Annotated in this window: 48 protein-coding genes, 1 rRNA gene and 1 pseudogene (1 of these 50 running past the window's edge); 37 read left to right on the top strand and 13 right to left on the bottom strand. The window is 47.7% G+C overall.

The features are described 5' to 3' along the window. The 6 genes from AYI87_RS11580 to AYI87_RS11555 all read right to left on the bottom strand — a co-directional run. Positions 1-431: the 5' portion of an ATP-dependent nuclease gene (locus AYI87_RS11580; protein ID WP_144202246.1), read on the bottom strand. The gene continues 1,474 nt to the left of window position 1, outside the view; 431 of the gene's 1,905 nt are visible here — the first part of the coding sequence; it begins with the start codon at positions 429-431; its stop codon lies beyond the left edge, outside the window. Between the two features lie 24 nt (positions 432-455). Continuing rightward, complete coding sequence (locus AYI87_RS11575; protein WP_213060471.1) at positions 456-1,541, bottom strand: BsuBI/PstI family type II restriction endonuclease; 1,086 nt, start codon at positions 1,539-1,541, stop codon at positions 456-458. Beyond that, the gene (locus AYI87_RS11570) at positions 1,501-3,330 is read right to left on the bottom strand and encodes a class I SAM-dependent DNA methyltransferase (protein WP_070382508.1); all 1,830 of its coding nucleotides are present in this window, start codon (positions 3,328-3,330) and stop codon (positions 1,501-1,503) included. The genes AYI87_RS11575 and AYI87_RS11570 overlap by 41 nt, the downstream gene beginning before the upstream one ends. Next, the gene (locus AYI87_RS11565) at positions 3,327-3,911 is read right to left on the bottom strand and encodes a recombinase family protein (RefSeq protein WP_070382622.1); all 585 of its coding nucleotides are present in this window, start codon (positions 3,909-3,911) and stop codon (positions 3,327-3,329) included. Before AYI87_RS11565 ends, AYI87_RS11570 begins: the two co-directional genes overlap by 4 nt. Positions 3,912-4,126: 215 nt before the next feature. Then, on the bottom strand, positions 4,127-5,161 hold the full coding sequence (locus AYI87_RS11560; RefSeq protein ID WP_070382507.1) for a DUF4365 domain-containing protein: 1,035 nt from the start codon (positions 5,159-5,161) through the stop codon (positions 4,127-4,129). A gap of 1,057 nt (positions 5,162-6,218) precedes the next feature. Then, positions 6,219-6,917: a sulfotransferase gene (locus AYI87_RS11555; RefSeq protein ID WP_144202245.1), complete on the bottom strand. Its 699-nt coding sequence runs from the start codon at positions 6,915-6,917 to the stop codon at positions 6,219-6,221. A 210-nt stretch (positions 6,918-7,127) separates the two neighbouring features. On the opposite strand from AYI87_RS11555, the gene AYI87_RS11550 reads away from it, so the two are divergent. Continuing rightward, on the top strand, positions 7,128-7,769 hold the full coding sequence (locus tag AYI87_RS11550) for a LysE family translocator (protein ID WP_144202244.1): 642 nt from the start codon (positions 7,128-7,130) through the stop codon (positions 7,767-7,769). A gap of 62 nt (positions 7,770-7,831) precedes the next feature. On the opposite strand, the gene AYI87_RS11545 is transcribed toward AYI87_RS11550, so the two are convergent. Further along, on the bottom strand, positions 7,832-8,800 hold the full coding sequence (locus tag AYI87_RS11545) for a nucleoside hydrolase (RefSeq protein ID WP_144202243.1): 969 nt from the start codon (positions 8,798-8,800) through the stop codon (positions 7,832-7,834). A 186-nt stretch (positions 8,801-8,986) separates the two neighbouring features. Here AYI87_RS11545 and ubiG point away from each other — a divergent pair, with 186 nt between their 5' ends. From ubiG to AYI87_RS11420, 25 genes are all read left to right on the top strand, one after another. Then, a complete protein-coding gene (ubiG, locus tag AYI87_RS11540; protein WP_144202242.1) occupies positions 8,987-9,769 on the top strand; it encodes a bifunctional 2-polyprenyl-6-hydroxyphenol methylase/3-demethylubiquinol 3-O-methyltransferase UbiG in 783 nt (260 codons plus the stop codon). A gap of 130 nt (positions 9,770-9,899) precedes the next feature. Continuing rightward, positions 9,900-10,340, top strand: a complete 441-nt coding sequence (mioC, locus tag AYI87_RS11535; RefSeq protein WP_144202241.1) for an FMN-binding protein MioC — start codon at positions 9,900-9,902, stop codon at positions 10,338-10,340. A gap of 479 nt (positions 10,341-10,819) precedes the next feature. Then, the gene (gene mnmG, locus AYI87_RS11530; protein WP_144202240.1) at positions 10,820-12,709 is read left to right on the top strand and encodes a tRNA uridine-5-carboxymethylaminomethyl(34) synthesis enzyme MnmG; all 1,890 of its coding nucleotides are present in this window, start codon (positions 10,820-10,822) and stop codon (positions 12,707-12,709) included. Positions 12,710-12,811: 102 nt separating this feature from the next. Continuing rightward, complete coding sequence (gene rsmG, locus AYI87_RS11525) at positions 12,812-13,435, top strand: 16S rRNA (guanine(527)-N(7))-methyltransferase RsmG (protein WP_144202239.1); 624 nt, start codon at positions 12,812-12,814, stop codon at positions 13,433-13,435. A gap of 96 nt (positions 13,436-13,531) precedes the next feature. Then, a complete protein-coding gene (locus AYI87_RS11520) occupies positions 13,532-14,320 on the top strand; it encodes a ParA family protein (protein WP_011867644.1) in 789 nt (262 codons plus the stop codon). 10 nt (positions 14,321-14,330) lie between these two features. Beyond that, entirely contained in the window at positions 14,331-15,209 is an 879-nt protein-coding gene (locus tag AYI87_RS11515; RefSeq protein ID WP_144202238.1) for a ParB/RepB/Spo0J family partition protein, read from the top strand. Positions 15,210-15,434: 225 nt separating this feature from the next. Continuing rightward, positions 15,435-15,818 (top strand): ATP synthase subunit I, encoded by a 384-nt coding sequence (locus AYI87_RS11510; RefSeq protein ID WP_144202237.1) that lies wholly within the window; start codon positions 15,435-15,437, stop codon positions 15,816-15,818. A gap of 12 nt (positions 15,819-15,830) precedes the next feature. Continuing rightward, positions 15,831-16,625 carry a F0F1 ATP synthase subunit A gene (gene atpB / locus AYI87_RS11505; protein WP_144202236.1) on the top strand — a complete coding sequence of 265 codons (795 nt, stop codon included), beginning with the start codon at positions 15,831-15,833 and terminating at the stop codon, positions 16,623-16,625. A 70-nt stretch (positions 16,626-16,695) separates the two neighbouring features. Continuing rightward, complete coding sequence (gene atpE / locus AYI87_RS11500) at positions 16,696-16,947, top strand: F0F1 ATP synthase subunit C (RefSeq protein WP_011639455.1); 252 nt, start codon at positions 16,696-16,698, stop codon at positions 16,945-16,947. Between the two features lie 37 nt (positions 16,948-16,984). Further along, positions 16,985-17,455: a F0F1 ATP synthase subunit B gene (gene atpF / locus AYI87_RS11495; RefSeq protein ID WP_041509599.1), complete on the top strand. Its 471-nt coding sequence runs from the start codon at positions 16,985-16,987 to the stop codon at positions 17,453-17,455. Between the two features lie 14 nt (positions 17,456-17,469). After that, on the top strand, positions 17,470-18,003 hold the full coding sequence (atpH, locus tag AYI87_RS11490; protein WP_011867639.1) for a F0F1 ATP synthase subunit delta: 534 nt from the start codon (positions 17,470-17,472) through the stop codon (positions 18,001-18,003). Positions 18,004-18,017: 14 nt separating this feature from the next. Beyond that, entirely contained in the window at positions 18,018-19,559 is a 1,542-nt protein-coding gene (atpA, locus tag AYI87_RS11485) for a F0F1 ATP synthase subunit alpha (protein ID WP_011867638.1), read from the top strand. A gap of 49 nt (positions 19,560-19,608) precedes the next feature. Beyond that, entirely contained in the window at positions 19,609-20,469 is an 861-nt protein-coding gene (atpG, locus tag AYI87_RS11480; RefSeq protein WP_144202235.1) for a F0F1 ATP synthase subunit gamma, read from the top strand. A 35-nt stretch (positions 20,470-20,504) separates the two neighbouring features. Then, complete coding sequence (atpD, locus tag AYI87_RS11475; RefSeq protein WP_011867636.1) at positions 20,505-21,881, top strand: F0F1 ATP synthase subunit beta; 1,377 nt, start codon at positions 20,505-20,507, stop codon at positions 21,879-21,881. A gap of 33 nt (positions 21,882-21,914) precedes the next feature. Further along, entirely contained in the window at positions 21,915-22,343 is a 429-nt protein-coding gene (locus AYI87_RS11470; RefSeq protein ID WP_011867635.1) for a F0F1 ATP synthase subunit epsilon, read from the top strand. Between the two features lie 165 nt (positions 22,344-22,508). Then, positions 22,509-22,862 carry a DsrE/DsrF/TusD sulfur relay family protein gene (locus tag AYI87_RS11465; RefSeq protein ID WP_144202234.1) on the top strand — a complete coding sequence of 118 codons (354 nt, stop codon included), beginning with the start codon at positions 22,509-22,511 and terminating at the stop codon, positions 22,860-22,862. Positions 22,863-22,972: 110 nt separating this feature from the next. Then, positions 22,973-24,337 carry a bifunctional UDP-N-acetylglucosamine diphosphorylase/glucosamine-1-phosphate N-acetyltransferase GlmU gene (glmU, locus tag AYI87_RS11460; RefSeq protein ID WP_144202232.1) on the top strand — a complete coding sequence of 455 codons (1,365 nt, stop codon included), beginning with the start codon at positions 22,973-22,975 and terminating at the stop codon, positions 24,335-24,337. 210 nt (positions 24,338-24,547) lie between these two features. Beyond that, the gene (locus AYI87_RS11455; RefSeq protein ID WP_144202230.1) at positions 24,548-26,686 is read left to right on the top strand and encodes a TonB-dependent receptor; all 2,139 of its coding nucleotides are present in this window, start codon (positions 24,548-24,550) and stop codon (positions 26,684-26,686) included. A 145-nt stretch (positions 26,687-26,831) separates the two neighbouring features. Continuing rightward, positions 26,832-27,602 carry a DeoR/GlpR family DNA-binding transcription regulator gene (locus AYI87_RS11450; RefSeq protein WP_011867631.1) on the top strand — a complete coding sequence of 257 codons (771 nt, stop codon included), beginning with the start codon at positions 26,832-26,834 and terminating at the stop codon, positions 27,600-27,602. A gap of 35 nt (positions 27,603-27,637) precedes the next feature. After that, complete coding sequence (glmS, locus tag AYI87_RS11445; RefSeq protein WP_144202228.1) at positions 27,638-29,467, top strand: glutamine--fructose-6-phosphate transaminase (isomerizing); 1,830 nt, start codon at positions 27,638-27,640, stop codon at positions 29,465-29,467. Between the two features lie 143 nt (positions 29,468-29,610). Further along, positions 29,611-30,477 (top strand): TnsA endonuclease N-terminal domain-containing protein, encoded by an 867-nt coding sequence (locus AYI87_RS11440; RefSeq protein ID WP_144202226.1) that lies wholly within the window; start codon positions 29,611-29,613, stop codon positions 30,475-30,477. Beyond that, positions 30,464-32,569 carry a Mu transposase C-terminal domain-containing protein gene (locus AYI87_RS11435; RefSeq protein WP_144202224.1) on the top strand — a complete coding sequence of 702 codons (2,106 nt, stop codon included), beginning with the start codon at positions 30,464-30,466 and terminating at the stop codon, positions 32,567-32,569. Before AYI87_RS11440 ends, AYI87_RS11435 begins: the two co-directional genes overlap by 14 nt. Next, the gene (locus AYI87_RS11430; protein WP_144202223.1) at positions 32,562-34,211 is read left to right on the top strand and encodes an ATP-binding protein; all 1,650 of its coding nucleotides are present in this window, start codon (positions 32,562-32,564) and stop codon (positions 34,209-34,211) included. The genes AYI87_RS11435 and AYI87_RS11430 overlap by 8 nt, the downstream gene beginning before the upstream one ends. Before the next feature lies 1 nt (position 34,212). Next, positions 34,213-35,757 carry a TnsD family Tn7-like transposition protein gene (locus AYI87_RS11425; RefSeq protein ID WP_144202221.1) on the top strand — a complete coding sequence of 515 codons (1,545 nt, stop codon included), beginning with the start codon at positions 34,213-34,215 and terminating at the stop codon, positions 35,755-35,757. Next, positions 35,754-37,385 (top strand): hypothetical protein, encoded by a 1,632-nt coding sequence (locus tag AYI87_RS11420; protein ID WP_144202219.1) that lies wholly within the window; start codon positions 35,754-35,756, stop codon positions 37,383-37,385. Before AYI87_RS11425 ends, AYI87_RS11420 begins: the two co-directional genes overlap by 4 nt. 105 nt (positions 37,386-37,490) lie before the next feature. Here AYI87_RS11420 and AYI87_RS11415 read toward each other — a convergent pair whose 3' ends face one another. Then, positions 37,491-37,772 carry an HU family DNA-binding protein gene (locus AYI87_RS11415; RefSeq protein WP_144202217.1) on the bottom strand — a complete coding sequence of 94 codons (282 nt, stop codon included), beginning with the start codon at positions 37,770-37,772 and terminating at the stop codon, positions 37,491-37,493. A gap of 516 nt (positions 37,773-38,288) precedes the next feature. Between AYI87_RS11415 and AYI87_RS11410 the strand changes: the two genes are divergently transcribed. The 6 genes and pseudogenes from AYI87_RS11410 (at position 38,289) to AYI87_RS21220 (ending at position 45,399) form a co-directional block, all read left to right on the top strand. Continuing rightward, the gene (locus tag AYI87_RS11410; RefSeq protein ID WP_144202215.1) at positions 38,289-39,410 is read left to right on the top strand and encodes an IS4 family transposase; all 1,122 of its coding nucleotides are present in this window, start codon (positions 38,289-38,291) and stop codon (positions 39,408-39,410) included. Between the two features lie 330 nt (positions 39,411-39,740). Continuing rightward, positions 39,741-40,945, top strand: a protein-coding gene (locus tag AYI87_RS11405) for an IS3 family transposase (RefSeq protein WP_144202213.1) whose coding sequence is annotated in 2 segments (ribosomal slippage) — positions 39,741-40,059 and positions 40,059-40,945 — 1,206 coding nt in all. Because the reading frame shifts where the segments join, the coding sequence is not laid out codon by codon here. Positions 40,946-41,041: 96 nt separating this feature from the next. Then, a pseudogene (locus AYI87_RS11400) lies at positions 41,042-41,696 on the top strand (IS5 family transposase); the annotation flags it as partial. Positions 41,697-41,857: 161 nt separating this feature from the next. Continuing rightward, positions 41,858-44,662 (top strand): hypothetical protein, encoded by a 2,805-nt coding sequence (locus tag AYI87_RS11395; RefSeq protein ID WP_144202211.1) that lies wholly within the window; start codon positions 41,858-41,860, stop codon positions 44,660-44,662. Positions 44,663-44,724: 62 nt separating this feature from the next. Next, entirely contained in the window at positions 44,725-45,183 is a 459-nt protein-coding gene (locus tag AYI87_RS11390) for a hypothetical protein (protein WP_140055741.1), read from the top strand. A 78-nt stretch (positions 45,184-45,261) separates the two neighbouring features. Further along, positions 45,262-45,399 (top strand): hypothetical protein, encoded by a 138-nt coding sequence (locus AYI87_RS21220; RefSeq protein WP_186300609.1) that lies wholly within the window; start codon positions 45,262-45,264, stop codon positions 45,397-45,399. 226 nt (positions 45,400-45,625) lie between these two features. Here the strand turns inward: AYI87_RS21220 and AYI87_RS11385 are convergent, their stop codons facing one another. Together AYI87_RS11385 and AYI87_RS11380 are read right to left on the bottom strand one after the other, a co-directional pair. Next, the gene (locus AYI87_RS11385; RefSeq protein WP_144202209.1) at positions 45,626-46,348 is read right to left on the bottom strand and encodes an EAL domain-containing protein; all 723 of its coding nucleotides are present in this window, start codon (positions 46,346-46,348) and stop codon (positions 45,626-45,628) included. 153 nt (positions 46,349-46,501) lie between these two features. Beyond that, positions 46,502-49,798, bottom strand: coding sequence for an Ig-like domain-containing protein (locus AYI87_RS11380; RefSeq protein ID WP_260865132.1), 3,297 nt, complete (start codon positions 49,796-49,798; stop codon positions 46,502-46,504). Positions 49,799-50,315: 517 nt separating this feature from the next. Here AYI87_RS11380 and AYI87_RS11370 point away from each other — a divergent pair. The 3 genes from AYI87_RS11370 to AYI87_RS11360 are packed head-to-tail and all read left to right on the top strand — an operon-like array spanning position 50,316 to position 53,383. Then, complete coding sequence (locus AYI87_RS11370) at positions 50,316-50,777, top strand: MerR family transcriptional regulator (protein WP_144202207.1); 462 nt, start codon at positions 50,316-50,318, stop codon at positions 50,775-50,777. Between the two features lie 2 nt (positions 50,778-50,779). Beyond that, positions 50,780-53,023 carry a heavy metal translocating P-type ATPase gene (locus AYI87_RS11365; RefSeq protein WP_144202205.1) on the top strand — a complete coding sequence of 748 codons (2,244 nt, stop codon included), beginning with the start codon at positions 50,780-50,782 and terminating at the stop codon, positions 53,021-53,023. A gap of 9 nt (positions 53,024-53,032) precedes the next feature. Then, positions 53,033-53,383, top strand: coding sequence for a cupredoxin domain-containing protein (locus AYI87_RS11360; protein WP_144202203.1), 351 nt, complete (start codon positions 53,033-53,035; stop codon positions 53,381-53,383). Positions 53,384-53,523: 140 nt separating this feature from the next. Here the strand turns inward: AYI87_RS11360 and AYI87_RS11355 are convergent, their stop codons facing one another. The 3 genes from AYI87_RS11355 to AYI87_RS11345 form a co-directional block, all read right to left on the bottom strand. Continuing rightward, positions 53,524-53,715, bottom strand: a complete 192-nt coding sequence (locus AYI87_RS11355; RefSeq protein ID WP_144202201.1) for a DUF2061 domain-containing protein — start codon at positions 53,713-53,715, stop codon at positions 53,524-53,526. A 233-nt stretch (positions 53,716-53,948) separates the two neighbouring features. Further along, entirely contained in the window at positions 53,949-54,851 is a 903-nt protein-coding gene (locus AYI87_RS11350) for a 1,4-dihydroxy-2-naphthoyl-CoA synthase (protein ID WP_144202199.1), read from the bottom strand. A gap of 122 nt (positions 54,852-54,973) precedes the next feature. After that, positions 54,974-55,327: a hypothetical protein gene (locus AYI87_RS11345; protein ID WP_011867607.1), complete on the bottom strand. Its 354-nt coding sequence runs from the start codon at positions 55,325-55,327 to the stop codon at positions 54,974-54,976. Between the two features lie 88 nt (positions 55,328-55,415). Here AYI87_RS11345 and ccoG point away from each other — a divergent pair, with 88 nt between their 5' ends. Together ccoG and AYI87_RS11335 are read left to right on the top strand one after the other, a co-directional pair. Further along, a complete protein-coding gene (gene ccoG / locus AYI87_RS11340; RefSeq protein ID WP_144202197.1) occupies positions 55,416-56,843 on the top strand; it encodes a cytochrome c oxidase accessory protein CcoG in 1,428 nt (475 codons plus the stop codon). Between the two features lie 671 nt (positions 56,844-57,514). Continuing rightward, positions 57,515-57,671: ribosomal RNA gene (locus AYI87_RS11335) — 16S ribosomal RNA — on the top strand; the annotation flags it as partial.

Raw genomic sequence — 57,671 nt, 5'->3', positions numbered from 1 at the left:
GAACCGTCCGGGTTAACTTCAAGCACATACACAAAAGTCTCATCAATATCCCCATCCAGGCCCATAGTGGCACTTAAGCGATACCGTACCCTAGGAATTCCATCAGGGTCATCAAGGCGCATGTGACTGAAATGGGGAGCAACGGTTGAGTTATCTTCTTCACCCTCCAACTCGGGAAACACGAAGTCCGCCTCAACCCATAACTGCCTTTCTTCGGGCGCTTCTTGTTCATCGTGCGGGACATGGAAGTCTGAGCGCTGAATACGGCGTAATGATGGATCAAATGCGAACAGTCGGCACAAAGCCTGGAGTGCAGCAGTCTTACCTGAGCCGTTGGGGCCAATCAGATAAGTAATATCTTCCAGTGCCAGTTCTGTTGGTTCTGCACCAAAACTTTGAAAATTTGATATCCGAATACTGTGCAGTTTCATCCTTGCCCCCAACTCCGAATTTATTTAATTTCTTCTATAGAGATCTGATAATTTGAATGGCTTTCCATCTTTTAGCTCTACGATATTATCAGGCTCAGAACAAAACCAAGCATATGTTCCCCACGCGAGTTCTGACATAGCCTTTTTAAAAGCAGAGGCTGAACGATCTTGAAAAGCAGTAACAAATGCCAAGTGTTCAGGGCTAAACCCAGCTTCCATCGCAATTTCAGTTAATTTATCTTTCCGTATTGAGTTGACCGGGCCATCAGATGCAACAATTTCAATGAATATGAATAACATATCGCTGCCATCTGATTTTGTTCCCAGATCTACTAAAATGACATCGGGAAGAGTCTTTGATGGGTCTATTCTGAGTTTAAGTTGACTGGCTAAATCGATCCCAACCTTTTCTCCCGATTGAGAAAGCCAAAGAACCGCTGGGTTTTTCAGGAACCTTGGAGCAAAATCTTCTATTACAGACTTACCTATAACTCCAGACGGACCAGCCTCAAGAGATACAACACCAGAATTTGGTAGAGTGGCCTTGATAACATCTGAATTGACGGCAGCAGCATTTGCGCTAAGCAGTCTAATTCGACTCAAAGCCGCTGGATTAAGATGTGCTTTTTGCCAGCTTGCAATGACCTCTACCAAAGAATCGTCACTTAAGCTCTCATCAAATAGAGCAGCAAAATCCGCTGCCATTGCATACTTAGGAAGAGGCGTAGTTACAGGCAGTCCTGCTCGCTCGACAACGGCCCCCAAGGCAATGAATCCGTAACGGATAGTTTCATCTCTAACTGGCTCCCTTGAATTGGGAGCATACCAAGTATTTGCTGGTCGGTCTTTCTTACTTGAGAGCGCACGTTTGACCCAAGCCTCACGCTCGTCATCTGAGAGTTGTTCAGCTTGTTCATCATACATATCGGTGACTTGGCTGGGTCGAATCCAGCGATCTTGCCCTTCTATGGCACCAGCATAGAACATTACGTACAGTGTACGGGCTGCCATTTCCCGAATGACATAGTTACGGTTTTCCGTCCCCTCAGGGAAGATCAAAGGCAATCTATCAGCTATCACCTCTAGACTTGGAACTTGTGGCCAACTCAACTTTGTTCTCTCCATACAATCTAGCTATACACTTTTCGACGGAGAGTCTATCAGATCCGTCCATAATGATCTCCTGAAGCGTTGTCAACCCCTCAACGTCTGGCAGTGGCACTGACATTAACTCATACGCCGATACTGCGACACTACCGCTAATACAACGATAAATCCGATCAAAGATCTCTGAGTTCAAGAGTGCGTTTATTGTTTCAACGCTAACTTCCTGTACTAAACTGTCTGAATATACAATGTTCAAGTGATTCTCAACTACAACACCACTGTTTCTATCTATGAAGTCCTGGGGAATGACAGCCCCCATAACTCGGCGAGTCTGCTCTTTTGATGTAGTCCTCTGGACTAATACACATGACTCCCTTGTTATAAGGTGTTGTTGATTACTCTTAACTTCTATGTATGGAACATGATTCCGCTTAACCGCTGAAAATTTAAACCCATTAGCTGTAACCGATTCGGCCCAAATTAATGGCAACGAACTCCTCGTTTTTTCTGATTTAAGCTGAGTTTTATGTCGGTTCCAGACCAATTTTCCAGTAGACACAACATAGCCAAGGTCAGGAAGCCTTGTTTGCAACTTTTTAATTCGGTTTAGTAGAGCTGCGTCCCTTGACACTCTTGGGATTAACCAAGGACCATCACCTTTTACAATCCCAACCTTACCAATATTTTCTACCTTGGCTTCATTGAGTCCCTGAGGGACGAGAAGTGATACTTTTGCTTGGGTGCGCCGAGCTTTCTTTTTGAACGTTGTTAGTAATGTTTCCTGCAGTACGTCATCAAAGACCCCTTCCCGGTTAGAAATGAAGTCAAAGGCGCGTGGCGTGGCTTCTGAAATTAGCAGCTCTCGTAACGCCTTGAAATACTGCCCCCCCAGAAAAGATGTTGGCGTAAGGTATGCGATCACACCGTCTTCCTTAGCTATTCTTAATGCGAGATCAGTAAATAAGCCATAAAGATTAGCGTGACCAAATAGCGAACGAGAATATTTACCTCTTAGATCTTCATCAAGAGTGACCTTACCATAAGGGGGATTGCCAATTACCAAATCAAATTTATTTGTTGTTTCATATTTAAGCGAATCACTAACCGTAATGACATCTTTGGGTAACCTTATTCTAGTTTTTATACAAAGCTCAATTAGTACCGATTCAAGAAGAACGTGCGTCATCCAAGCAGCAAAAGGATCAATCTCTATTCCTTTCAATCGGTTAGAAATTTGACGGATTTTCCATTCTGCAGTTGTATCTTCCAACCGCTCTAGCATCCTTATTGCCACAGGCGCAAGAAATGCTCCACCACCACATGCAGGATCTATTATTGATGCTTTACCAAAATCAACGCCAGCCTCTTCGGATAAATCAAGCAAACGTGAAACTAAAGGAGGAGGGGTATAGTAGGCTCCAAGCTTTGATCGAAAAGCCACTGGCAACATAGATGTATAGATTGAGCCGATTAGAAAACCAGAATCAATATCGGGAAATTGCGCTATTACTCTTCCAGTGCTCTTTGCGACTTCTTCCGCATCAGATGCAATGTCAGCCAAGAAGGTGTTATTCGGAACTGGAAAAATCTTCAACTTTGAACTGTGTCGCGAGTTAATCTCATTCCAATATGAAGTAACTAGAACAGCACAATAGGACCTAGCTACACCCAATCGCTGCTCATCATCCGTAATCGAATTAGCATATCCCCGAGCCATACTTTTACAGGCGTCATACCTAACAAGCGGCTCTTCTGATTCGCTTAAAACATCCTGAAAATGATAGGCATTCATGATTTTTTACCCTCGCGGTCGGGCTTAACTACCCCAACCCTGTTGTAAATAGTTGTTCTAGATACTCCAAATCGCTTTGCAATATCAGAGACAGGAATATTTGGATCTTTGAGTAGCGCTTTAATTTCTCGAATGTCTTTTTGTTTCAACTTTGGTTTACGTCCGCCTAGTCGACCACGAGCTCTAGCAGCCTTTAATCCAGCTCTTGTTCTTTCGCTAATCAGGTTTCGCTCAAATTCGGCAAGCGCTGCAAATACGTGAAAAACTAATTTTCCAGAAGCACTTGTCGTTTCAATCTTCTCTTGAAGACTTTCGAACCCGATTCCCTTTTCTTCCAGGGTCGTTACAAGCTTGACCAGATCTCCCAAACTTCGACCTAAACGGTCCAACCTCCAAACCACCAAGGTATCGCCTGAACGCAGGGCCTTCAGACACCCCTCCAACTCAGGCCTTTCGGTGTTCTTACCGCTGGCTTTGTCTTCATAAATGACCTGACAACCCGCTCTCTCCAAAGCATCTCTTTGAAGGTGCAGGTTTTGATCATCCGTCGAGACACGGGCGTAGCCAATCAGTTGATTCATTGACATAAAGTTTACATAGAAAAATATACGAGTATATTAACACTTCAACGTCAAGAAATCCATGCGAAATGACATCCACAATGAGTGTTCATCAAACGGTGGTTTGTTGGACAAGAACAAGCAAGGAGCCCTACATCTAGGGCGCCTCATAAATGTTTTGGAAAACTTGTGCCTGAGATACTGCTGGAATTAAGTTGGAGGGAATTTAATCGAATTTAGCTGTATGGATAGAAACCGTCTTGCTCTATAACATCCTGGATAATCAAATCACATATATCGCTACCACCAGATGCGAGTTCTCTAAGATATGGCAATGCTTCAACTCCCTTATCAACTGCCAATATGAACGCTGCTGCTTCTCTTAAATTCATACTGTCATCAACATTATTTATGATGTTAATGAGATACGATGGTGCGCAACCGATACTATTAATAACAGCCTCAATAGATTGACCCACTGAGCCTCTCTGTATCCCATCATCATCGATCATTAATAGAAGCTTTCGTATATCAGCCTCATTAAACGTATCTATCAATTCAGAGGCATACTTTTTAGTACTTGGCTCTATGTCTTCACCGTGATATGCGATATCTCCATGCCATGGTATATGCGCCAGAATATATATAAGGAATCCTGGTATCTCTGATGCCTCTCGAATTTTGAACACCCTTACGAGTTCGTCCCATGTTTGTAAGGTATTAGGAAATCTACGAAAAAGAGTCGTTAATCCCAGACAAACCTCATCCTCGTTGTGACTTCGTGCCAATGATAGGCTTTCTTCAAGTGAAATGTTTGGCCCTCGTCCAGCCACCATAGGTTTAAAGTATGCTAAAAACTTTTCCTCATCGAACTGGTTTGCTCTGTTTATACTGAAGCTTACAGTGCTTGTGTCTGGATTATTTTTCAGGAACTGTTTTACATCTACCCAATAAGCAGTACTTAACTTTGGTACATAGACGATTGCATACACCGGAACTTTGTATTTCGCCCAGTACTCCCTGTGGGTTCCAATGCTAAAAGAACAAGAGGTAGAGGTTTCATTGAAGTAGGAATCTCCAGACTTTATTTGAAGAGCAAAAAGATGATTTTCCGGATGACCATCAGCGTTTACTAACTCGCAAATAGCATCTACACCTAGATCATTTTCCTGATCTATCTGTTGGAACAAGCAACCCGCTCCCTCAATTATGCACCTGGTATAATTAACACCTATCTTTGAGACTACTGCTGATTTCCGATAAATAGGCACTTTCACTCCCCAAAAAGCATTACCTGTAATAAATTCTTTGAGAGTATGATATGTCTCATCTGTACAAAGTACCTATGCAATTCTCAAGTGTCTGTAGGATTTTTGATCCGCATTTACTCCAAAAAATAATTAACTGCATGACTTTAAATACTTTTTTACTTTCTGTATCGGTAAATAAGCATACTTATTGCTCTCTTATTGCACTATAGATGAGCGTTTTTCAAACAACCATTTATGGTGCCCACTGCGGATAGCCTAAGGCTAGGGCCTTTGCCGTATCCAGAGAAGATTATTTAAACAAACAGTGAAAGATCCCAGCGGGATCTTTCCTCATTTTGGTGCATAAACATCCAAGATGGCGATCGAAATAATCAACAGAGATATCAACAAGTAATTCACTTTGCGATCAAAAGTGGTGCATAACTAAATAAACAATATAATTCATTGATTATATTTATTTTTTAGTCTTACTTGTTTTACGAGCTGCTAAATTTAGATCCCACGATGGGATCTAAACCAAAAAGTTATACTCAAAAGCATGTCATCAATTTAGGATAAGATCTTTTGGGATCGTATCCTCTCCCACAGGACTGACTTTCATATACCTGACGCACATTCCGCCCTGCGAGCCATTCCCAGAGTTTTAGGCCAGATTTACGCAGGCTAATCACACTCCCACACCACTTACTGTCACTCTAATTACTGACCCTCAGCTTAAGCTCCTTAAGTGCCAATTACCTTGGGTTGGCCTGCTCTTAATCTTGCCTAGACCAGTCTAAGAGCTTCTCAAAATTTTGCCCCCCAAACTTGAACCAGATGTTCCAGACCACCTATGTGCGGCAGACGATATTTCCCACCAGATAGCTGAGTTCCACGTGAAACTAGGCAGATTCAGACCTTCTGTAGAGGAGAACTAGAAGTAGAGAATAACTAGAGATAGAGAAGCTTTATAGATAGCAATGCAATCGTCATGGCTACAGGTGTCGCTAGACTTACACCCGCGACAATAGCGCCGACAGCGCCAAACGATAAAACGATTAGTTAAGCAATCGCTGATCTAAATTTTATAATTGAAATACTTGCGATTTTCAGGCCCGGCCAGGTTGCTGCTTATCTTTAGCTCATGCTTATATTCATCCCAACTGGCGACATTGCGGCCCCGATTGAGATGGGGAAAAGCAAGTTGAGAACTATCGACTTGAGCATTCAACCCAATGAAATTGGCTAAGCGCGACAAACTCAGGGGGTCATCCAGTTGCAAACTCAAAAACTGCTGCGCGAGCCCCTGATCCTGATAAAAATAATCAAACACCTGCCGCTTATGCACTTGATAACAAGTCTTCAGATGCACTGCATCCATAGGGTCGGCTACGCGATAGATACCAAAGGTATGACCGAAACTGCGCTTAAGCAGAGGATGAAAACGCCCTTTTTCTTTATCAAGATGCACCAACATTCGGCTCAGCAGCATCTGCATCGAAGGCACCCAGGCATCTAACGGCCTATCGAGATAGACAAATTTGGCCTCTGGATAGAGGTTATGCAGCTGACGATAATCACTAAAACACGGCGCATCGGAAATGGCATCGGCGAGAATAACAGCCTGTTTGGTAAAGGCTTGGTGTGCCACCCTGAGCCCCATCTCCAGCAGGGCCACACTGACACTTGTGGTGCCGGTGCGAGGCAACCCTATGATGAAGATTTTACTCTTAGGCCTTACCTGATAAGCAGGCGATGAGGGCTGATGAGGCTGCATAGGTATGACTCGGTATAAATGGAGGCGCAGTATAGTGAAAATACCTTGGCAGGAAAACAGACTTTTCGGCCAACGGCCGTTTATTCACAAGCGTAAAGCCTAGCTGCCAATATAGAGGCGGCTTTCACTAGGAGATCACTGTTAAATTCGTTTCAACCCTGTACAATCCGCGCCTTGTTTGACCCAAGACGGCATTTTTGTAAATACACCATGATAGATCTGGCACTGCTTCCCCTCTATTTAACCACGGTAATCGCCCTACTCCTGATCCCCGGGCCCGACATGTTACTCATCGCCAGTTCGAGTCTCAGCTATGGCAAGAAGGTTGGCGTCTATGCCAGCTTCGGCAATGCCACCTCAGGGTTAATCTTGACCCTGCTGGCGGCGCTAGGGGTATCGGCGCTGATAGCCCTAAACCCAATTGCACTTGAAGTATTAAGGATCGCCGGTGGTCTCTATCTGCTGAAGATGGGCTGGGACTGTATGCGCGCGGCGCCGAGTCAGGCTCCGGAGATCGCCGGTCAGAAAAAATTAGCCAGGCAGCTTTATCGCCGCGCGGTGATCAGCAACCTGTTAAACCCTAAAGCACTGATCTTCTTCGTGCTTTTCTTACCCCAATTTGTCTCCAGCCAACTGACAGCCAGCTCTGCCGAGCAGATGCTGGCCCTGGGGCTAGTGCTCAACATCATGGGCCTCAGCTTCAATCTCTTGCTGGTGGCTCTGGTTGGTAGCCTGGGCAAGAACCTGCTCGACAACGAGAAGTTCAGGAGCAATCAGAACAAGTTCATGGGCCTGATCTTCTTCGTGTTGGCCATCTGGCTACTGGCATCCCAGCTGCAAAGCGTGGGCTAAGGCGTTTTATGCCAGCATTGCTTGGCTTAGCCTACCCTGACCTTGGCCCACTCTTACCATAATCAGCGCAAACCATAGTCCACTAAGGTTTGCCGATAGAGGTCCAGCAAACGCTTGTCCTCCACCGCAACCCCGACGCGCTGAGACGGCTTATCGTGCCACTCGTCGTGGGGATACTGACGACCATCAAACTTCTGTATGGTATGGCCCTCGGCCGGCCCATCGGTGACCACCCGAACCGGGCCGTCTCGCAGGGTAAACAGACTCTTATCGATCACATAGGCAATGGCCGATGGGTCGTGTACATGGCAGCCTTCCAGCCCCAGCTTCTGGGAATAAAACTTGAGATAGAAGCGGCTAATGGTCCAGATAAACTGGCCCGGCTCCCCTGCCGCATCGCGCAGTTCATCGAGATACTCACGGGTAAAGAAGCTCTGCTGCGTCACATCCAAACCTATGATGGTCACAGGCCAACGCGCGGTAAAGACCAGATCTGCCGCATGGGGATCGTCATGGATATTGGCCTCGGCATAGGGGGTTACATTGCCCCTGTGACCATTGACGCCGAAGGCACCGCCCATCACCACCACCTCTTTCACCAGATCGACGATATCCGGCGCCGCCTTTAACGCGAGGGCTAAATTGGTCAGCGGCCCGACCGCCACCAGGGTGATCTCGCCGGGCTGAGCCCGCACGCTATCGATAATATATTGATAGGCGGGTCTGGGATCCGCCCGAAGATCTTTGACGCAGGGCGCATGAAAATCGCCAAAACCTGTCTCGCCATGGACTATGGTCGTCGGCCCCACCGGCGGTCTCACCAGAGGCCTGTCCGCCCCCTTAACCACATCCGCCTTTAGCCCATATTTCTGCTTTAAAAAGAGCGCATTAGCCGTGGCATTGTCTATCGTGGCATTGCCATAAACACAGGTGATCGCCTCGAGCGAGATACCAGGATGCGCCTCAGCAAACAGTATCGCCATCGCATCGTCTATGCCAGGATCCGTATCTAAAATAATTTTCTGCACCATTGAACTTCACTTCCTTAAGCAGACGTATAAAGTAAGACAAGCTTAGCCTGCTCCCGGCCAAACTAACGTGATCCAGCTTTTAGCTCACCAAAGTCGCCAGGGGCATCATCTATAATACAGAGATAAATCGCGGTTAGCCCCTAAGGATATAGCCGCCAGTATCGCCACAAATTAAGACACTAAAGCATGTTAGACAAAAGCCGACTGAGCCGCTTCAAGACCCAGATAGACAGCCAAACAGAGATCGCCAAGTTTGACGCGCTGGCCAAGGAGTGGCGCGATCCCCACGGCAAGTTTAAGCATGTGCTCGGTTTCAATCAGACCCGGCTTACGGCCATAGAAGATCAGATCGCTAACCATTTTGGTCGGGATCTCACCCAGGATATCCCCTTCGACGGGCTGTCGTTATTGGACATAGGCTGCGGTGTTGGCCTGCTGTGCGAACCCTTGGCCAGCCAGGGCGCCCAGGTAACAGGCATAGACGCCAGCGAGCATAACATCACCCTGGCACGCCGCCACGCCAACAGCTGGTCGATCCCCATAGAGTATCGCCATTGCTTGGCAGGCGATCTTCCAAGGGCTCAGCCTCAATATGATGTGATCTTAAATACCGAGGTGATCGAACATGTCGAGGATCAGGCGGCGCTGGTGGCCACCTGTTGTGACCTGTTAAAGCCAGGTGGTCTCTTGGTGATGGCGACCCTCAATCGCACCCTGAGCTCCTATCTCATCGGCATAGTCGGCGCAGAGTACATCATGCGCTACCTCCCTGTAGGCACCCACGACTGGCACCACTTCGTTACGCCCCAGGAGCTGGACGATATGCTCACTCCCCATGGATTATCGACCAAAGCGGTCGAGGGTATGGCCTTTAATCCCTTCACCCGCCGCTGGAAGATCACCAGCAATTCGGCGGTCAACTATCTGCTCTACGCCAGTAAGCCTGCACCCGGGCTTTTAGAAGCCTAATCCCCTTCTGCTCGCGAAATGCGGCAAGCAGAGAAGACCAACGCCAAGAATTGGCTTATGATGGCAGCCATCAGCCTGCTGACAGCATTGCTTGTCTAGCTAGATTAACTATTTGAATTTAGGAAATATAATGGCAAAAATTGAACTAATTGTCGGCACCACCTTGGGAAGCGCCGAGTATGTCGCCGACGAGTTAGCCGCCCAACTAGAAGATCAGGGACACGAAACCCAGGTACATCTGAAGGCCGAACTGAGCGATCTGGCCCCCAAGAGCCTGTGGTTGATCGTCTCATCGACACATGGTGCTGGCGATCTACCCGATAATTTGCAGCCATTTTTCGATGAGATCGACAGTAAAAAACCCGATCTGAGCCGGACTAAATACGCCTTATGCGCCATAGGCGACTCGAGTTACGACACCTTTTGTCAGGGGCCAGAAAAACTGATCGAGGCGATGGAAAATTGCGGTGCACAAGTCTATGTGGATAAGATCCAGATCGATGTTCAATACGATCCTATCCCCGAAGAGCCCGCCCAGGCTTGGTTGAACGGCTGGCAAGATAAGCTTTAGATCCCCTCCTCCATCACAGCACTGATCTCACCCACAGATTAGATCTACCTTATCCACAAATTACGTTCCAAAATGATAAATATGTGGATAAGGTATTATTTTGATCTGATCTAACTCTGCATTATTCAACCCACCTCAGCAGCTAAGATCCGCACTGTGGATAAGTAAGGGATCTACCCACAAGCTTAATTCATTTAGATCGCGATCAGATCACAGGATTAAAGTGTCGTTACTTATTGATTTGGAATGGTAAATAGACTTACCCACAGAAGATCGCGATCCTAATAGTAAACATAACAAAGGATCTATATAAAGATCTTAAGATCTATAAGCGAGATCCTTTGGCGATCGAAAGGCCTAAATTGATCTTTCACCTATGGCTTTCCAGATGCTAAAATACTCGGCTACTCATCGAGTAACTCTGTCCGATCTGTGGGCAATATCATTTTTATTTTCGATATAGGTTTTAAGGTAATCTGATGCATTTTCATGAGCGGTTTGATGTAATTGTTGTTGGCGGTGGTCATGCAGGAACCGAAGCAGCATTAGCATCTGCTAGGATGGGATCCAAGACATTATTGTTAACCCATAATATCGATACCTTAGGCCAGATGTCCTGTAACCCGGCAATTGGTGGTATTGGTAAGGGTCACCTTGTTAAGGAGATCGATGCCCTGGGTGGCGCCATGGCTGTTGCAACCGATCACGCCGGTATTCAATTTCGTACCTTAAATTCCAGTAAAGGCCCAGCAGTACGTGCAACTCGTGCACAGGCGGATCGCGCCCTCTATCGCGCCAAGATCCAACAGATCCTGCAAAACCAACCTAATTTACGCCTGTTCCAACAAGCGGTAGACGATCTTATCGTCGAGAATGATCGTGTTATCGGGGTCGTTACCCAGATGGGATTGGCCTTCGAGGCACCTGCAATCGTATTGACGGCGGGAACCTTCTTAAGCGGCAAGATCCATATTGGTCTGGAAAATTATAGCGGTGGCCGTGCCGGCGATCCGCCATCGATCTCTCTTGCCGATCGTTTACGTGAATTACCAATTCGTGTTGGTCGCCTGAAAACCGGTACGCCACCACGTATCGATGCCAACACCATTAACTTCGATCTCATGACTGAGCAGAAAGGTGACGATCCTTTACCTGTGATGTCTTTTATCGGTGACGTCAAAGATCATCCTAAGCAGATCTCCTGTTTTATTACCCACACCAATGAGCGTACTCACGACATCATTCGTGGCGGGTTGGACAGAAGCCCCATGTATTCAGGGGTTATCGAAGGCATAGGTCCGCGTTACTGCCCTTCAATCGAAGATAAGATCAATCGTTTCGCCGACAAGAGCTCGCATCAGATCTTCATCGAGCCTGAAGGCTTGAACACCAACGAGATCTACCCTAACGGGATCTCCACCAGCCTGCCTTTCGATGTGCAGCTGAACCTGGTGCGTTCGATTCAAGGGATGGAAAACGCCGAGATCATCCGTCCGGGTTATGCCATCGAATATGATTATTTCGATCCGAGAGATCTGAAAAACTCTCTAGAAACCAAAGCGATTTCCGGTTTGTTCTTTGCGGGGCAAATCAACGGTACCACAGGTTACGAAGAGGCCGGCGCCCAAGGCCTGTTGGCCGGCATGAACGCCTCATTGCAGGTACAGGGCAAAGAAGCCTGGTGTCCGCGTCGTGACGAGGCTTATCTCGGCGTCTTGGTTGACGATCTGTCGACCCTGGGCACCAAAGAACCCTACCGCATGTTCACCAGTCGCGCCGAATACCGTCTGTTGCTGCGTGAAGACAATGCCGATCTGCGTCTCACCGAAAAAGGCCGCGAATTGGGTCTGGTGGATGATGATCGCTGGGCTAAGTTCAATGCCAAGCGCGAGGCGATCGAGCTCGAATTACAGCGTCTACGTAGTCAATGGATCCACCCTAACTCGCCGCTGGTCGATGCCCTTAATCCGCATCTCAAGACGCCTATCACCCGTGAAGCCACCTTCGAGGAGCTGCTGCGCAGACCCGAGTTGGATTACCCTAAGCTGATGAGCGTTGAGGGATTTGGTCCTGCTATCGAAGATCAACGCGCCGCCGAGCAGGTGCAGATCCAGGTGAAATACTCGGGTTACATTCAGCGTCAGCAAGATGAGATCGACAAGGCGATTCGCCATGAAAAGACTGGTCTGCCACAGGATCTTGACTATCAAGAGGTACCAGGCCTCTCTAACGAGGTGATCGCCAAGCTTAACGATCACAAGCCGGATACCGTAGGTCAGGCTTCGCGTATCTCGGGGATCACCCCGGCGGCAATCTCTATTCTACTCGTTCATCTGAAGAAGCGTGGCTTGCTCAGAAAGAGCGCCTAAACCAGCAAAAAATCTATTTTGATGACCGGGATGGGAGGTCAAACACTTCCCATCCCTGCGACTCGGCTTCATAATATCCCATTGTTTATCGAGGATACTCCTGTGTTAGCAGCCCAATTAGACAGCTACCTTGCCGACATGCAGATGACGGCTACTCCAAAGCAGAAGCAGCAACTGCTTGATTTTGTTGCCATGCTTTCCAAGTGGAACAAGGCCTATAACCTAACATCCGTACGGGATCCCGAGCAGATGTTGATCCGTCATATCATGGACAGCCTGGCAGCCAGCCCTCACTTGGTGGGTGAACGTTTCATTGATGTGGGTACGGGGCCTGGTCTTCCGGGGATCCCCCTGGCGATCATGAATCCAGACAAAGAGTTTGTGCTGCTTGATAGTTTGGGCAAGCGGATTCGTTTTCAAAAACAGGTTCAATTTGAGCTGGCGATAGGTAATATTAGTTCGGTCGAGAGCCGGGTCGAAGCCTATCAGCCCGAAGAGAAGTTTGATGGTGTGCTCAGCCGCGCCTTCGCGTCGATTCAGGACATGTTGCAATGGTGCCACCATCTGCCAAAGCCCACAGGCTGTTTTTACGCCTTGAAGGGACAGTTGAGCGATGAAGAGATGGCGAATATGCCCGAAGGATTTACCCTGACCGACATTTTCGAGCTTAAGGTGCCTCGTCTCGACGAACAGCGCCACCTGCTACGGGTGGTCAAAGCGGCTTAGTCCCCTGGGTTAAGAGTTGCATTATTTAACCAGTTCAAGCAATTTGATAGGGCGTTTTACTATCGAATCGACCAACGTGATAGACAGGATGATATTGTGGGTAAAGTGATAGCCGTGGCTAACCAGAAAGGTGGCGTCGGAAAAACAACGACTTGTGTGAACTTAGCGGCTTCTCTGGCGGCCACCAAGCGAAAAGTGTTGCTTATCGATCTCGATCCTCAAGGTAATGCGACTATGGGGAGCGGTGTCGACAAGTACAGCGTCGAAAATACCGCCTATGAACTCTTGGTCGAAGAAAAGTCGGTCGAAGAGGTGGTTTATCGCGACACCGCCGGAAAATACGATCTGATCGCCGGCAATGGTGATGTGACCGCGGCCGAGATCAAGTTGATGGAGTTCTTCGCCCGGGAGATCCGCCTGCGTAACGCCCTGGCCCCTGTCAAAGATTACTATGATTTTATCTTCATCGATTGCCCGCCTTCGCTGAACATGCTGACGGTTAACGCCATGTCGGCCGCCGATTCGGTCTTGGTGCCGATGCAGTGTGAATATTATGCCCTGGAAGGTTTGACCGCCCTGATGGACACCATCAGCAAGCTTGCGGCCATGGTGAACCCTGGGCTTTCCATCGAAGGGATCCTGCGCACCATGTACGATCCCCGCAACCGACTCGCTAACGACGTGTCGGATCAATTAAAACAGCATTTTGGCGATAAGGTTTATCGCACAGTGATCCCGCGTAACGTGAGACTAGCCGAGGCACCAAGTTTTGGCGCCCCTGCCATGTATTACGATAAGTCCAGTGCCGGCGCCAAGGCTTACCTGGCGTTAGCTGGCGAGATCATTCGACGAGCTGAGCAGCATTCTCAGTTAGAGCAAGCTTAAGGAAAAACAGATGACACCCAAAAAACGTGGTCTAGGCAAAGGATTAGACGCACTGTTAAGCACTAGCCATGCGGCGGCAAGACAGGCCCCGACTCAAGAGGCCGAGCCGAATAACAACGAAGAGCTCAAGATGATAGCCCTGGATCTGCTGCAGCCAGGCAAGTATCAGCCCCGCAAGGATATGTCGCCCGAGGCGCTGGAGGAGCTCGCTGAGTCGATCAAGACCCAGGGGATCATTCAGCCTATCGTGGTGCGTAAGGTGTCGGACAAAGGATATGAGATCATTGCCGGTGAACGCCGCTGGCGCGCATCGCAACTGGCTAAACTCGACAAGGTGCCCTGTATTGTCAAGCAGGTACCAGACGAGGCGGCCGGTGTTATCGCCCTAATCGAGAATATTCAACGTGAAGATCTTAACGCGATGGAAGAGGCTATCGCGCTGGAGCGCCTGATCAAGGAGTTCGATCTAACCCATCAACAGACGGCCGATGCCGTGGGTAAGTCGCGCACGACTGTATCAAACCTTCTACGTTTGAATGGTTTAGAAGAGCCTGTAAAGCGTATGCTGGAATATGGCGATATCGATATGGGCCATGCCCGTGCCCTGCTCGCGTTGGCTGGTGATGAGCAAACTAACCTCGCCAGAACCGTGATTGCCAAAGAACTAACTGTTCGTGAAACTGAACGATTAGTGAATAAAACCTTAAATCCACCTGAAATTGTCGATAAACCCGCAAAAGATCAGGATGTCGCCCGTCTAGAGAGCCAATTAATTGAAAAATTAGGGGCAAAAGTTTCCATTAGCCATAACAAAAAAGGCAAGGGCAAAATGGTAATTAACTATCAAAATTTGGCTGAATTGGATGGTATTATTGAGAAAATCCGTTAATTAGCCCAAGTTAACGTAATATTATGTAACTTTGTGACATCTGTTAATCTTTCACTTTTAGACTTTTGGCGTAGATCACGTTAAAAGTCCCCATTTTTACTTACCTTAAACTTGCTTTGAATGTGCGAAAAGGTATACTTTCGCAAGCTTTTTGTACCTCTAAGATGGCCTGATAATTTGTCGTCCGGTCATAGGAACAAAAAGTAAGAATGCGGAGAAGATGAATTGAGCAAGGTTTTAGCACGTCGTGGCCGGTGGTCTGCCTATAAATTGGTGTTGATGCAGGCGGCGGTGGCTGGGGGTGTTTCGATTGTCTTTTTCGCCGTGTGGGGAGCACAGTACGGACTGTCTGCGTTAGCAGGTGGTGCCATTGCTGTACTCCCTAATTTTGTATTCGCGACCCTCGCTTTTTCCCATACGGGAGCAAGTTCAGCAGGAAAAGTAATGAAAACTTTTTACTGGGGGGAAGCGGTAAAGTTGCTGTTAACCATAGCAATGTTCTCGCTGGTATTTATCAATCTTCAAGTGGTCTTTATGCCGCTTTTTGTTTGTTATATCTCGGCGTTAATAGTGCATTGGACAGCTCCTTTATACTTCAAGCAAAGTTAAGTGGGATGAATCATGGCTGCAACTGGTGAAGCGTTAACACCGCAGGGCTATATCCAGCACCACCTTACCAATTTACACGTTGGTGAAGGCTTCTGGACATGGCACATTGATTCGTTGTTCTTTTCGGTTGGGCTTGGTGTTCTATTCTTGTGGCTATTCCGCAGCGTTGGCAAGAAGGCAACGACAGGTGTTCCCGGTAAGCTTCAATGCTTTATCGAGATGATCGTTGAGTTCGTCGATGGCAGCGTGAAGGAAACCTTCCATGGCCGCAATCCTGTTATTGCTCCGTTGGCACTAACTATTTTTGTGTGGGTATTCATGATGAACTTCATGGATATGATTCCAGTTGACTGGATTCCTGAGCTGGCAGCTGCTGCCGGTATCCCATACATGAAAGTGGTACCAACGACCGACCTAAACATCACCTTCAGCTTAGCTATCGGTGTGTTTGTGCTGATTATCTACTACAGCATCAAGGTCAAGGGCGTTTCAGGCTTTGTTAAAGAACTGACATTACAGCCTTTTAACCATAAGGCAATGATACCCGTCAACCTCCTATTAGAGTCGGTTACCCTGATCGCTAAGCCTATTTCATTGGCATTGCGTCTGTTCGGTAACTTGTACGCAGGTGAGTTGATCTTCATCCTTATTGCGTTGATGTATGGTGCTAACTTGGCGTTATCTGCCCTAGGTGTGACTCTACAACTAGGTTGGTTAATCTTCCATATTTTGGTTATCACTCTGCAGGCGTTTATCTTCATGATGTTGACGATCGTGTATCTCAGCATGGCACATGAAGATCATTAAGGGTTGCTGAAGAAATTTTTTTTAAGCTAAATCACAAACTAACTAAAGATTTAGAATATTGGAGATAGAGATGGAAACTGTATTAGGCATGACAGCTATCGCTGTTGCTCTACTGATTGGTATGGGTGCTCTAGGTACCGCTATCGGTTTCGGCCTACTAGGTGGCAAGTTCTTGGAAGGCGCTGCGCGTCAACCAGAAATGGCTCCTATGCTACAAGTTAAGATGTTCATTGTTGCTGGTCTATTGGATGCGGTAACCATGATCGGTGTAGGTATTGCACTATTTATGCTGTTTACTAACCCACTGGGTGCAATGCTGTAATCAACGCTTCTGTCTTTAATCTAAATAGGAGGCTGTTGTGAATATCAACGCTACCCTAATCGGTCAGACGGTTGCCTTTATTATCTTCGTGTGGTTCTGCATGAAGTTTGTTTGGCCTCCTTTGATGAATGCCATCGAAGAGCGCCAAAAAAGGATCGCCGACGGTCTAGCTGATGCTGATCGTGCTGTAAAAGACCTAGAGTTGGCACAGGCGAAAGCCACCGACCAACTAAAAGAAGCTAAGGCAACTGCTAACGAAATCATTGAGCAAGCTAACAAGCGTAAAGCTCAGATTGTCGATGAGGCCAAAGCCGAAGCAGACGCTGAGCGTGCGAAAATCATCGCTCAGGGTAAAGCAGAAATTGAAGCTGAACGTAATCGCGTGAAAGAAGACCTGCGTAAGCAAGTCGCTGCTCTGGCTATCGCCGGTGCAGAGAAGATCCTTGAGCGTTCGATTGATGAAGCCGCCCACAGTGACATAGTTAACAAACTTGTTGCTGAAATTTGATTAGGGAGTGAGTTATGGCTGAATTAAGCACCATCGCTCGTCCTTACGCAAAGGCAGCATTTGACTTTGCTATTGAGAAAAATGCAGTAGAAAGCTGGGCTGAAATGCTTAGCTTTGCCGCTCAAGTCAGTGAAAACGAGACGATGAAGCCGCTGCTGTCTGGTGCGCTTTCGAGCAGCCAGCTTGCCGACCTTTTTATTAAGGTGTGTGGTGAGCAGATCAATGAGCAAGGTCAAAATCTGATAAAGGTAATGGCTGAAAACGGTCGTTTAGAAGTACTTCCTGCTGTATATGAACTCTTTCATGAGTTCAGCAACGAGTGGGCGAAAGAGGTTGAAGCATCTGTTGTTTCTGCCACTGAGCTTAGCGCAGAGCAACAGCAACAAATTAGTGCTTCTCTAGAAAAACGTCTCACACGCAAAGTTAAGCTGAATTGCAGCGTAGATGCCAGCCTGGTGGCTGGTGTAATCATCACGGCAGGTGACCTGGTCATAGATGGCTCGGTCAGCGGTAAACTAAACCGCCTGTCTGAAAAGCTGCAGTCGTAATTGGGAGTTTGAGCATGCAACTGAATTCCACTGAAATCAGCGATCTGATTAAACAGCGGATCGAGCAGTTCGAAGTCGTTAGTGAAGCTCGCAACGAAGGTACTATCGTTGCAGTGAGCGACGGCATTATTCGCGTTCACGGCCTTGCCGATGTAATGCAAGGTGAGATGATCGAACTGCCTGGTAACCGTTATGCGATCGCGTTGAACTTAGAACGTGATTCTGTCGGTGCCGTAGTTATGGGTCCTTATGCCGATCTGGCAGAAGGCCAAAAAGTTAAGACAACTGGTCGTATCTTGGAAGTGCCTGTTGGCCGTGGTCTACTTGGCCGCGTAGTTAACACTCTGGGCCAACCAATCGACGGTAAAGGACCTATCGACAACGATGGTTTCTCTCCTGTTGAAGTGATCGCACCAGGCGTTATTGAACGTAAGTCGGTTGATCAGCCAGTACAGACTGGTTATAAAGCCGTTGACTCTATGATCCCAATCGGTCGTGGTCAGCGTGAGCTGGTCATCGGTGACCGTCAGACTGGTAAGACAGCACTGGCGATCGATGCCATCATCAACCAAAAAGATTCAGGCATTAAGTGTGTATACGTAGCAGTAGGCCAAAAGGCTTCTACCATTGCTAACGTGGTACGCAAACTTGAAGAACACGGCGCACTGGCTAATACAGTGGTTGTTGTGGCTACAGCTTCTGAAGCTGCGGCGCTGCAATACCTGGCTCCGTACTCAGGTTGTTCAATGGGTGAATACTTCCGTGACCGTGGTGAAGATGCACTGATCGTATATGATGATCTTTCTAAGCAAGCAGTTGCTTACCGTCAGATCTCATTGCTACTGAAGCGTCCACCAGGACGTGAAGCATACCCAGGTGATGTTTTCTATCTTCACTCTCGTCTACTAGAACGTGCTTCACGCGTTAACGCTGAGTACGTTGAGAAGTTCACTAATGGCGAAGTTAAGGGCCAAACCGGTTCTTTGACTGCACTGCCTATTATTGAAACTCAAGCGGGTGACGTATCTGCATTCGTACCGACCAACGTAATTTCGATTACCGATGGTCAGATCTTCCTTGAAACTGACCTATTTAACTCAGGCCTACGTCCTGCGGTTAACCCAGGTATTTCGGTTTCTCGTGTTGGTGGTGCGGCTCAGACTAAGATCATCAAGAAACTGTCTGGCGGTATCCGTACTGCACTTGCACAGTATCGAGAGCTTGCAGCGTTCTCTCAGTTTGCATCTGACCTTGACGATGCAACTCGTGCTCAGCTTGAGCATGGTGAGCGTGTTACCGAACTCATGAAGCAGAAGCAATACGCGCCAATGAGCGTAGCCGACCAGTCTGTGTCTATTTTCGCAGCTGAAAAAGGTTACCTAAAAGGTGTTGAGCTGAACAAGATCGGTGATTTCGAAGCTTCTTTGCTCTCTTACATGAACAGCGAGCATGCTGACCTAATGAAGACTATCAACGAGACTGGCGACTACAATGCCGACATCGAAGGTGGTTTGAAGGCTGGCCTCGACAAGTTCGTAGAAACCCAAACCTGGTAAAGACACGGAGGTGTCTTAAGGCACCTCAGGTCCAGATTGGAGAGTAAAGATGGCCGGCGCTAAAGAGATTAAAACCAAGATCGCGAGTGTTCAGAACACTCAGAAGATCACATCCGCAATGGAGATGGTTGCAGCCAGCAAAATGCGCAAGGCGCAGGATCGCATGGCAGCGAGCCGTCCATACGCGGAAAATATGCGTAAGGTGATCGGTCACGTGGCGCAGGGTTCTCTCGAATATAAGCATCCATATTTGGAAGTGAGAGAAGCTAAGCGAGTTGGTTACATTGTTGTGTCAACCGACCGTGGTCTTTGTGGTGGTCTTAACGTCAACCTATTTAAGAAGGTTGTCGCGGACGTGAAGAAGCAGCGTGAAGCCGGAGTGGAAGTTGAATTCTGCCCAATCGGTGCACGCAGCGTACAATTCTTCAACAGCTTTGGCGGAAAAGTGTCTGCTCACGCGTCAGGATTAGGCGATGCTCCTAAGCTCGCTGACCTGATCGGAACAGTACGCGTAATGCTAAAAGCATACAACGAAGGCACGCTAGACCGTCTGTACGTAGTATTCAACAAGTTTGTGAATACCATGAGCCAGACGCCTGTGATCGAACAGCTGCTACCTTTGCCTAAGTCAGAAGATGATGAGATTGCTCATCACTGGGATTACCTATACGAGCCAGATCCAAAAGAACTTTTGGACACCTTATTGGTTCGTTATGTGGAGTCTCAAGTGTATCAAGGTGTTGTTGAAAACATCGCATCAGAGCAGGCAGCCCGTATGGTTGCTATGAAGGCTGCGACAGACAACGCTGGTGAACTTATCGATGACTTGCAGTTGGTCTACAACAAGGCCCGTCAGGCTGCGATTACGCAGGAACTGTCGGAAATTGTTTCTGGTGCCGCTGCGGTTTAGGCTGGGTAACGAATACAAGTTTTAGAGGATTAATCATGAGCACAGGTACTGTTGTCCAAGTAATTGGCGCGGTTGTGGACGTTGAGTTTCCACATGATGCCGTACCTCAGGTCTATGACGCTCTAGAGATCAAAAGTGAAGGCTTGGTGCTGGAAGTTCAGCAGCAGCTTGGTGGTGGTGTAGTTCGTACCATCGCTATGGGTTCTTCAGATGGTCTGCGTCGTGGTATCGAGGTAGTAAACACAGGTTCACCTATTACTGTTCCGGTTGGGAGTGCAACTCTTGGCCGTATCATGAACGTACTAGGTCAGCCAGTTGATGAAGCGGGTCCTATCGGTGAAGATGAGCGTTATGTGATTCACCGTGAAGCGCCTTCATATGAAGATCAATCAAACACTACTGAGCTTTTAGAAACTGGTATCAAGGTAATCGACCTTGTATGTCCGTTTGCTAAGGGTGGTAAAGTAGGTCTGTTTGGTGGTGCGGGTGTTGGTAAGACAGTTAACATGATGGAACTGATTAACAACATCGCTAAAGCACACTCTGGTTTGTCAGTATTCGCCGGTGTAGGTGAGCGTACTCGTGAGGGTAACGACTTCTACTACGAGATGGAAGAATCTGGCGTACTCGACAAAGTGGCCATGGTTTATGGTCAGATGAACGAGCCTCCAGGAAACCGTCTACGTGTGGCACTTACCGGTCTGACTATGGCTGAGAAGTTCCGTGACGAAGGTAAAGACGTACTATTGTTCGTCGATAACATCTATCGTTACACCCTAGCGGGTACCGAAGTATCTGCACTGCTAGGCCGTATGCCTTCAGCGGTAGGTTACCAGCCAACACTGGCTGAAGAGATGGGTGTTCTTCAGGAGCGTATTACCTCGACTAAGACAGGGTCTATTACCTCTGTTCAAGCGGTATACGTACCTGCGGATGACTTGACGGATCCGTCACCAGCAACAACCTTCGCTCACTTGGATGCGACCGTTGTATTGTCACGTAACATTGCTTCTCTGGGTATCTACCCAGCGGTTGACCCACTGGATTCGACTTCACGTCAGCTAGATCCACAGGTTGTTGGCCAAGAGCACTATGACGTAGCAAGTGGTGTACAGAACGTACTACAGCGCTATAAAGAGCTGAAAGACATCATCGCGATTTTGGGTATGGACGAACTATCTGATGAAGATAAGACTACCGTTGCCCGTGCGCGTAAGATTGAAAAATATCTGTCTCAGCCATTCTTCGTAGCAGAAGTATTCACCGGTTCTCCAGGTAAGTACGTTGCCCTTAAAGACACTATCCGTGGCTTTAAAGGCCTATTGGAAGGTGAGTTCGACCACATTCCAGAGCAAGCGTTCTACATGGCAGGTTCAATCGACGAAGTTATCGAGCGAGCTAACAAAAAATAATCAGGCGTTAGCTTGATATTTTAAGGAGAACGGATGGCAGCCATGACAGTACAACTTGATATTGTAAGCGCAGAAAGCAGCATCTTTTCGGGTCTGGTAGCACACCTACAAGTCTCAGGTGCTGAGGGTGATTTAGGCGTTATGCCGGGTCACGCCCCTCTGCTTACGCATATCAAACCTGGCATGGCGCGCATCGTCAAACAAGATGGTAAAGAGGAAGTCTTTTATCTTTCGGGTGGTATCCTGGAAGTACAACCTTTCTCAGTATCAGTATTGGCTGACGTAGTATTGCGTGCCGAAGAGATTGATGAGCAGGCAGCCGTAGAAGCCAAGCGTCGCGCAGAAGCCCACATGGCTAATGCTGGCGCAGACTTTAACTATGCCGCTGCAGCGATTGAATTAGCTCAGGCTATCGCTCAATTGCGTGTTGTAGAGACCATCAAGAAGAACATTGCCAGATAAGGTTATTGTTTGATGATAAAAGGCGGTGCCCTCGGGTGACCGCCTTTTTTGTATCTGTTTTCCATCCCCTAACTATTTTTCTACTCCCTTTACGTGATCGAGTCAGACGTTTCGACCTCAAGGCGGTGATAGGCTGATGCCCTTGTTTTCAATGAGGGATATTCCATGCAACAAGTCTTGATTGTCGTCAACGATGCGCCTTATGGATCTGAGAAACTCTATAACGCCCTACGTCTGGCGATACAGCTCAACGAACAGACTTCCACACCTAAGGTTAAGCTGTTTCTCTTGTCCGATGCCGTGGCAGGCGTGTTACCTAGGCAAACACCCGGTGAGGGCTACAACCTACAGCAGATGCTGGAGATTATTCTGGCCCAGGGCGCCGAGGTGAAGTATTGCACCTCCTGCGTGCAGGCTCGTGGTCTTAATGAGCTGAGAGTTATCGAGGGATGTGTGAAGGCCACTATGGACGATCTCGCCCTCTGGTTGCTGCAGTCGGACAAGGTGATCAATTTCTAACGCTTTTAAAGGTGCGCCGCGAGTCGCTTTTGACGGCGCAATCTATTAAAATCGGCCCACTTAATTTGCATTTTCTTCTGTATCAGCAGTAATCACCCAAGGATATCTTCATGGCATTGAACGTCGTTATTTTGGCCGCAGGCAAAGGGACTCGCATGCGCTCAGACCTTCCCAAGGTTCTCCATCCCATCGCCCATAAGAGCATGGTGCAGCATGTGATAGATACCGCGCATCAACTGGGGAGCGAGACTATTCAGCTGGTCTATGGTTATGGCGCCGATAAGCTTAAGGCCCGCCTGGGTGAGCAGACGTTGAATTGGGTATTGCAAGCCGAGCAGTTAGGTACGGGTCACGCCGTGGCTCAGGCCAACGACAATATTGGCGACGATGATACTGTCCTGATCCTCTACGGCGATGTGCCTCTGATCCAGGCCTCGACACTGGAAGCCCTGTTGGCGGCACGTGATGCTAACGGCCTGGCCATTCTTACTGTGAACCTGCCTGATCCAACCGGCTATGGTCGCATCGTTCGTGAGGCCGGTAAGGTTGTGGGGATCGTCGAGCAGAAGGATGCCAACGAGGAACAACTTAAGATCAATGAGATCAACACAGGCATCATGGCCGCGCCCGGCAAGCAGCTTAAGGCCTGGTTGGGTCAGCTGTCGTCGGACAATGCCCAGGGCGAATATTATCTTACCGATATCGTCGCTATGGCCCATCGTGATGGCGTGAGCATCACTACGGCGCAGCCAGCATCTGCCATCGAGGTGGAGGGCGCAAACAATCGTGTGCAGCTGGCTCAATTGGAGCGCGCCTATCAGGCTCGCGCCGCCGAGAAACTAATGCTCGAGGGGGCTAACTTACGTGACCCTGCCCGTATCGACGTGCGCGGTGAAGTCTCAGTAGGCATGGACGTGATGATCGATGTCAATGTGGTCTTCCAGGGGAAGGTGACCATAGGTAATAACGTGACTATCGGCGCCGGCGCCATCCTCATCGACTGTGAGATTGGCGATAACGCCGAGATTAAACCTTATTCTATTATCGAAAATGCGATTGTGGGTGAAGCAGCCAGTGCTGGTCCCTTTGCCCGTCTGCGCCCAGGCGCCGAGCTCAAGCGCGATGCCCATATCGGCAACTTCGTCGAGATGAAGAAGGCTGTACTGGGTGAAGGCTCTAAGGCGGGTCACCTGGCCTATATTGGCGATGCTCAGGTGGGCGCTGGGGTGAATATCGGTGCAGGTACCATTACCTGTAACTATGACGGTGCCAACAAGCACCTGACGGTGATCGAAGACGACGTGTTTGTGGGCAGCGATACTCAGCTAGTCGCGCCTGTGACCATAGGTAAGGGGGCAACATTAGGTGCGGGCTCAACCATTACCCGTGATGTGGCGGCCGATGAGCTGGTGATCACCCGGGTGAAACAGCGTCATCTGACTGGCTGGACCCGTCCTGTGAAGCAGAAGAAATAAGCTCACAAAAGTAAGAAGAAGCGACCTCTATGGTCGCTTTTTTTATGCCCGTTTTCATTGCATAACTGCCAATTCTCTGGTTGATAGGGCTAATTTAGTGAACTGGATCGGCCTACAGTGTAAAGGGATGTAAATAAGCTTAAATAAAAACAATTCTCATTTATATTTGTCGCAACTTTCGTTTACTTGTTGTTTAGTGGTGAGGTTTGCATGTCATTTAAGCTAGGTTCGTTTAACTATTCTCCTGTCGGTTTTGCCGTGCTGGCCGCCCTGGCGGCGACGCCTGCAGTGGCCGATGATGCCGAAAACAGCCTGGTTGAGGCTAATATCGAACGAATTACCGTGACGGGGCGAACCTTTAACGACTATAAGGTGGGCGTCGCTTCCGGCGCCATGCGTGGTGATATCGATCTTATGGATACGCCGCAATCTGTGGCAGTGATCCCCGACTTTGTGACCGACGAGCAGTTGGCTACCAATCTGTCAGAGGTACTGGTGAACGACTCGAGTGTCACCAGCGGCAGCGAGAAGTGGAATCGTCAGGTATTTAACATCCGCGGTTTCGAGCTGTCATCCGGTTCGGGTTATCTGATCAATGGTCAGCAGCAGTGGTCTCATTATGTGCAGCCTATCGAGACCCTGCAACAGGTCGAGGTGTTAAAGGGCCCCTCTAGCATGCTCTATGGCCAGTCTGGCCCTGGCGGGTTGATCAACATGGTCACCAAGAAGCCTACCTATGACACCCTGTTTGAGCTGGGTTTCGACACCGACGAACATGGTTCGACCCGTTTTCAGCTGGATGCCGGTGGCAGCCTTAATGAGGCGCAGACCATACGTTACCGCACGGTGCTGGTTAAGCAAGACACTCAATACTGGCGTGAATATCAAGATGGTACAAATCAGGAGCGGGATCGCTGGTTGGGCTATCTGAACCTTGAGTTCGATATCACAGACGATCTTATGCTGTCGCTCAAGTATGACCACACTCAGGATAAGACGGGCATAGACCGTGGTGGCTGGCTCAACAGTCGAGGCGAGCTGATCGGTGGCCGCGATATCATCTGGGATCAGCCCTGGGCCTTTACCGATAACACCATCTCAAACCTGGGCGCCGAGCTAACCTATCATCTTAGCGACGATTGGCAGATCAAGGCGGGTTATAACGATCAGCAGTTTAATCGTCAGCGTTTAGATTCCTCACCTAGCCTGGTAAAGGGCTCGGAAGATCCCTTCACCGATGGTTACACCATTAGCCCATTCGATCGTTATGACGACTGGCAACATAAGACTGGCTTCATCGACTTTACCGGCGACTTTAGCACCGGCGACTTCGAGCACAAGCTGTTGATCGGCGCCAATATGCTGGACTACTACTATGGCCAGCTAAAGGAGGCGGGAGATAAGAACCAGCTGGTGATGCCGGGACAGCCTGTGCCTCGTCCAGATTTGGATTATCATCGCGACACCACCAAGTCTGAGTCCGACTATAAGCATTATGGCTTCTATATTCAGGATCTGATGACCATTAACCAGCAATGGCAGTTGTTGGCCGGTGTACGTTACGATGAGCAGAAGAAGGATGGTAAGGGCAATAACAGCTATGCGGTATCGCCTAAGTTTGGGGTGATCTACTCGCCGGCTGAGAACGGCAGCATCTATTTCAACTACTCTAAGAGCTTCACCCCCCAGGGTATGGTGAATGATCCGGATGATGTGAACGATCAGATGAATCTGGATCCTGAGTATGGCGAGCAGTATGAGGTTGGTACTAAGTGGGAGCTGTTCGATGGTAGCCTGCTGCTAACCGGCGCCCTGTTCGATATTACGGTATCCAATGTTACCGTGACCCAAGATCTCGAGGTGATCCCGACAAGTGGTGATAAGACGATTACCACTCAATCCGGTGAACAGCGTCATAAAGGCTTCGAGATGGGGGCTCAAGGGCAGCTGAGCGACAAGTGGTTTATGACGGGCTCTATGATGTATCTCGATGCCGAGTATCAACGGCCGGAAGAGGACAGACTTAACGGTAAGACGCCTGTGGATGCACCCGAGTGGTCGGCCAACATCTGGACCCGCTATGAGATGACAGAGGCCTTAGCGCTTAACTTTGGTGCCATCTATGTGGGCGAGCGTTTTGCCAATACGGATAACACCATCACCAAGGATGCCTATGTGCGTTTCGATATCGGCGCCGCCTATACCATGGATGTGATGGGTAGCGATGTCAGCGTACGCCTCAATGTGAAGAACCTGTTCGATACCGATTACCTGGCCGGTGGTACCAATACGGATGTTACCGTGGGTGAGGGACGTCACTTTGGCTTAGCGCTGCAAGCCAAGTTCTAATCTCAATTTCATTTCACTCATTAAGCCGCTATCTGTGATAGCGGCTTTTTGCGTTTTTAGCTCGGTTTTCAATCTTTATTGCTGGTAAAAAAGTTTCGAATCATTATAATTCATCTTTCGAAACGAAACTTAAGTGAAACTCTTTGTGAATAAACGAAACACTCAACAGCGCCGCCACAGCATTATTGCCGTCTTGAATGAGACTGGCGAGGTGAGCGTCGATGAGCTGGCTAATCGTTTCGAAACCTCTGAGGTAACCATACGTAAAGACTTGGCAGTGCTGGAAAAAACCGGTCTGCTGCTGCGTCGTTACGGTGGCGCCGTGGCGATCCCTGATGAGGTGACTCAGCAGTTCAGCGCCAAGATAGCCCCCAATAAGCTATCTATCGCCGAGGCCGCGGCCAGGCTGATTAAAGATCATAACCGCATCATCATCGACAGCGGCAGCACCACTTCGGGCCTGGTACAGCAGCTCAATACCAAGCGCGGTTTAGTGGTGATGACCAACTCGTTGCAGCTGGCCAACGCCATACACGAGCTGGAAAATGAACCGACGCTACTGATGACGGGTGGCACCTGGGATCCTCATTCAGAATCTTTCCAGGGACAGGTGGCCGAACAGGTGCTGCGCTCCTATAACTTCGATCAGCTGTTCATCGGCGCCGATGGGATAGATCTCGCCAGAGGCACTACCACCTTCAACGAGTTGACCGGTCTTAGCAAGGTGATGGCCGAGGTTTCCCGTGAGGTGATCGTCATGGTGGACTCAGACAAGATAGGCAGGCGCATACCTAACCTGGAGCTGCCATGGCAGCAGATAAGCGTGCTGGTGACCGACGACAGAGTCGATGAGCAGACGGTAGAACAAATTATCGAGCAGGGTGTAGAGGTGATTCTCGCGCCCTATTCAAAATAAATTTTTAAATTAGTAAGAGTAAGTAGGAAAAAACTATGTGCGGAATCGTTGGCGCAGTGGCGCAAAGGGATGTTGCGGAAATTCTAGTCGAGGGGCTACGCCGCCTCGAATATCGTGGTTATGACTCTGCCGGTGTGGCGGTTATCCATAACAATGAACTGGCAAGCACTCGCCGTGTAGGCAAGGTGCAAGAGCTGTCTAGTGCCTTAGAGCAGGCACCGCTCGTCGGTGGCACGGGTATCGCCCATACGCGCTGGGCGACCCATGGCGAGCCGAGTGAGCGTAATGCTCACCCTCACCAGTCTAGCGGTGACATTGCCGTGGTACACAACGGCATCATCGAAAACCACAACAAGCTACGCGACATGCTGAAGGGCCTGGGTTACACCTTTAACTCAGATACAGATACCGAAGTGATCTGCCACCTGGTACACCATGAGCTTAAGTCTCATGACACTCTGCTTGGCGCAGTGCAGGCCACGGTCAAACAACTCGAAGGCGCCTACGGCACTGTGGTGATAGACCGTCGTGACAGCGAGCGCATGATAGTCGCCCGCTCAGGTAGCCCACTAGTGATAGGGTTCGGCCTGGGCGAAAACTTCGTCGCCTCGGATCAGCTGGCGCTGCTGCCCGTGACCCGCTCGTTCGCCTTCCTCGAAGAGGGTGATGTAGCCGAGGTAACCCGCCGTACCGTGAGCATCTTCGATGTTGATGGCAACGCGGTCGAGCGCGAGGTGAAAGAGTCGGAAGTGACTCATGATGCGGGCGACAAGGGCGAGTACCGTCACTATATGCTCAAGGAGATCTATGAGCAGCCTCGCGCTATCGCTCATACTCTGGAGGGACGCATCGCCGGTGGCCATGTGTTGGATTCTGCCTTCGGTGAAAACGCGGCTGAGTTCCTAAAAGATATCAAACACGTGCAGATCATCGCCTGTGGTACCAGCTATCACGCGGGTATGGCGGCACGTTACTGGCTTGAGGATTGGGCTGGGGTTTCCTGTAACGTCGAGATCGCCTCCGAGTTCCGTTACCGTAAATCGCACCTGTTCCCCAATAGCCTGTTGGTGACCATCTCTCAGTCGGGCGAAACAGCCGATACCTTGGCCGCACTGCGTTTGGCCAAAGAGATGGGCTACAAGGCGACCCTGACTATCTGCAACGCGCCAGGTTCTTCTCTGGTGCGCGAGTCGGACATGGCTTACATGATGAAGGCGGGCGCCGAGATCGGCGTGGCCTCAACCAAGGCCTTTACCGTACAGCTGGCAGGTCTCCTAATGCTGACCGCCGCTGTCGGTCGTCACAACGGCATGTCTCCCGAGATGCTGGCCGAGATCACCCAGAGTCTGCAGTCTATGCCGGCTAAGGTGGAGCAGGCGCTAGGCTTGGATGATGCCATCGCCGAGTTGGCCGAAGACTTTGCCGATAAGCATCACGCTCTGTTCCTGGGCCGTGGCGATCAGTATCCTATCGCGATGGAAGGTGCGCTTAAGCTTAAGGAGATCTCTTACATCCACGCCGAAGCTTATGCCTCTGGTGAGCTAAAACATGGCCCGCTGGCACTGATTGATGCCGATATGCCTGTGATCGTCGTGGCGCCAAACAACGAACTGCTTGAAAAGCTCAAGTCGAACGTCGAAGAGGTGCGTGCCCGTGGTGGCCTCATGTATGTGTTTGCCGACAAGGACGCCGAGTTCGAGTCAGACGACACCATGAAGGTGATCCCAGTGCCACACTGTGACGACTACATGGCGCCGCTCATCTACACCATACCGTTGCAGCTGCTGTCTTATCATGTCGCCCTGATCAAGGGGACCGACGTGGATCAGCCGCGTAACCTGGCTAAGTCGGTGACGGTAGAGTAATTTGCGCTCTTAAACTAACCCCTATTGTAAGTATACAAAAAACTATCATACTTACAAAAAAGTATAATACTAAACAAAAAACTATCATACTTTAGTCTTTCCGAGCTATGCTTAATAAATATGCATAGCTCGGATACTATAAGATGAAACAAGACTCTGTGTTTCTTACCCCTCATCCTCGGGAAATCACTAATTTACTCGAACCTGCAATTCTCAAGCGTTTACAAAAAGAGAAGCGAGGCCAGGGAGTTGGCAAACATTACAAGCCGTTTCTTACCGTTCGTGATGTTCCTAGTAAAGGAAGGGTTCATCGACGACCAGCTCTTACTCATAATCGTATTGTTCATTTACTTTCTGATCTTGAATTAGCCGCATTTCTTATCTTCGACTGGCAACACTCGGTTATCGATATCCGAGAGCAATTTCCTCTTAATCCTGAAGTAACGATTTCTATAGCGAAACGGTTAGGTATTAAACACCCTGCCTATCAAGGTGTTATACAAGTCATGACTACTGACTTACTTGTAGATTTCAATTCAGATGGACAGCACCTGAGCAAAGCTATATCGGTTAAGTATGTGCAGGATCTTGAAGATGAACGGACAATTGAGAAGCTAGAATTGGAACGGCGATTTTGGGAGGGAGAAGGAATAGAATGGTTTATCTTCACTGAAAATGAAGTGCCGGTTCATTTTGTGAAAAATATCCGTTGGTTGGCTCCCCACATGCACAGCTATGATCTTGATGACTCTCGAAGAATGTTCGTGTTCGAGAGTATTCTACAGATGCTGGAAGCTAGCCGGGAAGAAAAGCTTCCTGTGGTGCTTAGCGAGTTGGATCAAAAACAAGGGCTTGAGCGCGGTACAAACCTAAAATATTTCAGGCATCTTGCCGCACAAAATGCTTTCCAGTGGGATATGCAGAATTATCTGCACACAAGCTTAAAAGCTAAAAATATCATTGCTTCAGAGTATTGGTTAGGAAAGGATGCTCAATATGTTCATGCCTAACGATGTCTATGCCTGGGATGAAAAAAGAATCCGAATTTTGTGGAGTAATCAGCACGCTATCTTCTGGATAGACATTGACGATGATCGTGCCCTTCCACAGATTGCATCAAAATCTGATTTTGAACACTTCATGGCAAGGAGAGAACTGCTGTCCATAGCCGATCCTTATATCAAATTCAGTATGACTTCCCCGAAAACAGGTTCAAAGGCCGAAGCTATTCAGGAAAAAGCCTGGGATGCTATTGGTTTGGTGATTAAAGCTGAGCCAGATATATATAAGAGAAAAACCAGAGGCGAACTCTTCAATCAAGTACTGGAGCAATCAGGGGCAACTAAGCAGACGGTATATCGGTGGCTTAGACGTTACTGGCAGTTTGGCATGTGCAAAAATGCATTAAGTGGGCGGTATGATCTCTGTGGTGGCCTTGGTAAATCTAAAAAATTTCAAGATAAACGTAACGGTCGTCGTCGTACTAGAGCCTCTGGGGAAGGTGTGCCAGTTACTGAGCAAATGAAGTCGATTTTTAGGGTTGTGATTGAAAAGTGCCTGCTAAACCAGGGAAAATATGAATTTGATTACGCCTACAATCAATTGCTTATTGCCTATGGTATAAAGTTACCTTGTAAGCCGGAAGATTTAATTGATGTACCGACTGAAAGGCAATTTGGTTACTTTTATAAAAAAGAGTATACATCTATTGAAGTTACTAGAAAAAGAGAAGGTGATATTAATTACCTCAAAGATTTTCGACCTGTTTTAAGTACATCAACAGCAGAAGTTCCCGGTCCGGGATATTTATATCAAATTGATGCGACTATTGCCGATGTCTATCTGGTTTCAGAGCTAAATCGTGAAGAAATAATAGGTCGTCCAACTCTCTATTTTGTTGTGGATGTTTTCAGTCGCGCTATCGTTGGAATGTATATTGGTTTGGAGAATCCATCGTGGGTTACGGCTATGGAAGCACTTAGTGCGTCGATGGCTGACAAGGTCGAATATTGCGCCCAGTTTGATATCGAGATCACTCCAGATATGTGGCCGATGCAAGGATTACCTGAAAACCTTATTGGTGATAAAGGTGAAATACTGGGACGGCATGTAGAAGTGCTCAGTAAAGCTTTTCATGTAGATATTCAAAATACACCGTCTTTTCGCGCAGATTGGAAAGGGGCTGTTGAACGATACTTCCGGACCACTCAAACTAAGATGAAACCGTTTGTTGAAGGGTATGTGACAAAAAATCCGATAGGTAAAAAACGGCATGGCAACGACTATCGTCAGGATGGAATTCTTACCCTAAAAGAATTCACTAAGATGATGATTAAGATTGTTCTTTTCTACAACAATGAGCATGTGATTAGTACTTACGATATTGATTCTGGCATTCCTAAAGATCTGCCGGCAAACCCTCTTACTCTGTGGAACTGGGGGATTGAATATCGAACCGGTTTACTTCGTAGACCAGACTCGAAGTTAGTTAACGTAAATCTGCTACCGCATACTACGGCGACTATCACTGAACATGGACTAAAGCTTTTTGGTTGTTACTACAGTTGTAAAGAGGCGTTAGATTGGGGATGGTTTGAAGGTAATTATCGTGGCCCCAAATCAGTTACAGTGGCGTATGATTTGTATACCACAAATACGATTTATTTAAGACCATCTGACTCCTATGCGGATTTTATTCCCGCAAACCTTACGGAACGGAGTCGAGCGTTTGCCAACATGACAATGTGGGAGCTTTGGACTACTCGTGATGAGCAAAACGCGGCGGCGGCGACATCTAGATTAAAAGCCCGAGCTGGTTCTGTTAATTTGGTGAATGATCTTGAGCTGATTTTTGATGCAGCAAAATCAAAACAACCCAAATATACCAAAGCAGAAAAGGCACAAAGAGCGAAGGGTATCTCGGGTAATAAAAGTAACGAAAGACAATATGAGCGAGACAAAAAGTCGGCCAAGAATGATCAGGAATCTGGTGATTCATTAGCAACGGTTACACCGATTCATGGAGCAAAACCAGCTCAGAAAAGCTTTAAGTTGCCAACGAGATTAAAAGATCTACTTAAAGAGGATGACTTAGATGAATAACTATAATGACACTCGTTATCCTGAAGCTGAGTATAAAGACCAAGGATTACCAGAATACAATGATAATCCTCTTATTGCTGCATTGCCGATAATTATGAGTCCCATAGAGGTGGCTAAGAAGCTGAGAAAACGACCCATCTATCATTCTGCTGAATTGAATTTGGAAAGCCATATTCGAACGCATGCGATTAACCGACTAACTCGGTCTTTTTTTGTACCGCAGACTAATCACATTGTTGTTGAGCAAAAACTGTCTAAGTTGATTCGCTCCAGCTACCTGAACCGAAATCCGAATACGGCCACTTTTAAACGTAAGCTCAATACGATCAGAGATTTAGTTCAAAGGGAAGATTTAACCGCTTATATTCATGATGACATCGACTCTCCTGCATCTTCAATGGCTATTGCTGGTATATCAGGAGCGGGTAAATCGACCACTGTAAATCTGGTACTTAATAACTACGATAGAGTCATTTACCATCCCGAGTACCATTTGCTCCAGGTGCCATGGTTAAAAATTGATTGCCCACATGACGGTTCACTTTCGGATTTTTGTCTGAGTTTCTTTATCGCTTTAGGGCGACGCCTAAATATTGATTACCGCGCTAAATACGCTTCTGGTCGGCCAACTATTGGTAAAATGATGGCAGATGTTGCTGATCTTTGCCTAATCCATGCGATTGGCTTACTCGTTATTGATGAGTTTCAGCACATGAACCTGGCGAAGAGCGGTGGTGAGAAGAAAATGATTAATTTTCTCGTCACATTGGTTAATGTTGTAGAGGTTTCTGTAGTGTTGATTGGCACGCCCAAAGCGTTGAGACTCTTTACCAGTGAATTTCGCCAAGCCCGCCGAGCGAGCGGGGATGGAAGTATTGTTTGGGACCGATTACCCTTTGATGAAAGCTGGGAGGATTTTCTGACCGAACTCTGGCCCTATCAATGGCTGAACAACAAAGTAGAAAGAACAGAATCCTTAACCAATAAGCTTTATGAACTGAGTCAGGGCATCCCAGATATTGTGGTAAAACTGTTTTGTTTGGCTCAGGCGCGTGCCATTTTGTTGGCAGGCAGCGCCGAAGACGAGATGTTGTCTGTTGAACTATTCAATGATGTGTTCGAAGAGGAGTTTTCTATCGTTCGACCGATGATCGAAGCGTTGAGAAGCGGTAATATGAAGAAAGTTGAAGAGTGTAATGACCTTGTTTTTCCCAAATTGGAAGAAAGCATAATCGGTGCTTTTGATAGACTGGTCTCTCAACCATTACCAAAACCGACCCCCGTCGAGCTTGGTGATTCCTCTGAAAATAATGTGGCTAACTCAGCGATTAGTGCAATCGTTTCTATGGGAATTGCAGAAGATATTGCTCGCCCATTAGTTACCGATGCTATAGCCAGAAACCCAGATCTACAGATTCTTCATCTAATGCAATTGGTGACGAATTCTTTAACTCAAGATGTTCATCAAACAGTGAAAACAAAGAAAAAGAAAGAGAAGCTTATTTATACGAGTTCAAGCCATTGGGGGCAATTATCCGAGCGTGATTTAAGGAAAATCTATAGTGATAAAACAGGATCGCAATACGAAGCACTATCGGAGCGGCAGTTGATTTATCCAATTGACGAATTACTGGCTGGTTAAAATGCTAACTTATTTCCCCGTACCATATGATGATGAACTACTTTATAGCTGCGTCGCTCGTTATGGATGTCATACAGGACAAGCGCAAAATCAAAAAGCGGTGGTCAGAGATGTATGGGGAACGGATAGTGCAGTAGCAATTCCAGATTTACCGAGCCACTTACATGACTTTAGTGATAATGCAGGACAGGTTTGGCAAATCAGTATCAACGAACTCATTGCCCAATTTACGCTAGCGCCTTTATATTTCCCATTCTTATCTGCTGAGCAGACGAAAGAGATTATTTGCTCAATGGGATCTAAGGAAGGGGGCAAAATACATACTCGTGCAGGGATTGTTGCTAGTCGTGTACCGATACCTATTCACTTCCGATATTGCCCGCAATGCTTGGAAGAACAATTGACTGAATTGGGTGAACCTTATTGGAGGCGTATGCATCAATTACCTGGTATTGATGTTTGTATTGATCATCGCTGTAAACTTGAAGATACCGCAGTATCTTTTCACCCTAAAGAAAAACATCATTACCATGCCGCTATTATTGAATGTCGCTCTCGCCAGATTCGAGGTGTTGATCTTACACAATCAGAGCAACGGGTGATTGAATATCACCAAGAACTACTGAATATGTCTTCTCTGGAAGGTTTTGGGGTAAACCGTTGGTCACTATATTATCAACAACTTGCTAAGGATCTCGGGTTTACTCATAAAAGCCGTGTACAACATCAAGATATTCATCAGAGCCTAAAACAAGCTTGGAAAAACTCCTTTTTGGAACCATTTTTACCTGAATTGAACGAAAACAGTTGGCTCATCAATCTGTTTCGCAAGCATAGAAAATCATTCCATCCACTTCGTCATCTCATGACTTTATCTGCATTGACCCCGGATAAAAGCCTGTCTGAAATATTAAAGCAGGTGAAACAGTTTCCTGCTGAGCAAGAACGATTAACTCCGGTGTTTATCGTTACAGGGAAGCCTTCGTCGGAAGTCAAAGCACATAGAGATGAATGGGTTAAATTAATGGCCGAACATCCTGATTGTGGAGTAAAGAAATTACGTAAACTGAATTTAGGTGGCCGTGTTTATGCTTGGTTATACCGCAACGATTATTCATGGTTAATGCGCCATTGTCCGGAAAAGGAAATAGCTATTGAGTCTCTGCGAGACGTCGACTATTCCCGTTGGGACAGAGAAAATGTTAATGCATTAACTGCTATTTATGAAAATGTCGTTCAAGTTGAAGGGCGGCCTCGTTTGACTGCAAGTCATTTGATTCAGCAGTTGCCAAGAGCAAATTCGGTCCAAAAACATTTGGTAGATTTGCCTTTGACCAAGCAGTGGCTGGACTTACATGCTGAATCGTTAGAAGACTATCAGATTATTAGGCTTAAATCGGCCTATCAATATTTGCTCGAACAGAATCAAACAATCAAACGCTGGAAATTGATTAGAGCTGCAAATATTCGAGAAGAATTAGTTACTGAAAGAATCGAAAAACAAATCATAGCATTAGAAGTTTTAGCGGGGTCACGTCATAAATGAATGAGTTAGACGAGATAGGCATCCGTAGCATTCCCAGAGGTTCAAAGTTGGTATTACTCGGTGATTGGTATCGAAAACCTGGACATGACTGGCAGGTAGTCTGTTATTTTTGGCATGATGAAAAGCATTCGATTCGTAGACCTTTACCCATTGATATGCTGCCAACCCTAACGGCCGGAACTAGATTTCCAAGAGATTCAATTGAGAATGTCGCTCAAGGATGGAGCGGGACTTTTCAAGTCCCTGGTATTAGTCACTGGAAAAAATGCCGGTATGGAGATATTCCCAGTTTTTTGCACCGGGCTGGACAGTATTCTGAACAAGTCGGTGATTTGGTGGTTTATCGCCTTGATTCCGCAGGACGAACTTATTGGTTGCCAGCAATTGAGCTGGCTAGAATGTTATTTTTTCATTCAGCTGAGGTGACTAGGGCTTCTGTGTATCATGGGAACACCTGGCAACTGGGGAAGGCTACTTCTCTGGGCTGGATTGGTGAAGTAACGTTGTCCACTAATATTCCAGTTAGATATCTCAATAGTTTGCAGTTCAGAAAATTTTTTACGTGGCTATTCTTTGTTCCTGAAGCTGAGAAGAGTTTTTGTTCCATCTTTGCCCATATAAACCAAACAACAAGGGAAATTGATAACGGTGCAAGGTGGACATTTGATTTCTCTCCTCCTGATCTCGGGAATTGTGAAATTTCGTATGCCGGATTTACTGGCGGTGAGTCAAAAGAGCACATTTACATCCGTGAAATCAGGTCCATATCGGGCCTTCAGTCACCGGAGTTAGATACCGTGTTCTTCTCACATCCTGATGATGTTCTTTATCTCGAATCTGATTCGGGAGAGCCTGATGATGAGGGTAAGTCTCGGAAACCGAATAAACCACCTGTTAATATCAAAGACTTAGACCCAGGTGGTAATCCTAAAGCAAGTAAAAAGCAGTATCTTGTTAAACTGGGAAGAACGGGTTTGAACTTTGATGTGGAGCCTGATTGTAGACGAAGTCCTCGTCATGTAAGAGCATTGCCACTATATACAAAACCTGAGTTGGATGATAATCAGGAACAGTCAGAGGAAGAACTCGCGAGTTTACAAGAAGGAAAAGATACCGGTAAAGGTGTGCGTGCCGATGTTGATAATCTAGAACCACCAAAGTTAATCGAAGCGCCTGAGAAAATCGCATTTTTCCAAGTTATGCTTGAGCAACTTGAATCCAAATATAGTTGGAAGATTGATTATCAGATGGGTGATGTACCGAAGCAGAGTTGTCGTAGTGCTCATTTGATTGATGGTAGGCCCCGCCAGTTTTGCCACGCAACTATCCAACGTGATGACACGACAACCGTTCAAGTTTTGGAAATTGAGTTAACCAAAGAAGAAAGCTTATCGACCTTGTTCTTCAGGGCGAAAAGCGACGACTCAATTTATCAGAGTATTCTTGATGACTTAATGAGTAGGGATAAAGACAAAGGACTGAATGCGATGAGTTGGAAACGACAATCTAATTCATCAAACACAAGGATTTGTGTTTATCTTGGGCATCCTGATAACAAGGTTAAGCGTGAGGAAGAAGCTCTTGATGCCTGGGTTGCCAGGGCGGTTGAAAAAATATTGGCTCTTTAATATGGGGGACTCCCCTCACTTGAACCTTCTATGACGAATATGGGCTTCATTGGGTGATACAAAGGAACCGCGCACCAAATTTCCTTGGCGCGCGTGGACGCGTTCTTACCGGATGTGGTTCAGCGCCTCTTTCAGGCTTTTCCCGGCTTTAAACGTGGGGACGGCCTTGGCAGGGATAACTAAGGCCTCACCCGTCCGGGGGTTGCGCCCCTGTCGTGCGCGCCGAGCGCTCACGCTAAAGGTGCCAAATCCAGCCAGAGCCACGACTTGCCCCTCTACCAAGGCGTGTGTAATGGCGGCAGTCAGCGAATTCAGCGCCGCGGCGGCTTCTTTTTGGGTCAGGTCGCTGTCGTAAGCGATGCGGGTCATGAGTTCGGATTTGTTCATGGCGTTACCGTCCTTTTCGTGTTGGTTTGTATGAGAGAATAATGCACGTGCTGCCTCGCGTGGTATTGGTGGTATTGACTATGCCACCGCCGTTTTATCAAAACAAGGGCGCCATAGGGGTTTCAAGGAGTTTTCCTCAGCTTGTCAGCTGCGTTATCCATAGAAACTGTGGATAACTTATTTTTATATTGATAAAAGGGGTGATAAGGATGATTCGCCGCCCCATATTGGTTAATATAGCATCAAATTATAACGGGTTAACGCCTACGATTTACCAGATGTGAGTTTATTATGCTTAACAACTCCACGAACCATTTCATGTCGCTGTTTTGGGTTGCTTGCGCGGCACTGTTGCTCTGCGCCTGCGACAAGGCCAGTGATGTGGACTTTCCCTAAAACACTAGACACTCCTCATAGACAGGATCTTTAACGAAAACCTGCTCTGAAATAGATAGAAAAATGGCTCTTGCTGTGATCTGATTTAGTCGCCAAACAAAACCACACAGACGAAGAGCCGTGCAGCATATTTCCATATCCGAAACGTTAAGCCAACTGTTCAATGAAAATTATCTCAATCACACCGACAAAACCCAGGGATTCTGCCATCGATTGAGAGCAATTCAACCATTACCACTGCTGACCAGTTTGGTGTCGGCCATAGGGGAAGGCTCTGTTAAGTCTATTGCCACATTGCACCGGACTTTTAATGGCATCGCAATGGATGCCAACCTCGCGGTTGCCTATAAACCGTTTCATAATCAATTGCGTAAAGAAGCATTTGCTCGTTTCGTTCGCCAGGTCACGTGTCGCGCTATGGCCTTGATGCGAGTGCAATTCAGACAAGCTTTGCCCGCTAAAATGAGCTTGTTTAACGACGTGCTCATACAGGATGGTTCTTCGGTTGTACTCCATCCTGATTTAGCCGCACATTATCCAAATCGGTTCATACTGCCATCGCCAGCCTCGGTTAAATGCCATCTGACGATGTCGCTGTTGTCTGAGCAGCCTGTCAGCTTGACGTTGACTCCAGATCGCAGTTCAGAGCGAGCCCATTTACCCTTGCCTGAAACACTGGCGGGCTCCTTGCTGCTGGCTGATGCAGGGTATATGGACTTGGCATACTTTGCAAAACTGAGCCAGCATGGCGGATACTTTCTCATGCGTGGCCCAAAACACCTAAATCCAAAGGTGACTCAAGCACTTAACGCTAAAGGCAAGCACATCAGTACGTTAGAAGGACGTAACCTGAAAGATGTACTTAATACTAAGGGCAAAAGGCACGCCTTTATTGACATGGATGTCGCATGGAAGACATACCACGGCCGTCTGGTTGCCATTTGGTATCCGAGCGAGAAACGACACCTCTGCTGGCTGACCAATCTGCCTCGCAGCCAGTTTACTGGCGAAGACATCAGCAAACTGTACCGACTACGTTGGCAAATTGAATTGTTGTTTAAGGAGTGGAAAAGCCACAACAATCTCAGACAGTTTGCGACATGCCAGCCTCATTTGGTAGAAGGCCTTATCTGGTCAAGCTTACTGAGCTTGTTGGTTAAACGGTATTTGTGCAGAGGCGCGGCAACGAAAGCAGTGATGAGATTATCGCTGATACCCCAGCAGGTTGGTTTGAGCCAATAATGAAATCGTTGGCAACTCAATCTCAGACCCAATTGCGGGCGGATGTGGCTTGGGCAATAAATTTCATTGCCCAAACGTGTTGACGAAGATTACGGTGTAAATTCAATAAAAACAACAGATTGGGTTGGGCGCCTCCTCATCTCAATGCTTAAGGTCCAGTCTATGAGACTTAAAATACAACTTTAGGAGGGCACCATGTCCAAGCAACGTTTTACACCAGAATTCACAGCCGAAGCCATTAGGTTGGTCCCTTGAAGATCCAGACACTTCGCCCCTCTTAACTTAAGAGGTAGTTTTGGAACTATGTTCAGTACTAGTCGCAATGAGAAGATGGTCGAAGTGTTAACTGGGACCGAGTGCCGTCGACGCTGGACTCCGCAGGAAAAGATCACCATCGTGCAGCAGACCTTTGAGCCCAGTATGACCGTCTCTCATGTCGCTCGCTTGTTCGACGTCAACGCCAACCAGCTTTTCAAATGGCGTAAGCAATTCCAGGAAGGGTCTCTCACGGCGATCTCCGCCGGTGAGGATGTTGTTCCAGCCTCAGAGTTGGCTGCTGCCATCAAGCAGATCCGAGAGCTCCAGCGTTTGCTCGGGAAGAAGACCATGGAGAACGAGATCTTCAAAGAAGCCGTGGAGTATGGTCGAGCAAAAAAATGGATAGCGCATGCGCCCTTGTTGCCGGGGGACGACGATTAAGGGCTGTGAGCCAGGCCCTTAATGTATCGCGTGCGCAGCTATCCGTTCGTGTTCATCGAAAACCGGGTTGGCAAGATGGTCGTCATCATCGCCAGCGTGATGATGCAGTCTTACTTGGCCGGATCCTGGAGACGATGGCAGAGCTTCCCTCCTATGGCTATCGCCGAGTCTGGGCGCTGTTACGACGTCAGTCAGAGGTAACACTACAGCCTGTGGTAAACGCCAAGCGTGTATATCGTGTCATGCGCGATCATGGCCTGCTGCTGGAAAGAAAACCGGCAGCACCATTGACCCAACGGGCACATAAGGGGCGTGTTGCCGTCAAGGAGAGCAATCGACGGTGGTGCTCGGATGGCTTCGAGTTTCGCTGCGATAACGGTGAAAAACTACGGGTCACGTTCGCCATGGATTGCTGCGATAGAGAAGCGTTGGACTGGGCCGCCAGCACAGGAGGTTACGATAGCGACACGGTGCAAGATGTCATGCTGCGGTCTGTCGAACGTCGCTTTGGGGATGTATTGCCGACATTGCCAGTGGCGTGGCTGACAGATAATGGCTCGGCGTATCGAGCCCATGAGACCCGAGCATTTGCACGAGAAATCGGGTTGGAGCCCAGAACAACGGCGGTGAGAAGCCCACAGAGCAACTGTATAGCGGAGAGCTTCGTGAAGACGATGAAGCGAGACTATATCGAGATGATGCCAAAACCGGATAGCCGAACAGCGGTAGGCAATTTGGCTATCGCGTTTGAGCATTATAACGAGCACCACCCGCACAGCGCCTTGGGATACCGTTCACCCCGGGAATTTCTGCGCAGTCGGGTATCACAACCCTAAGCGGGAAAAAGTGTCTGGATCTATGGGGGCAAATCCAGCGAATAAGTCCCTGATGTGAGATCATAGTAGTACAGTCCATCACAACGACCAACACCAATGAACCAACAATTAACCTTTGCCGATCGTGAGTTTTCCAGCAAGCGCCGCCAGACTCGCAAAGAGATTTTTATCCCGGATGGACAACCTGTTACCGTGGTCTCAACAGCTCGAGGTGATTGAACCCTTTTACCCTAAAGCTGGCAACGGCCGCCGCCCGTATCCACTTGAGACTATGTTCCGCATTCATTGTATGCAGCAGTGGTACAGTCTTGGTGATGAAGCGACCGAAGATGCGTTATACGAAATAGCTTCTATGCGTCAGTTCGCACAATTGTCACTGGATAAAGCGATACCAGACCGTACCACCATCATGAACTTTAGGCACTCACTGGAAAAGCACCAACTCACACGCAAATTATTCAACACCTTTAACCAATGGCTGTCGGACAGTGGAGTGATGATGACGCAAGGAACCTTGGTCGATGCCACCATCATCCAAGCACTGAACTCCACTAAGAATAAAAACAATGAGCCTGATCCAGATATGCATCAGACCAAGAAAGGCAACGAATGGTATTTCGGCATGAAAGCCCATATTGGCGTGGATGCCAAGGGCGGTCTAACCCATACGCTAGTCACCATTGCCGCCAACGAACATGGCCTGCATCAATTGAATAATTTGCTGAACGGTGAAGAGGAATTCGTTTCCGGTGTAATTGATCGGAAGCGACATCGTGCCTGAATTGGACTAGAATTAGCTCGTGCCGATTTTTTGGCAACTGACGGATCAAAGGATAATAGCGAGAAATTCATATCGCTTGCATCGGTCACTCCATACACCACATTTGACAATAGCTGAGGAGTTATAGAGGAATGAATAATTATTTAAAGTTTTTTGCAAGTGTCGCTATTGCAGTATCTACACTGACTGCCTGTCATAAAAATGATCATGACAATGGCGGAACTGCTCCCGGCCCTGGCCCCACACCTCCTCCAGCAAAAGAAACGGTTGTTCTACTGTTAAACACCGATGGTGGAGAAGATGCTATAGGGCAGTGGATTTCATCCGATACAAAACTTAGCTCATTTTCTACCATATACGAAAGTACTGGGACATCTTTAATTGATCCAACTGCAGTGACGGGAACCAATAGTGAGACTGGTGCTAGGGCTGGTTTTTATTTTAACCCAGTTGATGGCTATTTTTATGGCGTATTACCCGCTTATGATAATATCGGTATCGATCCCTTCGTTAATTCGACCCACGCCTTTGGATCGGTTATTCGTTTCAATCCGAATACCGATGAAATTCAGCATGTTGCTACTATTCCAAAATTATTCCCCTTTGATGCCACAACGCCTTATTCTGATTATTTGACTTCGCCCGTAATTAGCCCTGATGGAAAATCACTATTGTTAGTGGCGCAACATGGAGGGCCAGTGGTTCCTTCATCTTCGGGGAATCAAGATAATACCATTGGTGGCGTTGTGCATTTAAACATCGACGGTGACAGCGAAACATACGGTAAATTTACTCCAGTATATGGTTTTCATGAACATGGTGTTGGCCTTACTTGGCAACAACAATTAGACGTGGTAAGAACGCAGCCCTTACTCGCAGAAACCTCAGCAGGGCAAGTGCTTTTTCTCGTGACAGACACATCTTATGATCATTTTGGGGGGAATGAGGTTAACCCATCTGAAGCCATTTCACTTGTTCCTAGTGATATAGATGACTGGTCAAAACCTTGGCAGATGATAGGGGCTCCAGGAAGTGGTGGCATTGGGAAGCCTGCGCAAAATATTTGGTATGACAGTCATAATGATGAATTATGGTTTGCAATGGAGTTATCTCCAACAGATTTTCTCGAAGATAGTGTCGTCTTTAAACGAAAAGGTCCAACTGGAAAAGTGGAGTCAAATAATATATTTATACCTAAAGAATATTGGGTAACAAGCCCTCAAGCTATATTCTCTCAAGCGGGAAAAACTTATTTGTTTACAGCTGGGTACCGTTCTGGTTGCCCTTCTCCATTTCAATGTAGAGGGAAAATATTGCAGGTTGGTTTGAATAACCAAGCTACAATTCGAGAAACGTTTAGTTCTTACGATGTTAGCCCTACAGCATGGTTATTAGCAGGGGGACTAAGCAGTAGCCTAAGTACGGGCTATCATTATTTGAACGCCGTTCCCAATATGGATGAAAAAAATTTTAGAACATCACTTGGAATAGCGAAAGATAATTTACGTGATGTAGACAACCCGCTTGAAGATCCGTTACTAACCAAATCCCTTGATGAGCTATACAGCGATTTTGATATCCTGCCCTCGCAAATGGATCGTTATGATTTTCAAAACTTTGGTAGAATCAATTTATTTAAAGGCAGTACCGAGAGTGGTTATACCCTAATTGGTTCTCCAGCAATTGGTGGGCTAAAAAGTGAACCATTAACAGACCGCTTTATTGTCTCATTAGCCATTACGGGCGGGACACATGGTGCTGGTGCTATTGTTAAGCACGACAGATTCAATAATACCACCACAAGTATTCCATTAGGGACAAGCATGCCTATAGCGCCAGCTGGGCAAGCAATTCAATTGGAAAATGGCACCATATTAGGCGGTACATTAAAACTTTCCCATTCAGGACTAGCCCCGCAAAAGCCTGATGTTGGTGTATGGATTAAAGCAGATGATGCTGCATCGATAGTTGAATATGAACTGCCATCAACCACTGGGCGATGTGGCAGCTCATCACAATGCTTAATCGATGCGTTATATGCCCCTAAGACCTTTGTTAAAGCAGCAACAGGAGATATTTGGTCGGCAGTAAGTTATCAAGTGTTTGATATTGGTATTGATTTCTCTTGTTTCTTGATAGGCAAAGCCTGCACGCGTGAAACCATGGCATTGGTCAAATTTGATGCTGAAACTGGTAAGCCCACAGGTGATATACATATTCTTGCCGATAGCCCGACATTAGTGGGTAATTACTTTACTGAAGCGAGTATTGCTCAGAACATATTAACTTATGTGACGCCTGCACTTCGAAATGATCCTGTCACCATAGGCGAGCGTTTATGGATAGCAGATGTATCTGCTGAGGCTAAGCCTGAATTCAACATGGTAATGCTGTCACCAGAAGGAGGAGAACTAAATACCGCTTGGTCTACCCCATTTGCACCAACAGCACAGAAAGCGACAGGGCATTTTTATTTTATGACCTTAGCGACAAGTGCTGGTGAAGAAGTAAGAGTTCATCGTATGGAGCTTGGTGATATCGTGACTGATAAACCATCACTTATGACTGTGATATCTGGAGAAACCAAAATACCAAGTACACCTTTATTTGAAGGTTCTGACGGCATGTTTTATTACGGCACCCGTGATGGGGCGTTAATGCAATTCAATCCAGAAGAGCTTATCGTAATACAAGTGGCGGATTTAGTCGAAACTGGGATGACATCTGATGCTAGAGGCTTTATTTCAGAGCTTTCAGAAGGCGTTATTTCAGGTATTGTGGTTGATTCAAGTGCCTCTGAAAGTGAAGTTGCCACTCGTGCATATATGTATGACTTAGAGACTCAAATAATAGAGTTTGTTGATGTTAGTGATCGTATCAGTGTTAGCGATACTTTCCCTGGGTTATTACCCATAACACGCGAAGTGGCTAATTAATGTTAAAAGGCGCCTTAGGGCGTCTTTTAACATTAATTAAATAGATTGGTTGGAGGAGCAATATGAGATTATTAACCTTAATGTTATTGTTTACATTTAGTTATCCCGCATTCCTTATGGCAAATGAAGACATGGGGCTTGCAACGAAGCGCGTTCAAACAGCCAAAGCCGAGTGCACTAGCTTAGATAGTGGTGAGTTTGACTCAACGGAGCAATCTATTCAGCTTTTTGACCTTACAGGTGATGGTAAGCCAGAAGAGATTGTCGATGCTTCACAATTTTCTTGCTCATCCGCCATGACACTATGGGGCGGAACTGGGGGAACTTACCTTTGGGTCATCGTTGATAATGAAGAATACGAGTTTTTAGCACACCAATGGAAAGTCGTTGAAATGGGCAGTAATAACGTTTTGCTATTAGGCGTTCACTCGTCTGAATGTAGTGATTCAGTAGGTCCTTGTTATCGCGCCTTAGTTTGGCAAGGTGAGTTTAGAAGTATTAGAGCGCATAAAAAGGTGTAGAGTATCTTTGCTCGCTAAGCCTAAGTAGCTTTGGGTGAGAAATATAAGCAACTTAAAATAAATGGCTTAACCATAAAAATGTACGTTGGATCTCAAACCCTGCAAACGCCCACCGGGCAGGTTGAACTGGTGGTACATACCGACACTGTCGGCTCGGCGGCGTACAACCAAGCCTTGTCTGAGCGGCGGGGGATTACCTGGCTCAGCAAGGCGTAAGTCCAGATGCCGTCCATGCCCGCGGGGTGGGCGAGTCTGAGCCACAAGCGGGACTGTCTGAGGCCGCGCAGCGCCGCGTGGTCATTGAAGTGAAACCATAAATAGCCTGAGGGCAAAAGCGCGTTGCTTTTGCCCTCTTTTCCACGTTTTTACCGCCTACGCGGTTTGCGCGCTACCCTTTGCGCCTTTTAGCCGTGATATCGATAATGCATTGGCGCATAACAGGCTACGGCTCAGCGAGTCGCTTGGGTCTGGAAAAGAGATACCCTTGCAAGCCATCGTAGGGAATCTGCTCCATGAGCCAAAACTGCTCGAGCGTTTCCACCTTTTCAACAATCACATTACACGTCGAGATATCCTTAAGTTGGTAAATGTGCTCAATAAAACTCAGTCGGACTTGTGTGTCATTTTCAAAATTGGGCGGAAGAATTAACTTGATGTATGCGATGCATCCGGTCTTGAGCCAGGGCGCTCTTAGGTCGTAGTTAGGCTCAAAGTCATCAAGGGCTATCTTCAGTCCAACATCATGGAAATAAGCCACGCTGCGAAACACGGCTTGAACCTGCTCAGGTGGTACTCTCTCGGTGATTTCGATGACCAATTCAATATCGTGTTGCAGCCTTAAGGTGTCATTCAGCCAAATCAGTTCCGCCTCCACCAGAGGAAGTACTCTGGCTTCAATGTTCACAAACAAACGTGCAATGTGATGACAGGTGGGCGACACAATATCCATCTGGCTGTAGTCCGTCTCCGCCAGTTGATGTAATTGCGTTAAGGTAAGAGAGAGTAATGCGCTTTCGGCGAGTTGTTGATAGAAATCTTCTATCGTTGACGTGCCAGGCTGGGACGGACGAAACAACACTTCATAGCTCAGGCCTGGTGTTTTTTCGGGATATCTGGCAATGATTTCCTGAAAGTAGGCATTTGTTGATGGGGGCTCTTGAGTCATAATATCTTTTTCCCTGCTTGGCGTAATGTTGTTGCTTAATTATAAATAGGTGGATAAAAAGTTAAAGTCATCACTTTATCCTCCATTTGCTATCAGGCTAACACGCAACAACAACTTGTCTGTTGCGTGCTCAACCCAGTTTATGAGAAGTGCTCAGCGGTTGATGAGGGTGAGACCTGGATAGGGGTCATCGCTTCCCGCCATCCCCTCGGCGTTGACCGTGTGGGCTGTGCCACTGTTGATGTCATAACGAAAAAGTCTCACACCGCTTTCACTGATGGTTTCCGTTGAGTCGACAATGACGCCCATTATCATCCCTTCCTTTTCGTTTAAGAAACCGCGCAGCTCGGCAACACCACTCACAGGCGCAAAATCGTAAGCCACTTCAATGGTGTTATGGGCTGGATTAAATCGCATCAGCTTGCCATCATTGGCCCCAAAATACAGTAAATTATCCGACCCGACGAATAGAGATGTGCTCACATAGTGTTTATCCGTCATCGGTGTGCCTGCTGGCCAAGTGACATTCAACGGGGTGACGACGGCATCCGTCATCATGTCTGTTTGTGCCGATAATTTTACCAAGTTCAGTTCATTTACTGACGCATTATGGGTAGTGATAACATACCATGCCATTGTGGTGGTATCGTAAACCGGTGAAAAACGCGCGCCCCATAAGCCTGAGGACTGTCCCAGATTATCCGGCGAAAATGCGAGTTTCTTGAACTGTAAGCGGTCCATATTATTGAGATCATAAATAAACAGGTTCTGACCAATATTGGGGGTATCGTTCACTCCCGCGCCTTCAAAGAACATCGCCAATTGACCATTACCGCTGATGGGCGTGATGGGGTTTTCCATTAAATATTTGGGGCCATCAGTGGTGATAAAGGGACCCGCCTTAATCGCGCCAGTGTTGCCATCTATTTTGAACAGGCCGGCACGAAGTTCGTCATGGGTTTGTGGATAGGCAATAAACGAGAATAAGTCGTACGCCCAATAAGTGGCATTTGCCCAAACGTCACCATTACTGGCCTGGACAAACGCCAATGGCGCGGTCGCGGCTTCTAAATAGACATCACCTGAAACACCTTTGACATTGGTGCCTGGTAGTCTCTCATCAGAGAATGTGCCTGATTGAAGATCAGCCGTCCAAATGCCTACTTCAGTTTCCATGGGCTTGAGTTTGGCCTGGGCCACTTTCGATGTGCCGCCTATCACGAGAGATGAATGGAGTTGCAACGCTTTCCCTACTGGATGGCCTGCCTCGTGAGTGCCGAACGGAATGCGCGTGATTTCGGTGGTATTACGGTTGTATTTAATCAAGGCTCCATCACCATTTTCAGCGCCACCGGTTGCGAGTGCGAGCAGTAACCCGTCAGTGTATAACGTCGTATCCAAACGGCCTTCATCTCCTATTGCGGCACTACCAGCGAAAAACGTCCCCTCAGTGGCATTACCACCGATTAAGCGCTGTTGGGACAGTGAGCGGGTATTGATTTCATCCACATAGGAGTTCACGACATGGTATTCATCCAGTAAGGTTTGCAGGTTTTTACTGTATTCGGTATCGCCATAAGGATGAGTTTGCTTTAAAAAAGTGATTTGAGAGCGGTAAAAATCGTCAGCTGTTGCATCAGGTGTCCCCACCACCCACATCGTTGAACTGCTTCGACTTGTGGAAACATGGGCAGGGGCGGCATAACCACTTAAATCCGGTTTCCATAGACCTTGGAAACTTTGCAGTATATCGGGCTCTTTATGACCATAAATGTCGCTTAACATGGGGTGGCGATATTCGGGAATGCTACCGCGAACGCTACCAGAGGTCCAGACTTGTGCTTTGTCCCCAAAACCATCCACCACCGCTTGTGGGTGATAGGTCCCATGAGTGGTGCTCCAGACAATATGGGACTGACGCCATATACCATCAGCCGAAGCCGGATCTGGTGCCCACTCCCCATTTGGCGTTAATTTAAACAGTGACATTTGATAGTCATTTTCTCCCACGCCCCAGATAACATTTTCTCGACTATCATAATACGGAGTACGACCAAGGTTAATGACATGTCCCATGACGTTGCCACGAATGTCCCAAGGTTTGGCCCAATCACTTTGGTCGCTCGGGTGGATGCTAAACAGCTTTCCGGAGGTAGTGCATTTACCATTAGATTGTTGGCACATATTTTTATCAATAATCTCGTATACAGAACCCAGGAAAATCGAAGGATCGGTACCATCATCATAGAGCATCGGTTCAGTCACAATCTCGAAGATGCGATCACGCCAGTCTTTGCCGGGCTGGTTACTATAGTCATAGAACTCATAAACAATATTAGCCAGACCAAAATTACGACTGGTCTCATCAATGTTGATATGTACTACCCCCCCACTCGTCGTATGTGCATGACCAGCAGGGGAGGCTGGCAAGGCTCTGCCTCCCTGAGTTGCGAAAATGATTAAGCTCTTGCCATTGGGCGACACGACAGGTTTTAGCACATAATGACTGAAAGGCTTAAGATAATTGGATTTATAAAAATCAGGGATGATAGTCACAATACTGGCTTGATTAAGCTCTGGATCGAACTTCATGACAGTGGTATTGATAATACCGTAAAAGTGATGGTTTGCTTTTGAATAGACAAAACCGCTTTTTTTGCCACCAATATTGTCAATACCGCCACCGGAAAACAGCGCCTCGATATTCGGAGAAGGCAAGCCTTGTGTTTCAAATAAGGTATCTTGTAAGCTTAAATCATCATTGAGAATACTCCATTGACCAACCGTCCCGAGGCCACCGGACGGATGAGTCAACAGTATGTCAGTCTTCTTTTCTATATTATGGCAGGTAACGTTTACGGTATTACTGAGCATACCGTCCTTAGTGGCTGTGAGGCTTGTGCTACCGACCTCGATGCATGACAGTAGACCATTAGAGGTTACCATGGCGGTATTGGTATCGGCAGGTGTCCATGTGACAGCGTGTGTGACCGGAGATGAAGCGCCATCACTGTACGTTGCCGTGGCCGTTAACTGACGAGTTTGACCTTTCGCTACGTCAATCGTCTGTGGAGTCACTTGAATCGCGGTGATCACCGCAGCCGATACATTTACGTTCACCGCATTACTGGTCACACCATCCTTCGAGGCTGTAAGTGTTGTGCTACCCACCTCAACACCCGACAATAAACCTGCTGATGACACGGTTGCCGTATTGGTATCAACCAGCGTCCATGTCACTGAGCTAGAAACGTCAAGTGAAGTCTTATCACTGTATGTCGCTTTAGCGGTTAACGACTGAGTCTGACCTTTCGCAATATTAACAGACGAAGGCGTTACGGTAATATTGATGACCTCTGCTTTGCTTGGTGTGTGATTGGTATGACTCTTGTTGTCACACCCAGAGAGTAAAAAACAAGATACTACAAAAGTGATAATTATATTTTTCATATAGATAGCTCGCATTTTAGCTATGAAATTGGAACAATGATCAGTATAGCAGAGTTAGTTAAACTTTGGCGTGAGTCTAAAGACCTTAATTAGCGTAGTGCTTCCTGCCCCTCCACTCACCTCAGCCAAAGAGACTTTCCCCAGACTAGTCTTTTTACTCAGAAGTTTCGAGTTAGCCTTTGTATAGTTAATCAGTCGTTATTAATGAGTGTGATAGTTTTTTGTCTCAGTCTGATTTGATTGTATCAAGTAATTAAAATAAAAGTATGATACTTTCAGAAAACCATAAAACAATGGTTGTTTTCATAATCAATAAGTTATGGGTATAAAAGTATGATACTTTTTTGTGGGTTTACACCTATATCAGAAAAAGCAGCCTCTCTAACGGCTGCTTTTTTTATGCCAGTCGCTTTTTCACCACGCTTTCGATTTTTTCTTCCTGAGTTCCTTGACCTGTGTCTAACACACAGGTTTATAGTCAAGGCATGAGTTTAAAAAATGTCTCCTTGGAGTGGTTATGCGCGTCAATCAACTAGCAAAGAATCTTAATATTACGGGCGATACCGTGCGCTTCTATACCCGCATCGGCCTGCTGAGCCCGGCTAAGTCTTCGGTCAACGGCTACAAGGACTACAGCGACAAGGATCAGTCGCGAATGCAGTTTATCTTAAGCGCTAGAAACCTGGGGTTTAGCGTCGATGAGATCAAGGTGATCTTCTCGCGCACGGATCAGGGCGAGAGTGCTTGCGGCTTGGTGCGGCAGATGATCCAGCTGAAGCTCGAGGAGACAGAGAAGCAGTTTGAAGAGATGGTAAAGCTGAGACGCAAGCTGTCGAATGCGGTAGCGGATTGGTCCCATAAGCCGGACAAGGCGCCGACCGGCAACATGATCTGCCATCTAATCGAAGGCACTTATACAGAAAGCAGTTACACAGAAGCCAATCGTGAATCAAGCATGACGCCTAGCCTGGAGGATTGAAGATGGACACCAACAGAGTACAACTCAATATCATAGGTGCCGGCTGTGCCAGCTGCGTCGGTAAGATAGAGAAGGCATTAAAATCTGTGCCCGGTGTAGACTCGGCCGAGATGAACTTTGCCGAGCGCATCGTCGATGTCTCGGGCTCGGCAACGCCGCAGCAGCTGATTGCGGCCGTCGAGGCGGCGGGTTATAACGCGACCCAGCTGCAGGCCGAGGCGGGTAATGATGCCATGGATGAGAAGGAGCAGGCGGATCTCGACTATTACCGCAGCCTGCTGCGCCATACCTTTATTGCCTTGTCTGTCGGTATTCCCTTGATGATCTACGGCCTGTTTATCGGCGAGATGACGGTAACGACCACGAACGAGCAATTAGCCTGGGGGCTGGTGGGCTTGGTGACCCTGAGCATCATGCTCCTGTCTGGTAAACATTTCTATGTGGGGGCGTGGAAATCCTTTGTACACCACAACGCCAACATGGACACGCTTATCGCCTTAGGCACAGGCACCGCCTGGCTCTATTCCATGCTGGTGGTCGCCTTTCCAACCCTGCTGCCCGAGATGGCGCGCCACGTCTATTTTGAGGCCACGGCGATGATCATAGGTTTGATTAACTTGGGATTGGCGCTGGAGGTCAAGGCCAGGGGCAAGACCTCAGAGGCGATTAAGCGTCTGATCGGCTTACAGGCCAAGACGGCGCGGGTGATACGCGATGGTAAAGAGCTGGATATCGACATTGCTCAGGTGCTGCAAGGTGACAAGGTGCGGGTGCGCCCCGGCGAGAAGATCCCCGTCGATGGCGTGGTCATCGAGGGCACCACCATGGTGGATGAGTCTATGTTGACCGGCGAACCTATGCCGGTTGAGAAGGCTATCGACAGCGAAGTTGTCACGGGGACCTTAAACAAGTCCGGTTCCATCGTCTTTAGTGCGACCCGGGTGGGTAAAGACACTGCGCTGGCCAGAATCATTGCCATGGTGAAGCGGGCGCAGAACTCTAAGCCGCCAATAGGTAGGCTTGCCGATCTAATTGCCAGCTATTTCGTACCGGCCATCATGATAATCGCCATCGTTAGCGCCATGGTGTGGTTTAATTTCGGCCCCGAACCTTCCATGGTGTTTGCCATCGTCTCGGCTACTACTGTGTTGATTATCGCCTGTCCCTGTGCCCTTGGGTTGGCTACGCCTATGTCTGTCATGGTGGGTGTGGGCAAGGCTGCCGAGTCTGGGGTGTTGATCCGTAACGGCGAGGCGCTACAAACCGCCTCTAAGATCAGTGTCATGGTACTGGATAAGACGGGCACTATTACCCAGGGCTCACCTCAGGTCACAGATGTGGTGGTCACTCAGGCTGCTTCTATTGGCGAGGACGAGGTATTAGCCCTGGCCGCCGGTATCGAGCGATACTCAGAGCATCCCCTGGCCGAGGCGATTGTCGAGACGGCTAACAGCCGCGGCATACAAATGGAGGCTGTCGAGGACTTTAATGCCATCTCCGGGCGCGGGGTCGAGGCCAAATTGAATGGGCAGGCCCTGCTGTTCGGTAATCAGGCATTGATGCAGGACTTCGGTGTGGATACTCAGGCCTACCAGGCCAAGGCGCAGCAGTTGGCGGCGGAGGCCAAGACGCCCATGTATCTGGCGCAGGACAAAGAGCTTATTGCCATCATAGCGGTGGCAGATCCTATTAAGCCTGACTCGGCCGAGGCGATCGCACGGCTCAAGCACAATGGCATTAAGGTGGTGATGTTAACCGGAGATAATCAGGCCACGGCCGCGGCGGTGGCGGATAAGGTGGGTATAGATACGTTTTTTGCCGAGGTGATGCCCCAGGATAAGGCCAGTAAGGTCGCCGAGCTGCAGCAAGATGGCGAGGTAGTGGGTATGACGGGAGATGGTATCAACGATGCCCCGGCGCTGGCACTGGCTAACGTGGGCTTTGCCATAGGTACGGGTACGGATGTGGCGATTGAGAGTGCCGACATTACCCTGATGCGAGGCTCCTTGCACGGCTTGGCCGATGCGATTGCGGTCAGCAAGGCGACGCTGAGAAATATCAAACAGAATCTGTTTGGCGCCTTCGTCTATAACGCCGCCGGTATTCCCATTGCCGCCGGGATCCTCTACCCCATGTTTGGCTTACTGCTTAATCCTGTGATTGCCGGTGCGGCCATGGCCTTCTCATCGCTAACCGTGGTGAGCAACGCCAATCGTCTGCGTCTGTTTAAAGCCAAAGCGCATTAGGAGGCTGGTATGTTATTTATCAATCTGTTCTGTCTCGCCCTGATAGGTTTTATTGTTTGGTGGTTCTGGCTCTACTCGCCCGAGACGCCCGTGAGTCAAGAAGGCATAGAGATTGTGGTCAAGGATGGGGTATATACGCCGTCGCGTATCAAGATCCCCTCGGGGCAGGCGACATCACTCACCTTTCTAAGGCAGGATAAGTCAGCCTGTTCGGCGACCCTACAGCTGCCGGCGCTGGAGATCAGTGAGGAGCTGGCATTGGATAAGCCTACGGTTATTAATATTCCGGCCATGACACCCGGAGAGTATGCATTCCACTGCCAGATGCAGATGTACAAAGGTGTGCTAGTCGTCGAATGAAAAGGGTGAATGAAAGCGTCGACTAAGGGTCAGCAGCGGGAATTGGTACAAATAGTAGGGCAAACCTTATTACCAGGTTTGCCCTGTTTTTTATACGGAGAGTAGAAAAGATACGCCGGAGAGACAATAATTTTAGCCAATCAGGCTAACAGCGGCTGGGAGCGCTTCTCTATGCGCTGCCACACCTTATCGTGGAAGTAGAACACGACAGTGTTGATCGCCGGTTCTATGAGTGCCACGGCGCCACCTATCACTATGCTACCGGTTAACAGGTAGGTGATTCCGAATGCGACACCGAAGTGTAGTACTGCAAAGGTGAATGTCTTAGCCATGATGCGTCTCCTCTTAGATTTAATCAAATGATAATCATTATCATTTAAATTGTAAAGTCGGAGAGTGCGATTGGCTTAATGCAGTAAGACGATTAATAAAGATGAGCGAGTCGAGAAAAATGCCCAGAGTGACAGATTCCTTAACTGGCACTCTGGGTGGCTGGTGTTATTTGGCTATTGATTCTTAATGCGTACCGATTAGCAATGCGCTTAGGTTTAGTCGTACTTAGACACTAATAATGCCAAGGGAACTTAGAGAAATCCTGATCCCGTTTTTCCAGGAAGGCATCACGTCCTTCTACCGCTTCGTCGGTACCATAGGCCAGGCGTGTCGCCTCACCGGCAAACAGTTGCTGACCCACTAAGCCATCGTCCGGCAGGTTAAAGCCATACTTCAACATACGCATGGCAGTAGGCGACTTAGAGTTGATCTCTTTGGCCCATCTCAGTGCCTCGGTTTCCAACTCAGCATGGGGGATGGCGCGATTGACCATGCCCATGTCGAACGCCTCATCGGCGCTGTAATTAAAACCGAGGAAGAAAATTTCCCGGGCGCGCTTCTGGCCAATCATCTTGGCGAGGTAGGCGCTGCCGTACCCCGAGTCGAAGCTGCCTACATCTGGGTCGGTTTGTTTAAATACCGCATGCTCTTTAGACGCCAAGGTTAGATCGCAGACCACATGCAGGCTATGACCACCGCCTACCGCCCAGCCCGGCACGACCGCTATTACCACCTTAGGCATGAAACGGATCAGGCGCTGCACCTCTAAGATATGCAAGCGGCCCATGCGCGCCAAGTCGGGTTTATCTGTCTCTTCGCCTTCATACTTGTAGCCATCCTTGCCGCGAATACGTTGATCACCGCCAGCACTGAAAGACCATTGTCCCTTGGCCGACGGGCCGTTGCCGGTCAGGAGCACACAACCTACATCAGACCATTGGCGGGCATGATCCAGGGCGATATAGAGTTCATCGACCGTCTTAGGGCGAAATGAGTTGAGGCAATCTGGACGATCGATGGCGATACGTACCGTGCCCTGATCCTTCGCCCTATGGTAGGTAATATCTTCGAAATCAAATCCAGGTACTCGATCCCATAAGGAGGGATCAAAGATATCGGAAACCTTGTCTGTCATGTTCGTAACCCTATGTATGTCGCATCGAGATGATGAGCCAAGGCTAGGCTCATTATGAGTAGAGATCAATTAGGCTGCAGAAAACCGTGCGCTGGGCAAAGCTTTCTGCCGCCTGTGAGGGATTATCTGAGCTTGTCGCAGATAAATTGCTGGTTATCTTTGCTCAGCTCGTCAAAGCGATTGCTGCTGTTGCCGCAATATTTCTCGGTAAACTCGAGTACCGATTCTTTCGATTCGAGAATATTGTCCAGTGCCGCTAACTCTTTTCGAGTCAGTCGCTCGGCGATTTGCGTCTTGAACATCGCAATATTCTTGTCGACGCGAATGATCTTGGTTCCCGTCATCGAGTCAAGTTTACGTTCGATACGCTTCATCAGGGCATCCGTTTGCGCGATGGGCTCATCGAGTTTGTCTGTCTCGGTCGCTAGATAATAGAGTAATCCTATCCCTGCACCTAAAATAATCCAGCCTCTCATTATTTATCCAACCATGGTGAACAATCAGTATTAGAAATGTATAATAAGCCAGTTTTCATGGAATATTAAAGCTGTAAGGCTGTTAAATATGAACGCAGAATCAAATAAAAAGGATTATTCCAAGGCTGAGCGGATCAAAATTCATCAGCCGGACGAGAATAAATCCGATCGTTTTAATCCCCGCAATCGTATTTATGTTAGAGCAATAGAAGGATTTTGGACTCAGCTACGTCGCCGCTTGGGCTGGGTTGCTATGCTCTTTTTCCTCATCTTGCCCTGGATCCCCTGGGGAGACAGACAAGCCGTCTGGTTTAACCTGGGTGAGCAGAAGTTTCATATCTTCGGCCTAACCATTTGGCCCCAAGACCTTACCTTACTCGCTGCATTATTAATGATAGCCGCGTTTGGTCTCTTTTTTGTGACAACTTATCTTGGCCGTGTCTGGTGTGGTTATACCTGCCCGCAGACGGTGTGGACCTTTATTTTCATCTGGTTCGAAGAGAAATTTGAAGGTGCCCGTAATAAGCGGATGAAGTTAGATCAGATGCCATGGAGTTTTAATAAGGTCTGGCGCAAGACCGCCAAGCATCTCTCCTGGTTGTTGGTGTCGCTACTCACCGCCATGACCTTCGTCTCCTATTTCGTACCGACTACCGAAGTCTATGCCGACGTCTTTAGTGGCAGCGCCTCGGGCGCCATCTATTTCTGGGTAACCCTGTTTACCGTGGCCACCTATGGTAATGCCGGCTGGATGCGCGAGATCATGTGTATCCACATTTGCCCATATGCCCGCTTCCAATCGGCTATGTTCGACAAGAACACCTTTATCGTGGGTTATGACACTAAGCGCGGTGAAAATCGTGGTCCCCGTTCGCGTAAGGCCGATCCTAAGGCCCTTGGGCTGGGCGATTGTATCGACTGCGATCTCTGTGTGCAGGTGTGCCCTACCGGTATCGATATTCGTAACGGTCTGCAATATGAGTGTATTAACTGTGGCTCGTGTATCGACGCCTGTGATACCACCATGGAGCGCATGGGTTACGACAAAGGCCTAATTGCCTACACCACAGAAAACAAACTCGAAGGCGTGAAAGAGAAGGTACTACGACCTAAGCTCCTGGGTTATGGCGCCGTGTTGGCATTCATGATCTTAGTCTTTATCTATGCGACGGTGACCATAGCGCCTGTGCGTATCGATATCATTCGCGACCGTAACCAGCTCTTTAGGGAAAATGATCAAGGTCTAATTGAGAACACCTTTACCCTGAAGATCCTCAATAAGACGGAAGCCAAGCATGAGTATCAACTCAGTGTCGAAGGTCTGCCTGACTATCAGTGGTATGGTCCGCAATCTGTGACCATCGAAGGAGGCGAGGTGCTGACCCTGCCTGTGAGTGTCGCCGTGGATCCTGTAGGACTGTCACGTGCCATGACCAGAGTCGACTTCAAGGTCACCACGGTATTAGACGGTGAGACAGTCGAGGCGACCCAAGAGTCGCGCTTCTTTAGCCAATAACCTGGCTTCGACTATTACTCGTTAATAGTAAAAGATAGCGAAAGATAGGAAAAAGGGGCTTTTTAGCCCCTTTTTTGTACTTAATGTCTGATTATTGCCCGCTTAGTCTTCAAAGTGTCATTTTCTTTCAAAAAGCCCTTGCGTAAAAGAATCGTCTCCCTATAATGCGCATCCACTGACACGGCGCAGCAACTTCTTCAACTGGTGAAAACCAGATAAACAGAGGGGTTCAGCCTGGTCAGTGACTCGATTCCAGTCGCGGTTAAACGCAATGAGTTGAGTCGGGCAGAGAGTGGTTTAAGGCTTTCAAATGTCGCTTTCTGGTTAAAGAATCGACGCTTGAAAAACTTCTTAAAATTAACCCTTGACGCCAACATCGGGAAGTGTAGAATACGCATCCCTAAGCCAGCGGCCAGGCGCCAGCGGCGGCATCGAAAATAACGATGCAATGCTCTTTAACAAGATAAAACAAGAAATCTGTGTGGACACTCACAGGTATTGAGTCAATCGAAAACGATTTAAATCTCAATGCATGATTTACTAAATCTAGTTTCACTAGAGATAGTGAGTGTTCATAGCAATATGTACAAACATGTAGATGATTCTTCCGAGTCATTTATGTGAATCAGAATTCATTGAGTCGTTTGGCGCAAGCCAAACACAAAAACTTTTAATTGAAGAGTTTGATCATGGCTCAGATTGAACGCTGGCGGCAGGCCTAACACATGCAAGTCGAGCGGTAACAGGAAGAAAGCTTGCTTTCTTTGCTGACGAGCGGCGGACGGGTGAGTAATGCCTAGGGAACTGCCCAGTCGAGGGGGATAACAG

This window comes from Shewanella sp. KCT, assembly GCF_007636505.1.
GTDB lineage: Bacteria > Pseudomonadota > Gammaproteobacteria > Enterobacterales > Shewanellaceae > Shewanella > Shewanella halotolerans.
The sequence above is the reverse complement of the archived record's forward strand: the minus strand, read 5'-3'. Positions and strand labels throughout refer to the sequence as shown.

Excerpts from the sequence above, each read along its gene's own strand:
- atpG (WP_144202235.1), top strand. The coding sequence starts at position 19,609 with ATGGCCGGCGCTAAAGAGATTAAAACCAAGATCGCGAGTGTTCAGAAC.
- AYI87_RS11565 (WP_070382622.1), bottom strand. The coding sequence starts at position 3,911 with ATGAATCAACTGATTGGCTACGCCCGTGTCTCGACGGATGATCAAAAC.
- AYI87_RS11420 (WP_144202219.1), top strand. The coding sequence starts at position 35,754 with ATGAATGAGTTAGACGAGATAGGCATCCGTAGCATTCCCAGAGGTTCA.
- atpB (WP_144202236.1), top strand. The coding sequence starts at position 15,831 with ATGGCTGCAACTGGTGAAGCGTTAACACCGCAGGGCTATATCCAGCAC.
- AYI87_RS11470 (WP_011867635.1), top strand. The coding sequence starts at position 21,915 with ATGGCAGCCATGACAGTACAACTTGATATTGTAAGCGCAGAAAGCAGC.
- ccoG (WP_144202197.1), top strand. The coding sequence starts at position 55,416 with ATGAACGCAGAATCAAATAAAAAGGATTATTCCAAGGCTGAGCGGATC.
- AYI87_RS11515 (WP_144202238.1), top strand. The coding sequence starts at position 14,331 with ATGACACCCAAAAAACGTGGTCTAGGCAAAGGATTAGACGCACTGTTA.
- AYI87_RS11430 (WP_144202223.1), top strand. The coding sequence starts at position 32,562 with ATGAATAACTATAATGACACTCGTTATCCTGAAGCTGAGTATAAAGAC.
- atpD (WP_011867636.1), top strand. The coding sequence starts at position 20,505 with ATGAGCACAGGTACTGTTGTCCAAGTAATTGGCGCGGTTGTGGACGTT.
- ubiG (WP_144202242.1), top strand. The coding sequence starts at position 8,987 with ATGTTAGACAAAAGCCGACTGAGCCGCTTCAAGACCCAGATAGACAGC.
- AYI87_RS11365 (WP_144202205.1), top strand. The coding sequence starts at position 50,780 with ATGGACACCAACAGAGTACAACTCAATATCATAGGTGCCGGCTGTGCC.
- AYI87_RS11415 (WP_144202217.1), bottom strand. The coding sequence starts at position 37,772 with ATGAACAAATCCGAACTCATGACCCGCATCGCTTACGACAGCGACCTG.
- AYI87_RS11345 (WP_011867607.1), bottom strand. The coding sequence starts at position 55,327 with ATGAGAGGCTGGATTATTTTAGGTGCAGGGATAGGATTACTCTATTAT.
- AYI87_RS11425 (WP_144202221.1), top strand. The coding sequence starts at position 34,213 with ATGCTAACTTATTTCCCCGTACCATATGATGATGAACTACTTTATAGC.
- atpH (WP_011867639.1), top strand. The coding sequence starts at position 17,470 with ATGGCTGAATTAAGCACCATCGCTCGTCCTTACGCAAAGGCAGCATTT.
- AYI87_RS11455 (WP_144202230.1), top strand. The coding sequence starts at position 24,548 with ATGTCATTTAAGCTAGGTTCGTTTAACTATTCTCCTGTCGGTTTTGCC.
- mnmG (WP_144202240.1), top strand. The coding sequence starts at position 10,820 with ATGCATTTTCATGAGCGGTTTGATGTAATTGTTGTTGGCGGTGGTCAT.
- atpE (WP_011639455.1), top strand. The coding sequence starts at position 16,696 with ATGGAAACTGTATTAGGCATGACAGCTATCGCTGTTGCTCTACTGATT.
- AYI87_RS11545 (WP_144202243.1), bottom strand. The coding sequence starts at position 8,800 with ATGGTGCAGAAAATTATTTTAGATACGGATCCTGGCATAGACGATGCG.
- glmS (WP_144202228.1), top strand. The coding sequence starts at position 27,638 with ATGTGCGGAATCGTTGGCGCAGTGGCGCAAAGGGATGTTGCGGAAATT.
- glmU (WP_144202232.1), top strand. The coding sequence starts at position 22,973 with ATGGCATTGAACGTCGTTATTTTGGCCGCAGGCAAAGGGACTCGCATG.
- AYI87_RS21220 (WP_186300609.1), top strand. The coding sequence starts at position 45,262 with ATGTACGTTGGATCTCAAACCCTGCAAACGCCCACCGGGCAGGTTGAA.
- AYI87_RS11440 (WP_144202226.1), top strand. The coding sequence starts at position 29,611 with ATGAAACAAGACTCTGTGTTTCTTACCCCTCATCCTCGGGAAATCACT.
- AYI87_RS11360 (WP_144202203.1), top strand. The coding sequence starts at position 53,033 with ATGTTATTTATCAATCTGTTCTGTCTCGCCCTGATAGGTTTTATTGTT.
- AYI87_RS11395 (WP_144202211.1), top strand. The coding sequence starts at position 41,858 with ATGAATAATTATTTAAAGTTTTTTGCAAGTGTCGCTATTGCAGTATCT.
- AYI87_RS11555 (WP_144202245.1), bottom strand. The coding sequence starts at position 6,917 with ATGCAGCCTCATCAGCCCTCATCGCCTGCTTATCAGGTAAGGCCTAAG.
- AYI87_RS11380 (WP_260865132.1), bottom strand. The coding sequence starts at position 49,798 with ATGAAAAATATAATTATCACTTTTGTAGTATCTTGTTTTTTACTCTCT.
- AYI87_RS11370 (WP_144202207.1), top strand. The coding sequence starts at position 50,316 with ATGCGCGTCAATCAACTAGCAAAGAATCTTAATATTACGGGCGATACC.
- AYI87_RS11435 (WP_144202224.1), top strand. The coding sequence starts at position 30,464 with ATGTTCATGCCTAACGATGTCTATGCCTGGGATGAAAAAAGAATCCGA.
- mioC (WP_144202241.1), top strand. The coding sequence starts at position 9,900 with ATGGCAAAAATTGAACTAATTGTCGGCACCACCTTGGGAAGCGCCGAG.
- AYI87_RS11570 (WP_070382508.1), bottom strand. The coding sequence starts at position 3,330 with ATGAATGCCTATCATTTTCAGGATGTTTTAAGCGAATCAGAAGAGCCG.
- AYI87_RS11385 (WP_144202209.1), bottom strand. The coding sequence starts at position 46,348 with ATGACTCAAGAGCCCCCATCAACAAATGCCTACTTTCAGGAAATCATT.
- AYI87_RS11465 (WP_144202234.1), top strand. The coding sequence starts at position 22,509 with ATGCAACAAGTCTTGATTGTCGTCAACGATGCGCCTTATGGATCTGAG.
- atpA (WP_011867638.1), top strand. The coding sequence starts at position 18,018 with ATGCAACTGAATTCCACTGAAATCAGCGATCTGATTAAACAGCGGATC.
- AYI87_RS11355 (WP_144202201.1), bottom strand. The coding sequence starts at position 53,715 with ATGGCTAAGACATTCACCTTTGCAGTACTACACTTCGGTGTCGCATTC.
- AYI87_RS11550 (WP_144202244.1), top strand. The coding sequence starts at position 7,128 with ATGATAGATCTGGCACTGCTTCCCCTCTATTTAACCACGGTAATCGCC.
- AYI87_RS11350 (WP_144202199.1), bottom strand. The coding sequence starts at position 54,851 with ATGACAGACAAGGTTTCCGATATCTTTGATCCCTCCTTATGGGATCGA.
- AYI87_RS11390 (WP_140055741.1), top strand. The coding sequence starts at position 44,725 with ATGAGATTATTAACCTTAATGTTATTGTTTACATTTAGTTATCCCGCA.